Consider the following 55,626-nt stretch of genomic DNA (forward strand, 5'->3'; position numbering starts at 1 on the left):
CCGCCAGCCCACCGCGAGGCCGACCAGCAGGAACGGGACGGTGCCGGCCGCCGTGACGACCAGGTCGGCGGTGGCCTGCCCGAGGGGTACGGCGGCCCTGCTCATCGGCAGGGTGCGGAAGCGGTCCGTCACGCCCCGGTGCGAGTCCTGGGCGGCCTGGAACATGCCCGTCATGATGCCGTTGGCGGCGGTCGCCACCAGCAACCCGGGGACGAGGTAGGAGCGGTACGCGTCACCCGGCATCGCCAGCGCGCTCCCGAAGACGTACCCGAAGAACAGCAGCATCGTGATCGGCATGGACTGGGTGAGGATCACCAGCGCCGGGTTGTTCCGCACCCGGCGCAACTGCCGCCCGAGCATCGCGGTGCCGTCGTACGCCAGCGTGCTCATGCGGCACGCTCCTCGATGTCGGCGGGGGTGCCCGGTGCCGTGTCGGTGAGGCGGAGGAAGACGTCGTCGAGGGTCGGCGGTCGCATGCTCGCGTCGAGCAACGGCACGCCCGCCGCGTTGAGTTCGCGCACGAGCCGGGGGAGCGTGAGCGTCGGATCGCCGGTGACCGCGCCGACGGCGTTGCGCTCACGGTCGAACGACGGCTCGGCGCCGGTGAGTTGGTCGAGGACTCCGGCCGCCTTCGCCAGGGCGTCCGCGTGCGCGACGACGACCTCGGCGTACGTCCCGATGAGCGCCTTGAGTTGGGCCGGTGAACCGCTGTGCGCGACCCGTCCCCGGTCCACCAGGGCGATGTCGTCGGCGAGTTGGTCGGCCTCCTCCAGATACTGTGTCGTCAGCAGCACGGTCGTACCCTCCCTCTTCAAGTCCCGTACGGCGTCCCAGATTTGGTTCCGGCTGGCCGGGTCGAGCCCGGTCGTCGGTTCGTCCAGGAACAGCACGTCGGGGCGTCGTATGAGACTCGTCGCGAGGTCGAGGCGCCGGCGCATCCCGCCGGAGTACGCGGACGCGGGCCGGTCGGCGGACTCGGTCAGGCCGAAGCGGTCCAGTAGCTCGGCGGCGCGCTCCGCAGGACCCCGCACCCGGTGCAGCCGCGCGAACAGGCGCAGGTTCTGTCGGCCGGTGAGGTCGCCGTCGACCGACGCGTACTGGCCGGTGACGCCGATCCGGCGCCGGACGGCCGAAGCCTCCCGGACGAGATCGTGCCCGGCGATCCGCGCGGAGCCGGCGTCGGGCCGCAGCAGGGTGGTGAGCAGCCGTACGGCCGTGGTCTTGCCCGCGCCGTTGGGTCCGAGGACCCCGCAGACCGTGCCCTGCGCCACCGCCAGGTCCAGCCCGCGCAGGGCGTGCACGGCGCCGAAGCGCTTCTCCAGACCTTCACTAAGTACAGCGTACGTAGTAGTCATGGGTCGACCATAGCGCACTACGTACGCTGTACGTAACTAGCATGGTGTTCGAGGTGATGATCAATGGCGGACCGAGCGGCCGTACCCGAAGTGATCTGGGCGCGCCCCGAGCGTGCGGGGCGGGGGCCGAAGCCGGCGTACCGCCGCGCGGACATCGCGGCGGCGGCCGTGCGGATCGCCGACGGTGGGGGGCTGGACGCGGTCTCCATGCGGCATGTCGCGGCCGAGCTGGGGTGCGGGACGATGTCGCTGTACAACTACGTCCCCCGCAAGGAGGACCTGTACGAGCTGATGGTTGACGCGGTCAGCGGTGAGCACGAGGAGTGGGAGCCGTCGGGGGACTGGCGGGCGGACATGATCCGGGTCGCGCATCAGACGCGGACGTTGATGCACCGGCATCCCTGGCTGCCGCGGTTGATGTCACCGGTGTACGGGTTCAGCCCCAACGCGCTTCGGTATCTGGAGCATTGCCTCGCCTGTCTTGATCCGGTCGACGCGACGTACGGCACGAAGATGCAGCTCGTCGGGATGCTCAACGGGGTTGTGACGATGTATGTGAGCAATGAGTTGGCTACGGCTGAGCGGGTTCGGGCGTTGCCGTGGTCGGAGGATCAGGAGAACGCGGTGCGGATCGCGTATCTGGGGAGTCAGATCGCGGGTGGGGCTTATCCGCGGATGGCTGCGGCGTTCATGGAGGATCCGGGGCCGATTGATCTGGACGCGGTTTTTGATATGGCGCTGGGGAAGGTTTTGGATGCGTTTGCGCCGCGGGGGGACGGTTCGTAGACGGGTGCGGGTGCGTTGGGGCTGGTCGCGCCCACGCGGCGGAGCCGCATATCAAATACAGCCCCGCGCCCCTGGGGGGTTGCAGTGCCGTCAGATCAAAGCGAACTGGCCTTCCGGGCCCTCCTCGTGGTGGTCCAGGACCGATGCTGGGTGGCGGGTCCACTCCGGGGCCGGGAGTACGCCCGCCTTGCGTAGCTCCGCCGCCGTGATCTGGTCCGTCACCTCCAACTCCTCCTGCTGGGGCCGCAGTTCTGCCAGCAGGGCCAACACCGTGATCAGCTCCAGCAGTTCTGATGTCCACGTCTGTTGCCAGGTGCCCGGGCGGATCGCCGCGAGTGTGCCCGGATCGGCCTCCGCCGTCCGGGACGTGAACCACTGCTCCAGTACCCGTACCCCGCTCACCTCGAAGTCCCAGGACTCGGGTGGTACCGGGGAGATGCGGCCCTCGTCGAGGTGGAGGGTCTCCTCGTCGCGGTCGTAGTGGAGGGTGAGGGGGAGGGATGGGAGTGGGGCGCGGACGTAGGGGCGTCGGCCGCCGGGGAGTTTGGGGCGGTCGCCGTTGCGGCGCATCAGCCAGAGGAGGCGGTGACCCAACTCGACTCCGCGTGACCACAGTTCGGGATCCGAAGTCAGCGGTACCGCTGGTCCCGGGCGGGCCGTCGTCACCGTCCAGGCCAGGACGTCCGCCGGGGTGAGGGAGTGGCCGAGGTGGGTGGCGAGGTGGTCCAACAGGCCCGGCGCCAGGTTCGGTTCCTCGGCACCGGGGCGGCGGTAGAGGGGGCGGACGCGGCCCGGGCGGACCAGGGGGAGGATCGTGGACGCGAGGAGGATCGGGCCGGGGGCGCCTGCCACCGCCGGTGTCTCCACCACGAAGATCTGGCGTTCGTCCGCCACCCGCCACAACTCCGGTCGCGCCACGTCGATCAGACGGTGGTCGGGGATCAGCCACTGTTCGTCGAAGGGGGCGTGCAGGACGCGGATCGGTTCGGGGGAGGGGCCGGTGGCGCGGATCAGCTTCTCCGTGCCGCTGGGCTGGCCCGGGAGTTGGGACACCGCCGAGTGCAGGGTGCGTGAGCGCGTCGGCTCGAACAGCACGTCCCGCTCGGGGACTTCGGCCTTCACCAGCGCGTCCCAGCGCGCTTTCAGGGTTGCCGCGTCAGGCGCCGTCGGCCACCCCCGGCCGAGCCGGATCGGTGCGACGGACCACGGCATCAGGTCCGCGAGCAGCGGAGCGTCGTCGTGCGTCACGCCTGGCATCGTACGACGACGTCAGTTCGCGACGTCGAGGGTGACCGAGAAGGAGAACCGGTCCCCCCGGTAGTGAATGACAGCCACGTCCAGCACCCTGCCCCGGGCGTCGTAGGTGATCCCCGTGTAGTGCAGGATCGGGCTGAGCAGCGGGACCTGGAGGAGACGCGCCGTCTCCGGGTCGGCGAGGCGGGCCTCCACCGTGTCCGTGATGCGGCTGATGTCCGCGCCGACGACGTCCCGCAGGACCTTGGTCATCGGCCAGCGGATGAGGTCGTCCAGGTCGAGGCGTGCGGCCAGTTCGGGGCGGATGTGGTTGCGGGCGTGGTTCGTCGGCTCGCCGGTCTTCTCGTCGCTGCGGAGGCGGTGGTACGTCGCCACCACGGTCAAGTCCGGGAAGTGCTCGGCCAGTTCGGGTGGCACGGTCACCGGTCCGTGGTCCAGGAGTTCCGTCCTCATGCCGGACTGCTGGGCGACGATCGCGTCCACCGAGCCCAACAGGCGGACCGGCGTGGCCCGTTGGACGCCCGGCTCGATGAACGTGCCCCGGCGGCGGTGCCGGGTGATCAGGCCCTCGTCCTCCAACTCCTTCAACGCCTGCCGCATGGTGAGCACGCTGACGCCGTAGTGCCCGGCGAGTTGCTCCTCCGTGGGCAGCCGCAGCGGGTCCCGGGGCGAGCGGCCGAGTATCGAGGCGCGCAGGGACTGCGACACCTGGTACCAGAGCGGCAACTTGCGGTTCAGGACGATCGAGTCCGGGGCGAAGGAGGTCACGGGGCCATCCGTACCGGTAGGGAGGGATCAGTGCAAGAGCCGTAAACCGGTGGGGAATTGGGAATGGAATTGTCAGCGCGAGGGGCGGAAGTGCCGTTGCAGGCCCTGCCACACGCCGTCGTAACCCTGCTGGAGGTGCTCGGCCCGCGCCGCCTGGGCCGTCGCCGTCACCGGCCACCGCGTCTCGAACATGAACGCAAGCCCGTCGTCGATCTTCTGCGGGCGCAGCTCGGCGGCGCTCGCGCGGTCGAAGGTGTCCCGGTCCGGGCCGTGCGCCGACATCATGTTGTGCAGCGAGCCGCCGCCCGGCACGAAGCCCTCGGCCTTCGCGTCGTAGGCGCCCTCGATGAGGCCCATGTACTCGCTCATCACGTTCCGGTGGAAGTACGGCGGCCGGAACGTGTCCTCCCCCACCAGCCAGCGCGGCGCGAAGACCACGAAGTCGACCCCGGCCAGGCCCGGTGTGTCCGACGGAGACGTCAGCACCGTGAAGATCGACGGGTCGGGGTGGTCGTAGGAGATGGAGCCGAGGACATTGAACCGGCGCAGGTCGTACGCGTACGGCACGTGGTTGCCGTGCCAGGCGACGACGTCGAGGGGGGAGTGGTCGTAGGTCGCCGTCCAGAGGTTGCCGCAGAACTTGTTGACCACCTCGACCGGGCCCTCGACGTCCTCGTACGCGGCGACCGGCGCGCGGAAGTCCCGTGCGTTGGCAAGGCCGTTGGCGCCGATCGGGCCGAGGTCGGGGAGTTGGAAGGGGGCGCCGTAGTTCTCGCACACATATCCGCGGGCTGACGCGTCGAGCAGCTCGACGCGGAAGCGCACCCCACGAGGGATCAACCCGACCTGTCCCGGCTCCAGTTGGAGGAGTCCGAACTCCGTGCGCAGCAGCAGTCCGCCGCGCTCCGGGACGATCAGCAGCTCGCCGTCCGCGTCGCTGAAGACCCGGTCCATCGAGGCGTCGGCGTGGTACAGGTGCACGGCCATGCCGGTGCGCTGGGTCGCGTCGCCGTTGCCGCCCAGGGTCCAGAGGCCGGCCAGGAAGTCGGTGCCGGGGGTGGGGGCGGGGAGCGGGTTCCAGCGCAGGCGGTTCGGGTCGGGTGCCGTCTCCGTGAAGGGCGCCGTACGGAGGAAGCCGTTGTCGGCGCGGGTGAACGCGGGGTGCGCGGCCGAGGGGCGGATGCGGTACAGCCACGAGCGGCGGTTGTGCGCCCTCGGCTCGGTGAACGCCGTACCACTGAGCTGCTCGGCGTAGAGGCCGAGCGGTGCGCGCTGCGGGGCGTTGCGGCCCTCGGGGAGGGCGCCCGGCACCGCCTCCGAGCTGTGTTCGTTGCCGAAACCGGTGAGGTAGGTCAGCCCCTCGGCGGTCTTGCGTGCGTCCCCGCTCATGCCTGCTCCCTGCGATCTGATTCCTATGCATCACCGTAGGATTGCGGTTTCGCGGGCGCAAGGGGACGAGGGCGGTACGGCCGGAAAGGTGAGGGGCGCGGGCGGAAAATCCGACTCACGGAGACCAAGAACCAGCCTCCAGGGGGATCCGGCTGTCGGACCGGTGTTCTACTCTCCCCCGCATGTCGTGGTCGCGCGCACTCCTCACCGCGCTCGCGGTCTGTGCCCTCCTGCTGGCCGGATCGGCGGGCTGCGACTCCGGTGATGCCGCCGCGAAGAAGGGCGACGGGGTGTCGCCTTCGCCCGTGGGCAAGGTCCTCGACGACACCGACGAACAGGGCCGGCACTACCGCGAGGTGGACAAGAAGGGCGCGCCGGAGGTCGGTGTCGAGGTGGAGCCCGATGCCGTGGACGACAGCTGGGACGTCACGCTGACCGTGCGCGACTTCCGCTTCTCGCCCGCCGGCGTGAAGCCGCAGGCCGTCGCGGGACGCGGCACCGTCCACCTCCTCGTGGACGGCCGTACCGTCGCCAGCCTCCGCATCCCCGAGTACCACCTCGCGGCCGACCTCGTCCCGCACGGCACCCACCACGTCACCGCGCGCCTCTACGCCGACGACGGCACGGTGTGGGCCGTCCACGGAAAGCCGGTGCAGAGCACGGCGGACATCACGGCGTCGGCGGCCCAGGCCACGCCCGACGGCAGCAAGGTCCCCGGCTCCTCGCCGGCGCAGGGGCCGACACGGGGGTCGAAATGAGTGCTACGGACACCCAATTCCGTACTCAGGTACGAGCTTCACCTGACCGCGGCGGAAAGGCATCATGAAGCCCGTGCCCCACACGACATCGCTCCGGCGTGCGCCCGTGCAGCGGCGGAGCGCCGAACGGCTGACCAGGATTCTCGACGCCTGCGCCGACCTCCTCGACGAGGTCGGCTACGACGCGCTGAGCACCCGGGCCGTGGCCCTGCGCGCCGGTGTCCCCATCGGCTCGGTCTACCGCTTCTTCGGGAACAAGCGTGCGATGGCCGACGCCCTCGCGCAGCGCAACCTGGAGCGCTACACGGAGCGGGTCACCGAGCGCCTCAAGGAGTCGGGTGCTGAGGGCTGGCGGACGGCGGTGGACGCCGTCCTCGACGAGTACCTGGCGATGAAGCGCACCGCGCCCGGCTTCTCCCTTGTCGACTTCGGCAACCAGATCCCCATCGGCTCGGGCCACGCGGAACCCAACACCCGCGTCGCCGACCGCCTCACCGACCTCCTCTCCGGCTACCTCGCCCGCGAGCCCGACGAGGACCTCCGCCGTGTCTTCCTGATCGCCGTGGAGACCGCCGACGCCCTCGTCCACCTGGCGTTCCGGGTCGCGCCGGAGGGCGACGAGAAGGTCATCGCGGAGACGCGGGAGCTGCTGCGGGCGTATCTGGCACGGGTCCTGGACTGACCGGCGGCCCGACGCCGATGTGACGCGGGTTTCCGACGTCACCCCCGTCACCCCCTCGCCACCCTCCATACCGCTCGGTATGCTCGCCGCCAAGAGGCAACGAAGCCCTTGGGAGGCCCCGTGTCCCGCACCGCCCCGCGTATCTGCCCCCTGTGCGAAGCCACCTGTGGGCTGACGCTCACCATCGAGGGCACCCGGGTCACCGGCGCCCGGGGTGATCGCGACGACGTGTTCAGCCGGGGCTTCATCTGCCCCAAGGGCGCCTCCTTCGGCGCCGTCGACAGCGACCCCGACCGCCTGCGCACCCCGCTCGTCCGCCGGGACGGCGAACTGCGCGAGGCCACCTGGGAGGAGGCCTTCGACGCGGTCGCGGCCGGCCTGCGCCCGATCGTCGAGCGCCACGGCCCGCACGCCGTCGGCGTCGTCCTCGGCAACCCCAACGTGCACACGATGGCCGGCGCCCTCTACCCGCAGGTCCTGCTCGGCGCCCTCGGCACCCGCAGCGTCTTCACCGCGTCCACGGTCGACCAGATGCCCAAGCACGTCTCCTGCGGACTGCTGTACGGCGACGCCAACGCGATCCCGGTCCCGGACCTCGACCACACCGACCACCTCCTCCTCATCGGCGCCAACCCCCTTGAGTCCAACGGGAGTCTGTGCACCGCCCCCGACTTCCCCGGCAAGCTCAAGGCACTCAAGGCCCGCGGCGGCACCCTCACCGTCATCGACCCGCGCCGCACCCGCACCGCCAAACTCGCCGACCGCCACATCGCGGTCCGCCCCGGCGGCGACGCCCTGCTGCTCGCCGCGATGACCTACGTCCTCTTCGACGAACACCTCGTGGAGCTGGGGGAGTTGGCCCCGCATGTGGAGGGGGTGGATGAACTCCGCGCCGCCGTACGGGACTTCACCCCGGAAGCCGTGACCGGCGCCTGTGACGTCGACGCCGACGAGATCCGCGCCCTCGCCCGCGAACTCGCCGCCGCCCCAACTGCCGCCGTCTACGGCCGGATCGGCAGCTGCACCGTCCCGCACGGCACCCTGGCCAGCTGGCTGGTCGACGTCCTCAACATCCTCACTGGCAACCTCGACCGGCCCGGCGGTGCCCTCTTCCCGCAGGCCGCCACCGACCGGACGCCCCGGCCCGCCGGGCCAGGGCGCGGCTTCGCGCTCGGGCGCTGGCGGTCGCGGGTGAGTCAATACCCGGAGGCCAAGGGCGAGTTGCCGCTCTCCGCGCTCGCCGAGGAGATCGACACCGCGACCGCCGAGGGCGAACCGATCCGCGCGCTCGTCGCCGTCGCGGCGAACCCCGTGCTCTCCGCACCGGACGGCGCCCGCCTCGACAAGGCCCTCGACTCACTGGACTTCATGGTGAGCGTCGACCCGTACCTCAACGAGACCGCGCGCCACGCCGACGTGGTGCTGCCGCCGCCCCCGCCGTCCCAAAGCCCGCACCACGACTTCGCGTTCAACACCCTCGCCGTCCGCAACCAGGTCCGCTACACCCGCCCCGCGATCCCGCTGGAGCCCGGCCGGATGGCCGAGACCGAGATCCTGGCCCGGCTGGTCCTCGCCGCGAGCGGCATGCACGGCGCCGACCCGGCGGCCGTGGACACGATGGTCATCGACCAGACCCTCGGCAAGGCCGTCAAGGATCCCAACTCGCCTGTCCACGGCCGTGATTCGCGCGAGCTCAGCGCCCAACTCGCCGGCGACACCGGCCCCGAGCGACGGCTGGACATGATGCTGCGCCTCGGTCCCTACGGCGACGGCTTCGGCGTACGGCCCGACGGGCTGTCCTTGGAGAAACTCCTCGCGCATCCGCACGGCATCGACCTCGGCCCGCTCAAGTCCCGCCTCCCGCAACCGCTCAAGACCCGCAGCGGCAAGGTCGAGCTGCTGCCGCAACCGATCGTCGACGACCTGCCCCGCCTCCGGCAGGCGATGAGCGACCGTGCCGACGGACTCGTGCTCGTCGGCCGCCGCCACCTCCGCTCCAACAACAGCTGGATGCACAACGTGCCCGCCCTCACCGGCGGCACCAACCGCTGCACCCTGCACATCCACCCCGAGGACGCGGAACGCCTCGGTGTGGTCGACGGCGCGCCGGTCCGCGTGAAGGGCGCCGGGGGAGAGGTGACCGCCCCCGCCGAGATCACCGACGGGCTGCGGCGCGGAGTCGTGAGCCTTCCGCACGGCTGGGGACACGACCGTCCCGGCACCCGGCTCAGCCACGCGGCCACCGATCCGGGCGTCAACGTGAACCAGCTGCTCGACGGCAGTCAGCTCGACCCGTTGTCGGGCAACGCGGTGCTCAACGGAGTGCCCGTGGAGGTGGCCGCACTGACCGCACCGCTGTGACCTGGAGTTTTGCGCTTATTGCTCGCGCGTCAACATCTTGTTAACGCAGCTTTGCGCGACCTAACGTCGTCGGACCGCCGCCCCTGGTGGGAGTTCAAAGGCGAACGTTAGGTGTTCCACTCATGCTGACCATCCTCGGCTTCACCATGATCGCGACCTTCCTGGTCCTGATCATGCTGAAGAAGATGTCGCCGATCGCGGCGCTCGTCCTGATACCGGCGCTGTTCTGCGTCTTCGTCGGAAAGGGCGCCAAGCTCGGCGACTACGTCATCGACGGCGTCACCAGCCTCGCGCCCACCGCGGCGATGCTCATGTTCGCGATCGTCTACTTCGGCGTGATGATCGACGTGGGCCTCTTCGACCCGATCGTGCGAGGGATCCTCAAGTTCTGCAAGGCGGATCCGCTGCGCATCGTCGTCGGTACGGCGGTCCTCGCCGCGATCGTCTCCCTGGACGGCGACGGCTCGACCACCTTCATGATCACGGTCTCGGCGATGTACCCCCTGTACAAACGCCTGAAGATGAGCCTCGTCGTGATGACCGGCGTCGCCGCGATGGCCAACGGCGTGATGAACACGCTCCCTTGGGGCGGCCCCACCGCCCGTGCCGCCACCGCCCTCAAGGTCAGCGCCAGCGACATCTTCGTCCCGATGATCCCGGCCCTCGCCGTGGGCATGCTGGCGGTCCTCGTCCTCTCCTACGTCCTCGGTCGCCGCGAGCGCAAGCGGCTCGGCGTGCTGACGCTGGACGAGGTGCTCGTCGAGGAGCCCGCCGAGTCGGAGACGGTCCTCGTGGGCGCCGGCGGCGACAATAAGGGCCTGGCGGCAGGCAAGGGCGACAACAAGCAGGCGGCGAGCGGGAGTTCGGGTTCAGGCACGGACGCCGACGCCGAACTCCCCGACGAGGACGAGGGGTTCCAGGGCCTCGACCCCGACAGGCCCACCCTGCGCCCCAAGCTCTATTGGTTCAACGCGCTGCTCACGGTCACCCTGCTCGTCGCCATGATCATGGAGTGGCTGCCGATCCCGGTCCTCTTCCTGCTCGGCGCCGCCCTCGCCCTGACCGTCAACTTCCCCCACATGCCCGACCAGAAGGCCCGTCTCGGCGCCCACGCGGAGAACGTCCTCAACGTCTCCGGCATGGTCTTCGCCGCCGCCGTCTTCACCGGCGTGCTCCAAGGCACCGGCATGGTCGACCACATGGCGACCTGGCTGGTCGACAACATCCCCGACGGCATGGGCCCGCACATGGCCTTCGTCACCGGCGTGCTGAGCATCCCGCTCACGTACTTCATGTCGAACGACGGCTTCTACTTCGGCATCGTCCCGGTGCTCGCCGAGGCCGGCAACGCCCACGGCGTCTCGACCCTGGAGATCGCCCGCGCCTCGCTCGTCGGTCAACCGCTGCACATGTCCAGCCCGTTGGTGCCCGCCGTCTACGTCCTGGTCGGCATGGCCAAGGTCGAGTTCGGCGACCACACCCGGTTCGTGGTCAAGTGGGCCGCCCTGACATCGCTCGTCGTCCTCGGGGCAGGAATCCTGTTCGGCATCATCTGACCGACCTCGGCATCGTCCGACCGACGGGACAAGGGACTTCACCATGGCGCCCGGCAGGAACCGCGGCTGGCTGCTCCGCCTCGTCATCGCCTTCAGCTTCACGCAGGGGGCGGTGTCGATGGCCCGCCCCGCCGTCTCCTACCGGGCCCTCGCGCTGGGCGCCGACGAGCGGGCGATCGGCGTCATCGCGGGCGTGTACGCACTGCTCCCCCTCTTCGCCGCCGTACCGCTCGGCCGCCGCACCGACCACGGCCGCTGCGCACCCCTGCTGCCGGTCGGCGTGGTCCTGATCTCCGGCGGCTGTGCGCTCAGCGGACTCGCCAACTCCCTCTGGGCGATGGCGATGTGGAGCGGCGTGATGGGCCTCGGCCACCTCTGCTTCGTGATCGGCGCCCAGTCGCTGGTCGCCCGCCAGTCCGCCCCGCACGAACAGGACCGCAACTTCGGCCACTTCACCATCGGCGCCTCCCTCGGCCAGCTCATCGGCCCCATCGCCGCAGGCGCCCTGATCGGCGGCTCCGACATGGCCGGCACCAGCGCGCTCGCCCTCCTCGTCGCGGGAGCGGGCGCCGCCGTATCGTTCACGTCGCTGTGGCGCATCGAGGACCGTACGGCCGTCAAGTCCCGTACGGAGCAAGGCGATCGCGTGCCCATGCGGAGCATCCTGGGCGCCCGGGGCGTACCCGCCGGCATCTTCATCAGCCTCTCCGTGCTCTCCGCGACCGACATCCTCACCGCCTACCTCCCGGTGGTCGGCGAGCACCGCGGCATCGCGCCCTCCGTGATCGGCGTCCTGCTCAGCATCCGCGCGGCGGCCACCATCGCGTGCCGACTGGTGCTGACCCCGCTGCTCCAACTCCTCGGCAGGGCAGCGCTGTTGACCGCGACCTGCCTCCTGGCGGGCGTCCTGTGCGCGGGCATCGCGCTCCCGCTCCCGGTGTGGGCCATCGGCCTGATGCTCGCGATCCTGGGTTTCTGCCTGGGAGTCGGCCAACCCCTCTCGATGACGACGGTCGTCCAGGCCGCCCCCGACGACGCCCGCTCCACCGCCCTCGCCCTACGGCTGACCGGAAACCGCCTCGGCCAGGTCGCCGCGCCCGCCGGTGCGGGTCTCGTCGCCGGAGTCGCTGGCGTGGCCGCGCCGTTCGTAATGCTCGGTGCGCTGCTGGTGCTGTCGGCGGGGGTCGCGCTGCGCTCACCGGGCGGGTCGTCGCAGGGGCGTACGGCACCCCGCGGGGTGCGGCGGGCGGGGCCTTCCTTGAGCCAGAAGGGCGATATCCAGCGATAACTGACGGCGCGTACGGCGCTGCGCACGCGTTCGGCGGGCCGAACGTGAAAAGGAATCAGGTTGAAGAGTGATTCGTACGATAATCGCCTGATTCGGAGGGCTGTTCATGCCGACCTCATTCCTGCCCCGTCGAGCCGCCGCCTGGACGGTTCTCGCCGCCGCGGCAACCGTCGCCTTCGGTGCGCCCGTCGCCGTCGCCGCCCCCGGTGACAACGGAGACGTCAAGATCCACGAGGTGGGCACGCCCTTCGACGACCAGCGCAACCAGCCGAAGGTCTGCGACTTCTACCTCGACGCGTTCAACTTCGACACGGTCCAAGAGGTCACCTGGTCCATCGAGACCCAGCCGTCGATCCCGGGCGGCGCGACCCGTTCCGGCTCCATCACGCTCACGACCGGCACCGGCCACACCATGCCCGTCGCGACCCTGCCGAACGGCATGTACAAGCTGACCTGGAACTTCGTCGGCGAGAACGGCAACGGCAAGCACAAGGTCTTCCAGGTCGACTGCCCGTCCCCGCCGCCCGGCGGCACCGGCGGCACGACCGGCGGAGGCACGGGCGGCACGGGCGGAGGCACGGGCGGTCCCAACGGCGGTCCGCCCGCCGGTGGCGGCGGGCTGGCCAGGGACGCGGCCCTGTCCCCGCTCGCGGGCGCCGCCGCGGTGGGCCTGACCGCGGTCGGCGGGGCGGTCTGGTTCCGGCTGCGTCGCCGTCCCCACGGTGCGTCCTGAGCGGATGCGATGAACTCCGGCTCTGCCCCGCGCCCCACCCGGGCGCGGGGCGCTGACCCCATGCGCCCGCGCCACGGGCCGCGACCGGCCGCAGGCGATCGGCGGCCCCCTGCCCGAACCTTCCGGGAGGCGCCCGGCCGCACCGCCCCCGGCGTGGTGCGGTACGGCCGGCCCTGGCACCGGACACGCGCCTTCCGGCTCGTGCGGACGCTCGTGCTGGCCGTCGTCATGATGGTCGGCGGCGCCCGGTGTGCCGGCGGGGACACCTCCCGTCCGGTCCGGGCGACGCCGCCGGCCACGGACCTCCGCACGGACGCGCGCGGCGGCCGACCGGTGCCCACGGCAAGCCCGTCGGCACACCCCGCCCCCCGCCCCGCCCGCCCGGCACCCCCACCTCACCCCCTCCCGCACTCCCGCGCGATCACCCTCGCCATCCCCTACCTCGACGTCGACGCCCCGGTCATGCCCCTCCGGCTCGACCGCGGCCACCGGATGTCCGCACCGCCGGGCGACGACCCGAAGCGGGTGGGCTGGTACGCCGACGGGCCCTCCCCAGGCGAGCAGGGCACCGCCGTCGCCGTCGGCCACCTCGACACCATGACCGGCCCCGCCGTCTTCGCCGGCCTCGGCGAACTCAAGCCGGACCATCTGATCGAGGTCCGGCGCGCCGACGGACGGACCGCCGTCTACACGGTCGACGCGGTACGGACGTACGAGAAGGCGCACTTCCCCGACCGGGAGGTCTACGGCGCCCGCGGGCGCCCGGAGTTGCGCCTGATCACCTGCGGCGGCGGTTACGACCGCAGGACCGGCTACACGGGCAACACCGTCGTCTTCGCCCATCTCGTCGCGACCCGTGAGCGCGCCCGGACTGGCTGAAGATGACCGTCCGTTTTCTCACCACCCGGACCGACAAGCCCGATCCCGTCCGGTCTCTTCCCCCGGGTGCGCACATTCCGTTAGCTTCCGTGACTCACAAGCCTCGTACGACCCGTGCGAGGTGTCCGGATCGCGGAGCACCGTCGCCCAAGTGAGCCCCCGGGGGCACTCGTCATGACACGCGCCATCTCCCTGCACGACGTGAGCAAGGCCTACGCGCGAGGCGTCCGCGTGGTGGACCGGCTGTCCCTGGACATCGCGCCGGGGGAGTTCCTCGTCCTGCTCGGGCCGTCCGGGTGCGGCAAGTCGACCGTGCTGAGGATGATCGCGGGCCTGGAGCAGATCGACGAGGGCGAGTTAAGACTCGACGGCGAGTACGCCAACGAACTCGCCCCGTCCGAACGGGACATGGCGATGGTGTTCCAGAACTTCGCCCTCTACCCGAGCATGACCAGCCGCGACAACATCGGCTTCCCGCTGCGCATCGAGACCCCCGGTGAGGACCCGCGCGCCCGCGTCGACGCCACCGCCCGCATGCTCGGCATCGAGGACCTCCTGGAGCGCTTCCCCAGCCAGCTCTCCGGCGGCGAACGCCAGCGCGTCGCCATGGGCCGGGCCATCGCCCGCCACCCCTCCGCGTTCCTGATGGACGAGCCCCTCTCCAACCTCGACGCCAAACTCCGCAACCACCTCCGCGCCGAAATCTCCTCCCTCACCCGCAAGTTGGGCGTCACCACGGTCTACGTCACCCACGACCAGGCCGAGGCCATGTCCCTCGGCGACCGGGTCGCCGTCTTGCGCGGCGGGGTCCTCCAGCAGGTCGGCACCCCGCGCTCGGTGTACGCCCTGCCCCGCAACATCTTCGTCGCCGCCTTCATCGGCACCCCGCGCATCAACCTTCTACGCGGCCTGGTCCGGGCCCCGTTGGACGGCGCGATGACCATCAGCCTCGGCAAGCAGTACCTCCGGCTGCCCGAACCCCTGTGCCTGGACCACCAGTTGCTCCGCGTGCAGCAGGGCCGCGAGGTCATCGTCGGCCTGCGCTCCGAGGCGATCCGTATAGCCAAGCCCGCCGCCGCCCGCCCCGGTGAGGTGGCGATCAGCGGCCTGGTCGAGCACGTGGAGTTCCAGGGCCACGAGGTCCTCGTCCACTTCAACACCGGCTCCCGGCCCGCCGTCGTACCGGAGTTGGAGGCGCCGCGCCCCGCCCGCCCGGTCCGTCGCCGCCGACGCGAGGGCGGTGTCCTGGACCGGCTGCGGGGACGCGCGGGCGCACTGCGCGCCGGACCGGTGGTGGTCCTGGACCCCTCGACGGCCCCGGAATCCGACCCCATGCCGCCCGAGGGCCGCCTCCCCGGCGACCTCGTCGTCCGCACCACCCCCGACATCGAACTCCGGCACGGCATGCAGGTCCCGCTCCTCGTCGACATCGCCCACCTGTTCGTCTTCGACCAGCACGGCGAACGGATCTCCCCGGCTCCGGCGCGGCTGCCCGACCTGGAGGAGTGACGCCCGGTACGGATAGGTGCATGACCCTGCACTTCACCCGAAACCGGGCAGCCCTCGCGATCGCCGGCCTCCTCCTGGCAGCCGCGGCCCCCACCGCCTACGCGAGCCTCGACACCGAAACCGCGCCCGCGATCGCCCCCGCGTCGACACGCGGAACGCCGTACGTCGAGACGCAGCTCTTCTTCGGCACCGAGCGGCCGGACGGTGGACCGGCCGTCACCGACCGGCAGTTCATGGCCTTCGTCGCCAAGGAGGTCACGCCCGACTTCCCGGACGGGCTGACCGTGCAGAACGGGCGCGGGCAGTGGCGGGACGCGAACGGGAAGATCGAGAAGGAGCGGTCGTACGAGCTGATCCTGCTCTATCCGGTGAAGGCGGCGGCCGCGAGCGACCGGAAGATCGAGGAGGTCCGGCGGGCGTACGAGAAGGCCTTCGCGCAGGAGGCGGTGGCCCGGGTGGACGACCGGACGCGGGTTGATTTCTGAGGTGATCCGGTGTTGGGACCTGAGGTGGCGGGTGTCTGTGACCCCGGGTCTCTGGCGCCGGAAAACTAACACCGCTAGTTTGTGAGGCGGACGACGACGTCACGCCCGGGAGGCAGCACGATGAAGGCACACGACGGCATGTACATCGACGGCGCCTGGCGCCCCGCCGCGAGCGGGGACACCATCGACGTGGTGAACCCGGTCGACGAGCAGGTGATCGACCGCGTCCCGGCCGGTACCGCCGCGGACATCGACACCGCCGTACGCGCCGCCCGTGCCGCCCTCCCGGGCTGGGCCGCGACCCCGCCGGCCGAACGCGCCGCGCGCCTGGGGGAGTTGAGGGACGTCCTGGTGAGCCGCAAGGACGAGATCGCGGAGACGGTCACCGCCGAACTGGGCTCACCGCTCGCCTTCTCGCAGGCCGTCCACGCGAGCGTGCCGATCGCGGTGGCGGGTTCCTACGCCGAACTCGCCGCGACCCACGCCTTCGAGGAGAAGGTCGGCAACTCGACGGTCTACCAGGAACCCATCGGCGTAGTCGGCGCGATCACCCCCTGGAACTACCCCCTCCACCAGATCGTCGCCAAGGTCGCCCCCGCCCTCGCGGCAGGCTGCACGGTGGTGCTCAAGCCGGCCGAAGACACCCCGCTCACGGCCCAGTTGTTCGCCGAGGCGGTCGACGAGGCGGGCATCCCGGCGGGCGTCTTCAACCTCGTGACGGGCCTGGGTCCGGTGGCCGGCCAGGCATTGGCCGAACACCCCGGCGTCGACCTCGTCTCCTTCACCGGCTCCACGGCGGTCGGCCGCCAGATCGGCGCGACGGCGGGTGCGGCGGTGAAGAAGGTCGCCCTCGAACTGGGCGGCAAGTCCGCCAACGTCATCCTCCCGAGCGCCGACCTCGCCAAGGCCGTCAACGTAGGTGTCGCCAACGTGATGTCCAACTCCGGCCAGACGTGCAGCGCTTGGACCCGGATGCTGGTCCATCGCGACCAGTACGACGAGGCGGTGGAACTGGCGGCGACGGCCGCCGCCAAGTACGGCCCGCGCATCGGCCCGGTCGTGAACGCCAAACAGCGGGCGAGGGTGCGGAGTTACATCGAGCAGGGCGTCGCCGAGGGCGCGAGGCTGGTGGCGGGCGGCCCCGAATCCCCTTCCCCGCAGGGCTACTTCATCAGCCCGACCGTCTTCGCCGACGTGACCCCCGACATGACGATCGCCCAGGAGGAGATCTTCGGCCCGGTCCTGACGATCCTCCGCTACGACGACGAGGACGACGCCGTGCGTATCGCCAACGGCACGGTGTACGGCCTCGCGGGTGCGGTGTGGGCCGGTGAGGAGGCCGAAGCGGTGGAGTTCGCGCGGAGGTTGGAGACCGGGCAGGTGGACATCAACGGCGGGCGGTTCAACCCCCGGGCTCCGTTCGGGGGTTACAAGCAGTCGGGTGTCGGCCGGGAGCTCGGCGCGCACGGGCTGTCCGAGTACCTCCAGACCAAGTCCCTTCAGTTCTAGCCCTGTCAGCCCTGTCAGGAGGCCTCACATGGTCCGCGCCGCCGTACTGCCCGCCGTGGGCGCTCCGTTGGAGATCGCCGAGATCGACCTCCCGGACCCCGGCCCCGGCCAGGTCCGCATCCGCCTCGCCGCCGCCGGGGTCTGCCACTCCGACCTGTCCCTGACCAACGGCACGATGCGTGTGCCGGTCCCGGCGGTCCTCGGTCACGAGGGCGCGGGCACGGTCGTAGCCGTGGGGGAGGGCGTCACCCATGTCTCACCCGGCGCCCCGGTCATCCTCAACTGGGCCCCGTCCTGCGGCACTTGCCACGCCTGCACCCTGGGCGAGGTCTGGCTCTGCGCCAACGCGCTCAACGGCGCGGCGGACGTCTACGCCCACCGCACCTCCGACGGCAGCGACCTCCACCCCGGTCTGAACGTGGCGGCGTTCGCGGAGGAGACGGTCGTAGCGGCGTCCTGTGTCCTGCCCCTACCGGACGGCATCCCGCTGACGGACGCGGCACTGCTCGGCTGCGCCGTCCTCACCGGCTACGGCGCGATCCACCACTCGGCACAGGTCCGCGAGGGCGAGACGGTCGCGGTGTTCGGCGTCGGCGGGGTGGGCCTGGCCACCCTCCAGTCGGCCCGGATCGCGGGCGCCACGACGATCGTCGCGGTCGATGTCTCCCCGGAGAAGGAGGAGTTGGCCCGCGCGGCCGGGGCGACGGACTACGTGGTCGCCTCCGAGAACACGGCCCGCGAGATCCGCGCCCTCACCGGAAAACAGGGCGTCGACGTCGCCGTGGAGTGCGTGGGCCGCGCGGTCACCATCCGCACCGCTTGGGAGTCCACCCGCCGAGGCGGCCGTACGACAGTCGTCGGCATCGGCGGCAAGGACCAGCAGGTCACCTTCAACGCCCTCGAACTCTTCCACTGGGGCCGGACGTTGAGCGGCTGCGTCTACGGCAACTCCGACCCGGCGAAGGACGTACCGGTGCTCGCCGAGCATGTCCGGGCCGGACGGCTGGACTTGGGGGCGCTGGTGACGGAACGGATCGGGTTGGACGGGATTCCGGGGGCGTTCGAGAACATGGTGGTTGGGAAGGGTGGGCGGGCGTTGGTCATCTTCTGACCAGGTGTTCGGTGAGGGGGCTGGGGCGGCGGGCGCCCGCTGGTGGGCGGTTCCTCGGGCGGGGTGATTCGCTGGTGGGCGCTACCGAGGGCGCTGGTCGCTTTCTGGCGGGCGGCTCCCCAGGGGACGGCAACTTGTGGCGGGTGCTTGTGCGGGCGTCTGTCATTTCCCGGCAGGCGCCTGCCGGGGCGCCGGTCACTCGCTGACGGGGTTTTCTCAGCCGACGGGCACCGGCTGGCGGGTGTTTCCCGGGGGAGCGGTGACTCTCTGACAGGTGCTTCCGCAGGCTCCGGTCGCTTTCTGGCAGGCGCTTCCCCGGGTGCCGGTCTGTACTGACGGGCGCTTCCCCGGGGGCCGGTCACTTACCGACAGGCGCGTCCTCGGTCGGCGGCTCGGCCCTGACCACTGGAGTCGCCTCCGCACTGGTATCCACGCCCGCAGCTGTCCCCGCACCGGCATCCGCATCGGCACCCGCAGCCACACCCGTCCCTGCCCCCGCCCCCGTACCCGGCCCCGCCCCCTGTACTGCCGTCCGCGCCCGGGACCGCGACACAGCCACACCCGCCAGACACAGCACCCCACCCCCCAGCGTGAGCAACCCCGGCACCTCGCCCAGTACCAGCCACGACATCAGGACGACCAGGGCGGGCACCGCGTACGTCGTCGCGCCCATCTTGCTGGCGGTCGTCCTGGCGAGGGCGTACGCCCAGGTCGTGAAGGCGAGGGCGGTCGGGAAGACGCCCAGGTAGACCATGTTGAGCGTGGCGGAGACGGGCGCGTCGGCCGCCTGATGGACGAGCTGCCCGGCGAACGGCAGACACATCACCGCGCCGACGAGACACCCGAACGTAGTCACCTGGAGCGCGCTGGCCCGGGCGAGGGCCGGCTTCTGGGCGACAACCCCACCGGCGTACGCGACCGCGGCGAGCAGACACAGCACCACACCGAGCACGGACGAACCGCCGTCGCCCGACATCGACAGCCCCACGGTCACCGCACCGGCGAACGACACCGCCATCCCCGCGAGCAACCGCGGCGGCATCGCGTCACCGAGGAGCCGCGAGCCGAGCAGGGCGATGAGGATCGGTCCAATGTTGACGACGAGGGCGGCGGTACCGGCGTCGACCTGCTGCTCGCCCCAGTTCAGGACGACCATGTAGAACCCGAACCACAGCACGCCCGATATGGCGATCCCCCGCCACGCGGACCGCGGCGGCACCCCTCCCCGCCGTACGAGAGAGATCACGCCCAGCGTCAGCGCCCCGCTCGTCAGCCGCCCCAGCGCCAGCGCGCCCGGCGAGTAGGCGGACCCCGCACTCCGGATGGACACGAACGCGGAGGCCCACAGCACGACGGTGACGACAGCGGCTGCGGCGGCTGCCCGTTCGGGACGGAGGAGGGATTTCGTCATGCGTACGAGGTTAGGCGGCGACAGGGTCGTACCGCTGGCGGAATTCGGACGCGATCGTCGGGGACGGCGCGTGGTGCCTGGGAGGTGATTTATCTTGCCTATGAGGCTTGACGGCGAACCTGACCGAGGGGCAGAGTCCACAAGACGCGCAGACATGCGCCGACGCATGGCGACACGTACTGATACATACCGATACCTATCGATACGTACCGACAGGTGAGGACGGGTCCGATGAGCCACCACTCCGTACCGAAGCAAGTGCATCGCCTGTGGTCGACCGCGCACGAGCCCGTGCTGGAGGTCGAGGACGGCGACACCGTGGAGTTCGACCTCACCGAGGCCACGGACGGACAGTTCGACCCGACGTCGACGGTCGATGCGGTGGCCGGTTTCGACTGGGACCGGGTCTATCCCCTGGCCGGCCCCATCCTGGTCAAGGACGCGGAACCGGGTGACGTTCTGGAGGTGGAGTTCCTCGAACTGCGGTCGGTGGACTGGGGTTGGACGGCGGTCCTGCCCCAACTCGGCCTGCTCACTGAGGACTTCCCCGATGCGCACCTCCACCTGTGGGACCTGACCGGCGGAGACACGGCCAACTTCCTGGACGTGGCCGACATTCCGATCCGCCCGTTCTGCGGGGTGGTTGGGGTCTGCCCGGACGTCACCGAACCCCAAAGCGTCCTGCCCCCGGGCCACTTCGGCGGCAACGTCGACTGCAAGGACCTGGTGGTCGGCACCAAGCTCTACCTCCCGGTCCAGGTCTCCGGCGCCCGCCTCAGCCTCGGCGACCCCCACGCGGCCCAGGGCGACGGCGAGTTGTGCGTGAGCGCGATCGAGGCGTCCTTGTCGGGCGCGGCCCGCATCCGCCTCCACAAGGACCGCCGCATCCCGGCCCCCCAATTCGAGACGCCGGGCCCCCTCCACCCGGACCCCGCCCGGGCCGGCCACTACGCCACGATGGGCGTGGCCCCCGACCTCATGCGAGCGGCCCAGGACGCAACCCGGGCCATGATCGACCACCTGGGCACCCGCTACGGCCTCGCCCCGATCGACGCCTACGTCCTGTGCAGCGTCGCCGTGGACCTACGGATCACAGAGGTAGTGGACGCCCCCAACTGGATCGTCACGGCCCACCTGCCGAAGGCGATACTCCGGCCCTTCTGAAGCGCGGGAGGCGCTGCCCCCTTAGGGGCGCGGGGCTGTATCTATTTGCGGCTCCGCCGCGTGGGCGCGACCAGCCACGACGCGTCGGCACACGGCAGACCACAGAAGTCCCCACCCCAGTAGCCGCGCCCTATCGCCCAGCCACCTCCGAGAACTGTCGCGCCAACCCCTCCAGCAACGCCGCCAACCCCACCTCGAACGCCCGCTCATCCACCTTCTCCTGCTGCTCGGCAAGAAGATGAGCCTGCCCAAGATGCGGATAGTCGGCGGGATCGTACGCACTCTCGTCGTCCACGAACCCCCCGGCGAACGACCCCAGCGCCGACCCCATGATGAAGTACCGCATCAACGCCCCGATCGACGTGGCCTGCGCCGCGGGCCACCCCGCGTCGACCATCGCGCCGTACACCGCATCCGCAAGCCGCAACCCGGCCGGTCGCCGCCCGGGCCCGGTCGCGAGCACAGGCACGATGTTCGGGTGGTCGCGCAACGCGGACCGGTACGACACGGCCCAGTCGTGCAGCGCCGTACGCCAGTCCCGCCCGTCCTCGAACATCGACAGATCGACCTGCGCGCTGACCGAGTCGGCGACCGCCTCCAGAATCTGGTCCTTCGTGCGGAAGTGGTTGTACAACGAGGGCCCACTCACCCCCAGCTCGGCAGCGAGCCGGCGCGTGGAGACGGCCGCGAGGCCCTCCGTGTCCACCAGCACCCGCGCCGCCTCGACGATCCGGTCGGTACTGAGCAGGGGCTTGCGCGGTCGGGCCATGCCGCACATAGTAGGGCTGCGAGAGTCAAACTAGCAGTGCTAATTTAAATGTGCAGCAGTCGATGTTCGGCCTTCCACTTGGGGTGACACGCAATGAACCTGGAGCTCAGCGAGGAGCAGGAGGCCGTACGGCGGCTCGCCAAGGACTTCGTGGACCGCGAGATCGCCCCGCACGTCATCACCTGGGACCGCGCGGAGGAAGTCGACCGCTCGATCGTCAAGAAGCTCGGCGGGGTCGGTTTCCTGGGGCTGACGGTCGACGAGGAGTACGGCGGCTCGGGCGGCGACCATCTCGCGTACTGCCTGGTCACCGAGGAACTCGGCCGCGGGGACTCCTCCGTGCGCGGGATCGTCTCCGTGTCGCTGGGCCTCGTCGCCAAGTCGATCGCGGCCTGGGGCGACGAGGAGCAGAAGCGGCGCTGGCTGCCGGGGCTCACCTCCGGCGAGTACGTCGGCTGCTTCGGGCTCACCGAACCCGGCACCGGTTCCGACGCCGGCAACCTCACCACCCGCGCGGTCCGGGACGGTGGGGGCACCTCCCGGTCGAGCGGAGCCGAGAGTGGGGGAGACTACGTCATCAACGGCACCAAGATGTTCATCACGAACGGGACTTGGGCCGATGTGGTGCTGTTGTTCGCGCGCTCGACCGACGCCCCGGGACACAAGGGCGTCTCCGCCTTCCTCGTCCCGACCGACACCCCCGGCCTCACCCGCCGCACCATCCACGGCAAGCTCGGCCTGCGCGGCCAGGCCACCGCGGAACTCGTCCTCGAAGACGTCCGCGTCCCCGCCTCGACGATGCTCGGCCCCGAGGGCAAGGGCTTCTCGGTCGCCATGTCGGCGCTGGCCAAGGGCCGGATGTCGGTCGCGGCGGGCTGCGTCGGCATCGCCCAGGCCGCGCTCGACGTGGCGCTGCGCTACGCCGGTGAGCGCGAGCAGTTCGGCAAGCCCATCGCGCAGCACCAGCTCGTGCAGGAACTGATCAGCGACATCGCCGTCGACGTGGACGCGGCCCGCCTGCTGACCTGGCGGGTCGCCGACCTCGTCGACCGCGGGCTGCCCTTCGCCACCGAGTCCTCCAAGGCCAAGCTCTTCGCCTCGGAGGCCGCCGTCCGCGCCGCGAACAACGCGCTCCAGGTCTTCGGCGGCTACGGCTACATCGACGAGTACCCGGCCGGCAAGCTGCTGCGCGACGCCCGCGTGATGACTCTCTACGAAGGCACCAGCCAGATCCAGAAACTGCTCATCGGGCGCGCGCTGACGGGTGTTTCCGCGTTCTGAAGACCCGTTCTGAGTACGTGAGTTGAGTATCCGAGCGGATGTCCCGCGGGCCGTGGCCGCCGATGCTTGACCCATGAGCGAAGCATCGGGCAAACCGCAGAACACGGCCGCCTTCTACGGCCAGGCCGTCGCGTCCTTCTCCGTCGCCATCGCGGCGACCGCCATCGGCATCTTCAAGCTGCACGCCGACGCCTGGGTACGGGCCTTCCTCGCGATCGCCGTCCTGTATCTGGTCACCTCCTCCTTCACCCTGGCCAAGGTGATCCGGGACCGGCAGGACGGGGCGCGCAGCGCGTACAACCCGTTCGAAAAGCTCTGAGCGGGGAGACTAAGCGCTCGCTCAGGTTCGGCGGTATGGTGGAGCCCTTGTCATCGAGAGGGGTTCACGAGCGATGAGTACGGCGGAGGAGACGACCGCGGGCGACCCGCAGGCCTGGGCAGAGGTCACGCCCGACGCGGCCCGGCGGCTGCTGATCGCCGCCGTGGAGGCCTTCGCCGAGCGCGGCTACCACGCGACGACCACCCGGGACATCGCGGGCCGCGCCGGGATGAGCCCGGCCGCGCTCTACATCCACTACAAGACCAAGGAAGAGCTGCTCCACCGCATCAGCAGGATCGGCCACGAGAAGGCCCTGGAGATCCTGCGGACGGCGGCGGGGCGCGAGGGCAGCGCCGCCGAGCGGCTCGCGGACGCCGTGAGCTCCTTCGTGCGCTGGCACGCGGGCGGGCGCACCACCGCGCGGGTCGTGCAGTACGAACTCGACTCGCTCGGCCCGGACGCCCGCGCCGAGATCCTCGCGCTGCGCCGCCAGGTCGACGCCGAGGTGCGCGGGATCGTCGAGGACGGGGTCGCCGACGGCTCCTTCGACGTGCCGGACGTGAAGGGCACCACCCTCGCGATCCTGTCCCTGTGCATCGACGTGGCCCGCTGGTTCAGCCTCGACGGCCCCCGGACGCCCGACGAGGTCGGCGCGCTCTACGCCGACCTCGTGCTGCGGATGGTGGGGTCCAAGTAGCCGCCGTGGCGGGGGAGTCGGTGTCGCTCAGAGGTAGTAGCGCGACACCGACTCGGCCACGCACACCGGCTTGTCGCCGCCCTCGCGCTCCACGGTGAACGCGACGGTCACCTGGACGCCGCCTGGCACGTCGTCGACGCCGGTGATCTTCGCGGTGGCGCGGAGCCGGGAGTCGACCGGGACCGGGGCGGGGAAACGCACCTTGTTCGTCCCGTAGTTGACGCCCATCTTCACGCCCTCGACCTTGATCAGCTGCGGTCCGAAGAGCGGGAGGAGCGACAGGGTGAGGTAGCCGTGCGCGATGGTCGTCTTGAAGGGGCCGGCCGCCGCCTTCTCCGGGTCGATGTGGATCCACTGGTGGTCGCCCGTCGCGTCCGCGAACAGGTCGATCCGCTTCTGGTCGATCTCCAGCCAGTCGGTGTGCCCCAACTGCTCGCCGACCGCCGCCCGCAGGTCGTCGACGGAGGTGAAGATCCTCGGCTCTGCCATGTCCTGTCCCGGCCTCTCACGTCATCCAGCACGCCATCACGTCATCACATGCCTAAGCAACTGCTTAGCATGGTCGGATGCGGGGCCCCTGTCAACGGACCACGGGTGTGATGCGATGGGTAGGCTCTGACGGGTGCCTCAGATCCCCGAGAAGATCCACGAGCTGTCGGTCGGCCAACTCGCCGCACGCAGCGGAGCCGCCGTCTCCGCCCTGCACTTCTACGAGGCCAAGGGCCTGATCAGCAGCAGCCGCACCACGGGCAACCAGCGCAGGTACACCCGCGACACCCTGCGCCGGGTCGCCTTCGTGCGGGCCGCCCAGCGCGTCGGCATCCCGCTGGCCACCATCCGCGAGGCGCTCGCCGAACTCCCCGAGGAGCGCACCCCGACCCGCGAGGACTGGGCCCGCCTCTCCGAGGCCTGGCGCTCCGAACTCGACGACCGCATCAAGCAGCTCAACCGCCTCCGCGACCACCTCACCGACTGCATCGGCTGCGGCTGCCTGTCCCTGGCGAACTGCGTCCTGTCCAACCCGGACGACGTGGTCGGCGAACGGGGTGCGGGTTCACGCCTGATGACGGAACCGGGGGACCGCCGAAAGGCCCGCGCCCCTCGGGACCGGGATCCCGAGGGGCGCGACTGAGGACGGCGCTCACTCGTACTCGGTGCCGCCCTTCCGCGTCAGATACGCCGGACTGACGGCCTTGGCGATCGCCCGTCCACCGGTCACCGCGCTGTACCGCTCCACCGCCGGACGGATCACCACCCCCTCGCGCAGATGCAGCCCGCTCCCGGACACGGTCTCCCGCCCGCTCGCGACCTCCAGCACCCGCTCGATGTCGTACGGCCCCTCGTACAGCCTTGGCACCAACGGCAGCTCCCCGTCGAGGAGTTGGGCCAGTTCGGCCGCGTCCAGCCATCGGACGGCACCGTCGATCTCCGCGGACACGTCGAACGCGGCGTACCCGAGCGTGGCGCGTCGCCCGTCGGCGCCGTACGTCAGGTCCTGCACGCCCGCGCCGTAGACCTCGCCGAAGATGCCGACCCGGCGCGCGCCGAGCCGTTCGGCGAGCCGGGCTGCGGCCTCGGGGACGCCGCGACCGCGGACGGCTCGCCAGTACAGGTTGCGCGGATCCTCTTTCAGGGCAAGGGACTTGGCGCCGAAACCCTTCGAGGAGACCTGTACGCGGCCGCCCTCCTCCTCGGGGAAGTAGGTCAACAGGCAGGCGGAGCCGTGGAGTTTCTCGGTCAGGACCACAGCCTCGCCCGGTTCGAATATCCCCGGAAACCGCTGGATGTTCTCGATGTCCACCCAGGGCAGCAGATCGGGCGCGGACTCGACGTCACCGTTCATCGTGGGCGGGATCGGCGGTACCCACTTGACGATGCCGAGCCGCTCCGCGAAGTCCGTGCCGTCCAGGGCGGCTTGGGCCAGATCGACGTCGGCGAGGGCCTTCGGCCGGCACACGATGCCCTGCGACAGCTCACCGCGCAGCCGCACCGCCCTGACCCGGTCGGCGTTGCTCCCCGCGAGGCGTCCGGTGAGCCCCAACTCCTCGATCAGCTCGGCCGGGAGCACGGCCTGCTCCGGGATGTAGACGGCGGTCTCACCGGTGCGGAACGCGCCCTTGGCGACAACGGCTCGGTACAGGCCGACCTGGGCCAGTTCGAGGGCGTCGGCGTTCGGGTGTTCATGGACGGTCAGCACTTCGGCGGTGACGCGCAGCGTCGACATCGGGACTCCTCGTTCCGGTTCCGTGGGTCGTTCTCAGGTGTGTTTCATCGCCCTCAACTGTCCTGATCCGAAAGGAGTGGAGCGACCGGATTACCGGCTGCTATGGGCCGTGTCGAAAGTGGTTGGTTGGGACGGTGCGGCCTGTGTTTCCATTCCGGGGTGACCATCGAGCGCCCCGAAGTACCAGGTGGGAGGCCGGACCCCGGCGTCCGGGAGAGGACCGATGACGATGTCGAGGACTGCGTGCGGATCCTCGCGGAGGTCCACGCTCGCGACGGCTATCCGGTGAACTGGCCCGACCGGCCCGGTGAGTGGCTGTCGCACGGGCCCTCGCTGGGGTCCTGGGTCGCCGAGCTCGACGGCCGCCTCGTCGGGCACGTCAGTCTGTCGCCTGCCGGCGAAGGCGATCTGGCACCGGTGCTGTGGAGTGAGCGGCAGGGGGTGCCGCCGGGTGCGGCCGCCGTGGTCGGCCGGCTGTTCGTCGCCCCGGAGGCGAGGGGACACCGGATCGGCGCACTGCTGATCGGCCGGGCCGTACGGGAAGCGCGGCGGCACGGCCTGCATCCGGTGCTCGACGTCGTGACCTCCGATACCGCCGCGGCCGCCCTGTACGAGCGGCTGGGCTGGGAGCTGCTGGCCACGGTCGAGCAGCGGTGGAGGCCGCACCAGACGGTGGCCGTCCACTGCTACGCGGCGCCGTCGTGAGGTGATCCCGCGTCTCCGCTCATGGACATCCGTACTGGACCAGCCCCGCCGTGACCAACTGAGCGTTCGACAGCGCCCGTTCCCCGTTCGGCAGGAACAGCGTGTCCTCCAGGCCGATGCGCGTCGCGAGCCCCAGCCGTCCCGCGAGCCGGAGCACCGGCCAGGCGCCGCCGTTCTCGCCGTGCAGGAGCACCGGGCGGCCGTGGTCGGAGTCGAGGTCGGAGAGGAGGGCACGCGCGGACGCTTCGGCCGTCTCCGAGTCCGGGTCCGTCACCTCCGCCAGGACCCGCAGGACCTTCGTGCGGAGCGGTGAGACGGCGAACCGGGACGCCCCGTCCGTCCCGGACCAGATGCCCGCCTCCACGCCAACGCCCCGGTCCAGCAAGGCCGTTGCGACCTCCTCGGCGCCCGGCTCGTGCCAGTTGACGGAGGCGTGGTCGGGCAGCACCGTCCAGCTCCGCACCTGCTCCAGCCGTGCCGCCGGCTCCGGTTCGGCCCAGGCGCCCGTGGTCACCCCGATCGGCACGGGCACCCGCGCCCGTATCGCCTCAAGCGTCACCGCGAGGACGCGCGGCGACAACGTGTCCTGTCCGCAAGGGGACTTGGGATGAAGGTGGACATCCGTGGCCCCCGCCGCGACAGCCTCGACCGCGGAGTCGGCCAACGCCCCCGGCGAGACCGGCACCATCCAGCCGTCGGTGGCCCCACGGGCTCCGTTGAGACAGACCTGCACCATGCCTCGATGGTGCCATCCGCCACTGACAACGACCGTCCGTCGGCCGTCCGGAACCCTCACCCGCGCACGCCGTCGGCAGCCCCCGCCGTTGCACCGGCAAGCGCAAATCGTCCGAGCCTTCGCCTGAGTCGATCCGGGTCGACCCGGATCAAAAAGGGGGTGCGGCATCCCCGGCGCACCCCTGGCGCCCTTCTTCGATTGCCCCGGTTCAGGCCGACATCAGCAGCCGTCCGCGCCTGGCGTAGGCCAGGGCCTCGGGCGTGAGCACCGGACGCGGTACGACGATGCCGCAGTCCGTGCAGACCGGGCCCGAGGAGGGTTCGTGGGCCAGGTCGTACTTCCACTGGAGGCGCTCCCCGGCGCACACCGGGCACACGGAACCCGGTTCGCGCTCCAGGGCGGCGATCAGCCGTCGCAGCACCTCGGCCAGTGGTTCATGGGGGTGGAGGCGTGGGTCGTCGCACCAGGCGACACCGAAGCCGCCCCAGGTCAGCCGGTGCCAGTCGTCCACGGTGCCCGGGCGGCGGAGCCCGTCGTGCTTCTCCTTCTTGCGGCGTTCGGCGAACCCGACCTCGTAGGCGAGCCAGACCTTGCGCGCTTCCTCCAGCTCGTCCAGTGCGGCCACGAGCCGCGCCGGGTCGGGGGAGCGGTCCTCGGGTCCGAACCCGGCCCGGGAGCTCAAGTGGTCCCAGGTCGCCCTGTGCCCATAAGGGGCGAACCGCTCAAGGCATTTGCGCAGCGAGTAGCGCCGCAGCGCCAGATCGCACCGAGGGTCTCGCACCTGTCTCGCCAGACTCCGGAAACCGGCCATCGCCCTGCACCTCCGTCACACCTGCACCTGTACTTCGGTCACCTCGGCGTCGTCGTACGGACGTCGCCGAATAGACGTATCGACAAGCGATTTGGCTCCATCCGATTTCCGATGCCCCCCATAAGCTGCTTGCCCGGATCCAAAACTTGACGCATGTTCATCTTCAATCTCGGGGATACCGGCGGTAACGTCCGGCACCACCCCCGTCGGTAGGAGCTGCCATGCCACGGCGCACCCCGCGTAACTTGCTCGACAGACTGAGAACTCCCGGCAGATTCCCCGGGTTCCTGAAGACCGCATCCGTATGCGCCCTCGTTGCCGCCCTTTTGTCTCCTCTTGCCCAGGGGACGGCCTCGGCGGCGACGCCGTCGGCCACGGTGGCGTCGAACGACTACTGCGGCGGCCAGTGCTCGGACATCCTCCCGGCCGGCGAGAACGGCAACGCCACCCTCGCCCAGATCCTCCTCAACCAGGCCTTCGGCACCCAGCCCTCGCACGCGGAAGACCAGCTCGGGCCCTATGCCAACCTGGCCACCGGTGCCTCCACGCTGACCGACGCGAAGATCAACAACTTCTTCAACGACGCGTCGTTCGGGGTCGCCTCCGACCAGGTCGCCTCGACCGAGAACCCGAGCGGCCGCACCGACGTCACGATCGTCCGTGACAAGAAGACCGGTGTGCCGCACATCACAGGCACCACGCGCTACGGCACCGAGTACGGCGCCGGATACGCGGCCGCCGAGGACCGGCTGTGGCTGATGGACGTGTTCCGTCACGTCGGACGCGGCGAGCTCACCACCTTCGCGGGCGGTGCGGCCTCCAACCAGGGGCTTGAGCAGGAGTTCTACCGCAACGCCCCCTACACCGAGGCCGATCTGCAGTCCCAGATCGACAACGCCGTCGCCAACAACGGCGCCCGCGGCCAGCAGGCACTCGCCGACGCCAACGCCTATCTGGCCGGCATCAACGCCTACATCGACGCCTCGGACAGCGGTCGCTACTTCCCCGGCGAGTACGTCCTCACCGGGCACAAGGACGCGATCACCAACGCCGGCACGATCGACCACTTCAAGATCACCGACCTGGTCGCCCTCGCCTCCGTCATCGGCACGCTCTTCGGCTCCGGCGGTGGCGGCGAGGTCAACAACGCGCTGTCGCTGATCGCCGCCCAGTCCAAGTACGGGGTGGAGGAGGGCACCAAGGTCTGGGAGTCGTTCCGCGAACGCAACGACCCCGAGGCCGTGGTCACCGTCCACAACGGCGAGAGCTTCCCCTACGCCACCAAGCCCACCACCGCCGTCGGCGCGGCCATGCCCGACGCCGGGTCGGTGGTCCAGCAGCCACTGGTCTACGACGCCACCGGCACCGGAGCCGGCTCCAGCGCCACGGCCGCGGCCAAGGCGGCGGCCACCACCGCCCTCAGCTCGGCCAAGCGCGGGATGTCCAACGCCCTTGTGGTGAGCGGCAAATACACCGCGAGCGGCCATCCCATCGCCGTCTTCGGACCCCAAACCGGTTACTTCGCCCCGCAGTTGCTCATGCTCCAGGAGATCCAGGGCCCGGGCATCAGCGCCCGCGGCGCCTCCTTCGCGGGGCTGAGCATGTACGTCGAACTCGGGCGCGGCCAGGACTACTCGTGGAGCGCGACCACGTCCGGCCAGGACATCATCGACACCTACGCCGTCGAACTCTGCACCGACGACTACCACTACCTCTTCCACGGCACCTGCACCGCGATGGACGAGGTCCAGCAGGCCAACTCCTGGACGCCCACCACGGCCGACGGCACGGCGGCGGGGTCGTACACGATGAAGGTCTGGAAAACGAAGTACGGGCCGGTCGAATACAGAGCGACCGTCGGCGGGAAAAAGGTCGCCTACACGACCCTGCGCTCGTCCTACATGCACGAGGCCGACTCGATCATCGGCTTCCAGATGCTCAACGACCCGGACTACGTGAAGAGTCCGCAGACCTTCCAGACCGCCGCGCAGCACATCAACTTCACGTTCAACTGGTTCTACGCCGACTCGCAGCACACCGCGTACTACAACAGCGGTGACAACCCGGTCCGCGCGAGCGGTGTCGACGCCGAGTTCCCGGTGTGGGCGCAGTCGGCCTACGAGTGGAAGAACTGGGACCCGACCACCAACACCGCCGACTACACGCCGGCTTCGCAGCACCCCAACTCCATCGACCAGGACTACTACATCTCCTGGAACAACAAACAGGCCGACGACTACACCACCGCCTCCTGGGGCGACGGCTCGGTCCATCGCGGCAACCTGCTCGACGACCGCGTCAAGAAACTCGTCGCGGCGGGCGGTGTCACCAGAACCGCGCTGGTGAAGGCGATGTCGGACGCCTCCCTTGAGGATCTGCGCGCCGAGGACGTGCTGCCGAAACTCCTCCAGGTCATCAACAGTTCGACGGTGACCGACACCACGGCAGCGGCGGCCGTCAGCAAGCTGTCCGCGTGGGTCACGGCGGGCGCCAAACGCACCGAGACGTCGGCCGGTTCGAAGACCTATGCCAACGCCGACGCGATCCGCATCCTGGACGCGTGGTGGCCGGCCCTCGTGCAGGCCGAGTTCCAACCGGGCCTCGGCAGCGACCTGTACACGGCCTTCACCAACAACCTGTACATCGACGAGACCCCGTCGGCCGCCCACGGCCCGACCGGCGCCCACGCCGGCAGCTCCTTCCAGTACGGCTGGTGGAGTTACGTCGACAAGGACATCCGGGCGGTGCTGGGGCAGACCGTGCAGGGCGGCCTCGCGCAGGAGTACTGCGGCGGCGGCAGCCTCAGCGCCTGCCGGGACATCCTGATCAGCACCCTGAAGACCGCGGCCGGCCAGACGGCGGCCCAGGTCTACCCGGGTGACAGCCTGTGCTCGGCGGGCGACCAGTGGTGCGCCGACTCGATCGTCCAGCGCACCCTGGGCGGCATCAAGCACTACAACATCAGTTGGCAGAACCGGCCCACCTTCCAGCAAGTGGTGGAGTACACGTCACACCGGTGACGCCGATGCCGCGGCGGGCCGGGTGATCCGGCCCGCCGCGAGCACCACCCGGGCGAGTTCGGGGTGCACGATGTCGCTGTGCGCCCCCGTCGGCGGTGCGCCGTGGCATACCACCGCGCAGGCGTCGACGTTCACACAACCCGACGTGGGCAGCGGGGAGTTGAGGGCGTCGGCCAGGCTCAGCGCGAGGGTGCCCGGCACCGCCCGCACCCCGTCGTGACCCATCGCGCCCCACTTGTCGCCCAGCACCCGGACGATGTCGACGGCCGCGAACGAGCAGTCGTCGTCCGCCATCCGCGAGGCCAGCGGATAGATCGTGCCCAGCGCCGAGTCGCAGTGCGAGTAGCAGCACACGAGGGGGCCGTCGACACGGTTCTGCTGGCCTTGAAGGACACCGCCGGTACGCGGGTCGTCCGGCAGCCGGGCCGCGAACGCGTAGTGGGAGAAGGCTCCTTGGAGCAGCGTCACCGACTTGACCGAGTGCACTCCCTCGGGCAGACCCCGGAGCGCGAACGACACCAGCCGCCCGCCGAAACTGTGCCCCACGAGATGCACCCGCACCTCCGGCGCCACCGCCGCGAGTCGCCCGATCGCCGGGCCGAGCCCCCGCTCACCGACCGTGCCCGCACGTCTCTTCATCGCGTAGTACGCCGCCTGCCGCAGCAGCTCCCGCGCACCCTTCCACGGGTTGGGCAGCGCGAACTCCGTTACGGGGCCCGGGGACTGGGGCGCCGCGAGATGCGCCAGCGCCTGCGCGAACTGCTCGCACACCTCGGCCGTGCAACCGACGGCGAACATCCGCGGCTCGCACTGCGGGACCCCCTCCGCCAGCGTGTCCGCCCCGAACAACGCCTGCGGCCCCGGCGGCACCACCTCCACCAGCGTCCGCACCAGCCGCCCGAACTCCTCCAACTCGGCGTCCTGCGGCGGCTGTTGGTCCAGCATCCGGGCGATCTGGTCGATCACCGGCGCCTTGCCGGGGAAGGTGTCGAGGAGGGCGTGCCGGGTGTCGGCGTCGAGGGCGGGACGCGTCAACTCGGCTGCGGCTGCCGGTGATTGCGGGAAATCCGGAATCAGCTGGTCCGGGAACTCCATGGATGGCCAGATCACGCCTACGTACCCGATCTTCGCCTTCGGTGCGAGGCGTGGAATCGGGGCGAAGAAGCGGCTGTAGAGCCGGGTCGCGCCGGCGCGTTGGCTGTTCCACCCGTGCGAGAAGACGATCAGGTCGCCGATCCCGCGCTGCCGCACCTCGCGCAGCAGCCGGTCGCGTTCTCCCTGGTCGACGTCCCCGTCGGCGTCGAAGGTCAATTCCCAGTAGGGGCTCACACTCATCGCCGGATCCGCCATGACCGGCCTCCTCGTTCCCCGAAGTGGTGCGATGTGGGCGCATCGTCCCGCTACCGGTGAAGATTGGCCATACGTCGCGACTCACTTGTAGAGGAGGTATTCAGTTCGAACCCGTCGGAACGCCCTCAACTCCTCCTGCCAGCCCGCCACCACGTCATCCGTGCCGGCGCCCGCGTCGATCGCCGTCCGCACCCGGGCGGACCCGGTGAGCTTGTCGATCCAGTTGTCCGAGCGCCAACTGAAGCCGCTCCAGACCTTCTTGGCGGTCACCAGCAGCGCGATGCCGGTGCGGACGGGGTCGTACGCGGCTCGGTCGTGGATGTGGATCTGGACTCCGCCGACGGTCTTGCCCTGGAACTTGGAGAAGGTGGGGGCGAAGTAGGCCTCCCTGAAGTGCACGCCGGGCAGGGCGAGTTGATTCGCCTCGGCGGCCCAGCGGCCGTCGATGCCCTCCGCTCCCAGCAGTTCGAAGGGGCGGGTGGTGCCGCGGCCCTCGGAGAGGTTCGTGCCCTCGAAGAGACACGTTCCCGAGTAGACGAGTGCGGTGTCCGGGGTCGGCATGTTGGGGCTCGGCGGTACCCACGGGAGCGACCAGGCGTCGTAGAACTCCGAGCGCTTCCAGCCCGTCATCAGTACGGTCTCCAGGGGGACGGGCTTTGTCAGGAACTCCCCGTTGAACAGCCGGGCCAGCTCCGCGACTGTCATGCCGTGTGCCTGCGAGATCGGCTGTCTGCCGACGAAGGTCGCGAACTCCCTGTGGAGGACCGGGCCTTGGGCCGATCTTCCAGTCACCGGGTTGGGGCGGTCCAGGACGACGAAGCGTTTGCCGGCGAGTTGGGCTGCCTCCATGCAGTCGTACAGGGTCCAGATGTAGGTGTAGAAGCGGGCGCCCACGTCCTGGATGTCGAAGACGATGGTGTCCACGGGGGCGGTCCTGAAGATGTCGGCCAGGGGTTGGCCGCTCTTCAAGTACGTGTCGTAGACCGGGAGTTGGGTTGCCGGGTCGGTGTAGTGGCCCTCGGAGCCGCCGGCTTGGGCGGTGCCTCTGAAGCCGTGCTCTGGGCCGAAGACCGCGGTGAGGTTCACGTGGGGGTTGGTGTGCATGACGTCGACGATGTGGTGGGCGTCTGCGGTGATGCCGGTGGGGTTGGTGACGATTCCGACGCGTTGGCCCTTGAGCTGGGCGTAGTCGTTTGTGGCTAGTTGTTCGAAGCCGGTGCGGAGAGTGCGGGGCTTGGAGTGGGCTGGGGTGAGGGTTGCCGCCGGAGTTGCTGCCAGGAGGGTTCTTCTGGTGAGGGGCATGTGGGCACGGTATGAGCTGCCGCGTGCAGTTCGTAGGGTGCGGGCCGTTTGTGGCTGGTCGCGCCGTTCCCCGCGCCCCTAAAAACTTTCCCTTCCGGTGTTACATACCGACCGGTTAGTCTGGCTGGGCAGTGGAGCCGCAGTCGAAGGAGACCGATGGTGGAAGCCGTTCAGGGTGCCGGGGTAGTTGTCACGGGGGCTGGGGGTGGCATCGGGGCTGCGCTTGCGCGGCGGTTCGCTGCCGAAGGGGCCCGGGTCGTGGTGAACGACCTTGATGCCGACCGTGCGAAAGCCGTCGCCGACGAGATCGGGGCCATCGCCGTGCCCGGGGATGCCTCCGCCGTTGTGGGGGAAGCCCGGGACGCTCTTGGCGGGACCGTCGACATCTACTGCGCCAATGCCGGGGTCGGCTCCGGCGGGTCGGAAGCCGCCGGTGAGGCCGTGTGGGCGCTGGCCTGGGACGTGAACGTCATGGCTCATGTGCGGGCCGCCGAGGCGTTGATCCCGGGGTGGCTGGAGCGGGGCGGCGGGCGGTTCGTGTCGACCGTGTCGGCCGCCGGGCTGCTCACCATGATCGGGGCCGCGCCCTACAGCGTCACCAAGCACGGTGCGTACGCCTTCGCCGAGTGGCTGTCGCTGACGTACCGGCACCGTGGGATCAAGGTCCACGCGATCTGTCCGCAGGGTGTGCGTACCGACATGCTGGCCGCCACCGGCAGCGCGGGTGACCTGGTGCTTCAGCCGACTGCCATTGAGCCCGATGTCGTTGCCGATGCTCTGATGAAGGGGATCGAGGAGGACCGGTTCCTGATCCTGCCGCACCCCGAGGTCGCCGGGTACTACCAGGCCCGAGCCGCCGAACCCGATCGCTGGCTGACCACCATGAACCACATCCAGCAGAAGTGGGAGGCCGGAGAGTGACCGACTCCCTGTATGCCGCCAAGCCCTGGGTGGGGCTGCTCAACGAGGCCCAGCGGGGGCCGATCAGTCCTGATGACTCCCTGGTGCATGCCTTGCGCCGGGTGGTGGGGGAGACCCCTGACCTGACTTTTCTCACCTACTTCGACGGGCGGCTCAGTTATCGCGAGGTCGACGCGCTGAGTGACTCCGTAGCCGGGTACCTGGCCGCGCGGGGGCTGGAGCAGGGTGACCGGGTCGCCATCCTGTTGCAGAACTCGCCGCACTTCGTGATCGCGCTGCTCGGTGCCTGGAAGGCGGGGGCGATCGTCGTGCCCGTCAACCCGATGTACAAGTCGGGGGAGGTCACCCATGTGCTGCGGGACGGTGAGGTGGCCGCGCTGATCTGTACCGACCGGGCCTGGGAGTCGTATCTGCGCGAGACGGTCGCGGCGGTCGAGGACAGCGGGTCTCCCGTGCGGATCGTGCTCACCGCGTGCGAGTTGGATTTCCAAACGCGCAACGACGCGCGCGTGCTCACCTTCGAGCGGCTTCCGCAGGCCGCCGACGCCGAGGACCTGGTGGCCGTGGCCGAGGCGGGGCACACGGCGCCCGACGGGCGTGAACCGGCGCCTGCGGACATCGCGTTGATCAGTTACACCTCGGGGACGAGCGGTGCCCCCAAGGGCGCCACCAACACCCACGCCAACATCCTGTACAACGCCGAACGGCAGCGGACCGGGCTCGGGCTGCCGGACGCGCCGGTGTACTTCGCGATGGCGCCGCTGTTCCACATCACCGGGATGGTGTGCCAGCTCGGCGCCTCGCTCGTCAGCGGGGGCTCGCTCGTGCTGGTGTACCGGTTCGAGGGCGGGGTCGTGCTCGACGCGTTCGCCGAGCACAAGCCGCACTACACGGTCGGCCCGTCCACCGCCTTCATGGCGCTCGCCGCGCACCCGGGCGTCACCCCGGACCACTTCGCGTCCTTCCGGAACATCTCCTCCGGCGGCGCCCCGGTGCCGCCCGCCCTGGTGGAGAAGTTCCGGGCCGGCTTCGGGCCGTACATCCGCAACGGCTACGGCCTCACCGAGTGCACCGCGCCCTGCGCCTCCGTACCGCCGGACCTGGAGGCGCCCGTCGACCCCGCGTCCGGGACGCTGGCCGTGGGCGTGCCGGGGCCCGACACCCTCGTACGGATCGTCGACGACCTGGGCGAGGAGGTCCCCTTCGGGGAGCAGGGCGAGATCGTCGTGCGCGGGCCGCAGGTCGTGCCCGGGTACTGGCGGCGCCCCGAGGCCACCGCCGAGACCTTCCCGGACGGCGAACTGCGCACCGGGGACATCGGGTTCATGGACCCGCAGGGCTGGCTGTACGTCGTCGACCGCAAGAAGGACATGATCAACGCGTCCGGCTTCAAGGTATGGCCGCGCGAGGTCGAGGACGTGCTGTACACCCATCCGGCGGTGCGCGAGGCGGCCGTCGTCGGCGTCCCCGACGGGTATCGGGGTGAGACCGTGAAGGCGTACATCAGTCTCCGTCCGGGCGCCGAAACCGACCCCGATGAATTCGCCGTGTACTGCAAGGAGAGACTGGCCGCCTACAAATACCCCCGCCAGGTGGAGATCCTGCCCGACCTGCCGAAGACGGCAAGTGGGAAGATCCTCCGGCGGGAACTGCGTTCCCGGTCGCACGACAGCGAGTGAACAGTCAGAAAAGGCAGGTGGCGGCAGTGCCCAGGACGACCGACGGAGACGGGGCTCCTGTCCCGCAGCGGCTCCTCGCCGCCGCCACCCGACTTTTCGCCGAGCAGGGCTACGACCGCACCTCGGTGCAGGAGATCGTCGAGGCCGCAGGCGTCACCAAGGGGGCGCTGTACCACTACTTCGGCTCCAAGGACGACCTCCTGCACGAGGTGTACGCGCGCGTGCTGCGCGTCCAGCAGGAGCGCCTGGAGGTGTTCGCGACCGCCGACGAGCCGATCGAGAAACGGCTTCGGGACGCGGCCGCGGACGTCGTCGTGACGACGATCGACAACCTCGACGACGCGTCGATCTTCTTCCGGTCCATGCACCACCTCAGCCCGGAGAAGAACAAGCAGGTGCGCGCCGAGCGCCGGCGCTACCACGAGCGCTTCCGCGGGCTCGTCGAGGAGGGCCAGCGCGCGGGCGTCTTCTCCACGGCGACCCCGGCCGACCTCGTCGTCGACTACCACTTCGGCTCGGTCCACCACCTGTCGACCTGGTACCGCCCCGGCGGCCCGCTCACCCCCCAGCAGGTCGCCGACCACCTCGCGGACCTGCTGATGCGGGCGCTGCGCCCGTAGGTCTACGGCCCGGGAGGCGGCGCGAGCCCCGCCTCGCGGGCCCAGGCCGCCGCCTCCGCGCGGTCCGCCACGCCCAGTTTGGCGAGCACCGCCGACATGTGGTTGCTGACCGTTTTCGGGGACAGGCCCAGGCGGGTGGCCACCGTCGCGTTGGGCTGGCCGTCGGCGATCAGGGCGAGGACGTCCCGCTCGCGCGGGGTGAGGGTCGGGCACGGGTCGGGGCGGTCCGGGAGTCTGCTCAGATGGCCGAGCACGCGCCTGGCGACACCGGGGCCGAAGATGGCCTCGCCCGCCGCCACCGCCCGGATCGCCCGGACGATCTCGTCCTGGCCCGCGCCCTTGAGGACATAGCCCAGGGCGCCCGCCCGCATCGCGGCGAACACCGAGTCGTCCTCCTCGACCATCGTGAGCATCAGCACGGCCACCCGGGGCGCCACGCGGCCGATCTCCCGGGTCGCCTCGATGCCGTTGAGGTCCGGCATCCGGATGTCCATCACCACCACGTGCGGGCGCAGGGTCACCGCCGCCCGTACCGCCTCCCGCCCGCTCGCGGCGACCCCGACGACCCGCACGCGCGGGGTGCCGTCCCGCACGGACTCCAGGAGTGCGGCCAGTCCGGTACGGACCACGGGGTGATCGTCGGCGAGGACGACGCGCAGGGTGTCCCCGCCGTCCTCGTCCTCAGGTTCCATCCCCATCACATCGCCTCTCCCAACGGCAGCGTCGCCACCACCCGCCCCCGACCCGCCACACACCGGCCGCCCAGCTCCGCCGCGCGCTCCTGCATCGACGTGATGCCCACGCCCGGCGTCCACGCGGTCTCCTCGTCCGCCGGCGAACCGTCGTCGCACACCTCCAGGCGCAGTCCGTCGCCGATCTCGATGTGCAGGTCCACACGGGAGGCCCGGGCGTGCCGCGCCGCGTTGGTCAGCGCCTCGATCGCGATGCGGTACGCGGCCACCTCCACGGCGGCGGGCAGCGCGGGCAGCCGCTCCGGGGCCCGGACCCGCACCTGGATCGGGGTGCCGTCCGCCCGCCAGGACAGCCGCACCGCACGTTCCCGCAACGCGCCCAGCAGCCCCAACTGGTCCAGATCCGGCGGCCGTAGACCGTCCACGAGTCGGCGCACCTCCGCGACCGCGCCCCCGACCTCGGCCCGCACCTCGGTGAGCAGCGCCGCCGCCCGCTCCGGATCGAACGTCAGCAGATTGCGTACGGCGTCGGTCTGGAAGGCGGCTCCGGCGAGCGTCGGCCCGAGCCCGTCGTGCAGATCGCGGCGGATCCGGCGGCGTTCCTCCTCGCGGGCGGCGACGATCCGTTCGCGGGAGTGCTGGAGTTGGCGGGTGAGGTCGGTGGCGTGCAGGGCGGCGGCCAGCGGTACGGCGAGGAGTTCCAGGACCGCCAAGTCGGCGGTGGCGGGCTGCTGTTCGCCGGGGCGCAGGCCGATCACCAGCGCGCCGACGGTCCGGCCGTCGTAGTCGAGGGCTATGGCGTGGATGCGTTCACCTGGTTCGCCCCAACTTCCGTCCGTCACCCCGGACTTCGACTCCACGCACACGTACGGCAGCCGCAGTGCCTCGCCGACCGCCTCCGGGACCGCGCCGACGCCGGTGCCGGCCAGCCGTTCGCCGATGCGGGAGACCGCGCGCACCGGGTCGTGCCGGTCGCCGTACAGGGCGTGGTCGACCATGCGTTGGAGAAGGCGGCGGGCGGGTTCGAAGCCGAGGGCGAGGGTGACGGCGATCAGGGCCGGGCCGAGCAGCGCGGGGTCGGGGTTGAGCAGGGCCTGGACGGAGGTGACCAGGCCGACGTAGGTGATGGCCACGCCGACCGTGAGCGCGCCGTAGAGCAGGCTGCGGGAGACGACGAGGCGGATGTCGAGGAGCTCCTCGCGGACCACGGCGATCATGATGGCGGTCGGCAGGAACAGGGTGCAGCAGGATGTGTAGACCGCCGGGAAGCCCATGATCTGCAGGGCCACGCTCAGCGCCAGGGGCAGCATTCCCGCGATCAGCCACAGCAGTCGGCGGCGGTCCTGTTCGCCGCCGCGCCGGTAGCGGACGACCATGACCGTGAACACGGCGGCCAGCACCAGGCAGGCCTTGGCGGTCTCGATGTCGCGCAGGACCGGCATCCAGCCGTGCGGCACCGGGAGGTAGGAGGGCTGCGCCGGTGTGCCGCGGAACAGGCCCCAGTCGTCCCGCGCCCAGATGGCGAAGTCCAGGGGGGAGGAGAGGAGTTGGGCCACCAGGGCCCAGCGCCAGCGGCGGTCGGGCAGGTGGCCGTCGGGGAACAGGAAGAAGACGAGCACGAACGCCGTGGAGCTGCCGAGGATCCAGGTGTGGCGGCCGATGGTGGTGAGCGCGTGCAGCAACTCCGGTGACCAGCCCAGCCGTAGGCCCTCGACGGCCAGTCCGATCGACATCCCGGTGAACGCGTGGCCCAGCCCGTACGCGATCAGCAGCCAGCCGATGGGGTTGCGCGGCCGGTGCAGTGCGATCACCGTGCCGCAGACCGGGTAGGCGAGACCGACCGCGAGGTCGACGACCATGTCGTAGCGGATCACGTCCGCGGTGGAGACCCCGGCCGCCCCCAACGCGACTGCCCCTACGGCCACTTGGAGTGCCGCCAGCCCCAGGAGTACGTACGCCGTGGCCGTGCGGAGCGGGGTGCGGCCGTCGCGGTCGTCCATGCGTCCCATCGTGGGGGCGCGGCGCCCGGGTGTCTCGGGAACGCTTCCCGGTCCACCCGGGAGAAGTCCCCGGTGATGCCCGGGGGCTTCCCCTCAACTCCCGGCCGTCGGTGGGGCGATGCTCGTGGCAGCGGGACGGCGGACACCTCGCCCGACCGATCGACCAGAACAACGGGGGAAACACCATGCTGTCAACGAAGCGGCGCCTGACCGGCGTTGTCCTGGGCTCCCTGCTCGCGCTCGGCGGGACGGCCGCGGTGCCGGCCGCCGCGCAGACACCGGCGCGGGCCGCGTGCGGCATCGCCGTGAACGAGGCCCACATCTACCAGCGTTGGAGCGCGCTCGGTGGGGCGAGCGGTTGGCTCGGGTGTCCGACCACCGGCACCAGGGACGTGTACCTGAACGGCGCCTACGCCGGGAAGCGCCAGTACTTCACCTACGGCACCGCCACCTGGTCGCCGCGCCAGGGCTCCAACATGGTCGTCGCCGCGTGGGAGGACCGCGGCTACGCCTACTTCAACTGGGGCACCACCGCCCCGGAGCACCGCTACGACTCGTTCCTGGTCCGCTGGACGAGCGCCTCCGACCCCGGGGGCACCCAGCGGGAGTTCGGCGGCGGGACGGCCGGGCGGATCCGGGTGCTGGAGCGGAACACCGGCGCCTACGTCTTCACCGTCGAGGGGTGCGACATCGGGACCTTCGGTCACACCTGCCGGCAGGGCTGGACGTTGAGGGCGAGCACGCCCAACTGACCATCCACCTCGGGGGAATGAGGCTGGAGGGGTGCGCACACCGGATATGTGGACCGGGTGCACATCCCTCCAGTTCTCGCGGTCTTGCCGACAGGTACTACAGGTACTTCTTCAACTCCCGCCGCGCCAGCGACCGTTGGTGCACCTCGTCCGGGCCGTCGGCCAGCATCAGGGTGCGGGCGCTCGCGTACAGCTCGGCCAGCGGGAAGTCCTGGCTCACCCCGCCCGCGCCGTGCAGCTGGATCGCCTTGTCGAGGATGCCGACCACCGTGCGGGGTGTGGCGATCTTGATGGCCTGGATCTCCGCGTGGGCGCCCTTGTTGCCGACCGTGTCCATCATCCAGGCCGTCTTGAGGACCAGCAGCCGTAGTTGCTCCACGGCGACCCTGGCGTCCGCGATCCAGTTGTGGACCACGCCCTGTTGGGCCAGCGCCTTGCCGAACGCCACGCGGGAGACGGCGCGTTGGCACATCAGCTCGATCGCCCGCTCGGCCATGCCGATCAGGCGCATGCAGTGGTGGATACGGCCCGGGCCGAGCCGTGCCTGGGCGATGGCGAAGCCGCCGCCCTCCTCGCCGATCAGGTTTGTCGCCGGCACGCGCGCGTGGTCGAAGATCACCTCGGCGTGGCCGCCGTGGGAGTGGTCCTCGTAGCCGAAGACCTGCATCGCGCGCTTGACCGTGACGCCCGGGGTGTCCCGGGGGACCAGGATCATGGACTGCTGGCGGCGGATGTCCGCGCCGTTCGGGTCCGTCTTGCCCATCACGATGAAGATCTTGCAGTCCGGGTTCATCGCCCCGGAGATGTACCACTTGCGGCCCGTGATGACGTAGTCGTCGCCGTCGCGCTCGATCAGTGTCGTGATGTTCGTGGCGTCGGAGGAGGCTACCTCCGGCTCTGTCATCGCGAATGCCGAGCGGATCTCGCCTGCGAGGAGTGGCTCCAGCCACTGCTTCTTCTGCTGCTCGTCGCCGAACTGGTAAAGCACTTCCATGTTGCCGGTGTCCGGGGCCGCGCAGTTCAGCGCGGTGGGCGCCAAGTGCGGGGAGCGGCCGGTGATTTCGGCCAGCGGGGCGTACTGGAGGTTCGTGAGGCCGGCGCCGTACTCGGAGTCCGGGAGGAAGAGGTTCCACAGGCCCTGCCTGCGGGCCTCCGCCTTCAACTCCCCTACGACAGCGGGGGTGTCCCACGGTGAGGCGAGCCGGGCGCGCTGTTCCTCGGCCACTGGCTCGGCCGGGTAGACGTACTCGTCCATGAAGGCCAGGAGCTTGGCGCGCAGTTCCTCGGTGTGTGCGTCGTACGCGAAGTCCATGGTGGATCAGCCTTCCTGAAGGGTGGTCAGGCCGTGCTCGATGAAGACGGGTACCAGTTCGCCGATGCGGTCGAAGCCGCGGCCGACCGTCTGGCCCAGGGTGTAGCGGTAGTGGATGCCCTCCAGGATCACGGCGAGCTTGAACCACGCGAATGCCGTGTACCAGGAGACCGCCGAGACGTCGCGGCCCGAGCGGGTGGCGTAGCGCTCGATCAGCTCGGCGGGTGTGGGGTGGCCGGGGGCCGAAGCGGTGGTGGAGATCGGAGAGTTGGGGAGGTCCAGCGGGATGCTGTACATCACCAGCAGGCCCAGGTCGGTGAGCGGGTCGCCGAGCGTGGACATCTCCCAGTCGAGGATCGCCTTGATCTTGTCGTCCTCGCCGATCAGGACGTTGTCCAGGCGGTAGTCGCCGTGCACGACGGCGGGGCTGGGGGAGGTGGGGAGTTGGTGGCCCAGGGCCGCGTGCAGCTCTTCGACTCCGGCCAGCTCGCGGTTGCGGGAGGCGTCCAACTGCTTGCCCCAGCGGCGGAGTTGGCGGTCCAGGAAACCCTCGGGGCGGCCGAAGTCCGCGAGGCCGACCTGGGAGGGGTCCACCGCGTGCAACTCGACCAGGGTGTCGACCAGTTCGAGCACCGCGCCCCGGGTGCGGTCGGGGCCGAGCGGGGCGAGGTCGTCCGCCGTGCGGTACGGGGTGCCCTCCACGAACTCCATGACGTAGAACGGGGCTCCGAGTACCTCGTCGTTCTCGCAGAGGAGGATGGGGTTCGGTACCGGGACGTTCGTCGGGTGCAGGGCGCTGATCACGCGGTGCTCGCGCTTCATGTCGTGCGCGGTGGCCAGGACGTGGCCGAGCGGGGGGCGCCGTACGACCCACTTCGCGGTGCCGTCGGTGACCGCGTAGGTGAGGTTCGACCGTCCGCCCTCGATCAGCCGGCCGGACAGGGCGCCGGTCACCAGACCGGGCCGCTCGCGGTCGAGCAGACCGCGCAGGCGGTCGAGATCGAGTCCGGGCGGGTGGTCGGGGCTCATACATCACTCCTGTGAATGGAGGAACACGTCTTCCCCCATCATGCCGACCGGTCGGTATGTCGTCCAGTAGGGGAGCGGAACGTGCAACGTGATCGGGGCCACGATAAGCCGACAGCTCCCCGCGCTGGGCGACGGGGAGCTGTGCGTCGGTGGTTCCGGGGGGTTTCCCGTTGCGGATGTCCGCTCAGTGGTCGTCCCAGTGGCCCTCGTGCAGGGCGTGGCGGTGGCCGTCGTGGACGTAGTCGACGTGGTCGCCGTGCAGGACGCTCTCGTGGCCGCAGTCCTGGCCGTGCTGGTGCGCGTGTTCCTGGTGGGCGACGTGGGCGCCCGGCTCGCACTCGTCCCAGTGGCCGCCGTGCTCGCGGTGCAGGTGGCCGTCGTGGGCGTAGTCGACGTGGTCCCCGTGCGGCACCGCGGGGTGGCCGCAGTCCGGGCCGTGTGTGTGGGCGTGGGAGTTGTGCTCCAGGTGAAGGGTGGTCATGGTGCTCACCTTCGGAAGTGCGGGCGATGACGTCGGACAGGGTGCCACGGGAAACGGGCATATCGGGTGAACCGGGGTTTGTTCGCCCGCAGGTGTGTTGTGGGGTCGGGGTCGTGGCGGTACGGCGAGCCCGCCGCCGGTCGGGCCCTTTGGTTTCTCGCCATGGTTGAACGGGTTGGTGCCGGCTGAGCGGCGGGCTGCGCCGTACCGCCACGACCCGCTCCCGTCTCGTCGGCGGCTGCGGGTGCGGGTGCGTGGGCCGTTCCGAGCCCCTCAATACACAAGTGCCGCCGCGCATACCGCCACGGCCACCGTGCACAGCACTGCCGCGGTGGCGTGGCGTGGGGACAGGGCTGGAGGGATGCCGCCTGCGGCGAGGGTGCGGATGCGGTGGTGGGCGATCGTCAGGAAGCCGAGCCACAGGGCGCAGCAGAGGGTGCAGATGATGATTCCCTCTGCGCGTACTCCGCCGTGCAGGGACGCCTTCATCGCCAGGACCGCGGCTACCGTGCTCGACAGGGTCGTACGGCGCCAGGCCAGGCGGGTGCGTTCGGGTTGGAGGCCCGGGTCGCGGTCCGGGGTCGGGGGGCGGGTCATCCGGCCCAGCCGGCCAGGACTACTACGACCATCGCCACGGCCACGATCGCTACGGCGATGCTCAAGAGGGCGGGGAAGCGGGAGACCGGGAGGTCCTCGCCCCTGCGCATCGCCCGTTCGCAGCGGACCCAGTGGTTGACCGCGCGGAGGGAGCACAGGACGCCGGCCGCCAGGAGTGCGAGTGCCAGACCGGCTCGCCAGGCCCAGCGCAGGTGTGGCAGGAACTGGTCCACCGCGAAGCCCCCGCCGATCAATGCGAGGGCGGTGCGCAGCCAGGCCAGGAAGGTGCGTTCGTTCGCCAGTGAGAAGCGGTAGTCGGGGGTTGCGCCTTCCTCGCCGATCTCCTGGGGTGCGAACCACAGTCGGACGTTCCGTGCAAAATCGATCACGGGCAGGACCCTATCCGGCCGTTTCCTGCCGGTGCGCCTTGAGGCGGGCGTAGGCCGCCAAGCCGTCCGGTACCCATTCCCAGTCGTTCAGCCGTCGCTCGATCTCGCCCTCGTCGAGGAAGTCGTGCCAGGCGACCTCCTCCACCTGTGGGCTGACCGGCACGTCGCAGCGCACCTCGTACACCGCCGACCACCAGGTCTGGCCGGCGCCGTCGTCGTACAGGAACTTGAAGAGGAAGGTGGGGCGGGGCAGGCCGTCGACGCCGAGTTCCTCCTCTGCCTCGCGCAGTGCCGCGTCGTCGTAGGACTCGCCCGCTCCCACCACTCCGCCGACGAACATGTCGTAGAGGGACGGGAAGACGAGTTTGGTGGGGGTGCGGCGGTGGATGAAGACGCGGTCGTGTGCGTCGCGGGTCTGGATGAAGACCGCTCGGTGGCGTAGGCCCTGCGCGTAGGCCTCGCCTCGGGGGGATTGGCCCACGACATGGTCCTGCTCGTCGACGATGTTGAGGATTTCGTCAGCCGGGTTCATGCCCTCATCAAAACAGGGGGCAGGCAGGTTGTCTCAGTGCGGCTGGAGGGCCGGGGTCTGCTTCGGCTTTGTTGTGCCGCGGGGCATTGCGGGGTGCATGCCCAGGAGCAGGATGCCTACGACGATTCCGGCCAGGCCTGCCGCCTCCCAGGCCAGGGCGCCGGTGTCGGCGCGGAGCCTGTCGCCCAGGAAGCCCACTCCGCAGATGATGCCGGCCAGTGGCTGGGCCGCGGTGAGGGCCGGGAGGGACATGCGGAGGGGAGCTGTTTCGAAGGCGCTCTGGACCAGGACCAGGCCGGTCACGCCGAGCGCGAGCACGCCGTACGGCTGCCAGCCCGTGAGGAGTTCGGTGAGGCCGCCCTCGGTGAAGCGCTGGCCGCTGACGCGGGTGAGGGCGTCCTGGACGCCGTAGAGGAGGCCGGCCGCCAGGGCCAGGAGGACCGGGGCCGAGCTGAGGCGGGAGCGTTTGGCGTACGTCGTGAGGAGGAGGGCCAGGCCCACCATGACGCCGATGATCAGCCAGTGGCGGAAGGGGTCGGTGACCGCCGTGCCGCTGCGTGGTTCGCCCGCGACGATGAACGTCGTGACGCCGCCCGCCAGGAGTGCCAGGCCCGTCCAGCCCTGGCGGCCCAGGGGTTGTCGGGTTTGCTTGCGGGAGAGGGCCAGGGCGAAGAGGAGGTTCGTCGCGAGGAGGGGTTCCACCAGGGAGACCTCGCCCTTGCTGAGCGCTATCGCGCCCAGCACCATGCCCGCGATCATCAGGCCGATGCCGCCGAGCCAGCGCGGTACCCGCATCAGGTCGAGGAGCAGTCTGGGGGAGAGGAAGTCGCTCAGGGGTGCCTGCTGGGCCACGTTCTGCTGGAGCACGAACCCGAAGCCGAGGCAACAGGCCGCGCTCACGGAGAGCATCAGAACCAGTAGGGACACGCTGCGTACCTCGATCGTCAGGCCGGGCTACGGGGTGCGTTGGGGCGACTGTAGCTCCCCAGGGCCCGGCTTGCCCCCGGGAGTCCCGGAAGCGGGCGGTTGACCCGGTCACGATGCTCTGACGACCGTGGGCACGATCGGAGGCTGCGGCGGGACCGTGCTGCCATCGTCCGCCGTCGTGCGCCCGAGCGCCATGGCCTACGCCACACCGGTGACCCGTGAACGGTTGGCAGCGTACCGTCCCGGGTAGGGGGTTGAGCCACAAGTGCCGCTTCTGTAAGGGAAGTTGACAGGTGTAACAACGGTTCGGCACTTGACGTGAAGTATTGGTGGAGGGTTTGCTGTGCGTGATCGGCCGATGGCAGGCCGATGTCCCGCAGCGTCGCGTGAGGATCGTGAGGAATACCCGGGTGTCCCCACCCCCGCCACCCCTCGGACGCCGCCACAAGCGCGCCTCCCAGGCCTTCGACGCCGCGCTCGACGACACTGAACTCGTCGCCGCGCGGGCCGCGTTGGCCCAGGGCCGCTGGCAGGCGGTGCGTGGTCTGCTCGCCCAGACGGGCGACGACTGGGACGCCCGCGCCCACCGCGTCACCGTCCTCGCCCTGGAGTCCTACACCGCCGCCTGGGCCCGCGACTGGCTGCTCGCCGAACCCGAGTCCGGTGACGCCTCCGTGCTGCTCGCCCTGGCCCTGGTGCAGCGCACGCTGGCGGGCAAGGAGAAGCCCGTGCGTGCTCGTGAGGCCTGCCGTACGGCCTCCGCGCGGCTGCCCGACGATCCGACGCCCTGGCTCGGACTGCTCCTTCTGGAGCACACCCTCGGGACCGACGAGGGTGTGGTCCAGCTCTTCGACGAGGTTCGCCATCGGTACGCCGACCATCACCACGCGCACCATCTGATGGTGGCCCGGCTCGCCGAACGCCGTGCCGACGCGGGCGTCGACCCGCTGCACGAGGTCTACGACTTCGCCTACTGGGCCTCCGAACAGGCCCCCGCCGACTCCCCGCTCGCCATCCTGCCGGTCATCGCGCACGCCGAGCGCTACCGCGTACTCGCCGCCGCCGGCCTCGAACCCGCCGACCCGGCCGCCTCCGGGCACTGGACCGGACGCCGGGCCCGGCAGGTCATGAAGGCCGCCTTCGACTGGTGGCTGGAGTGGGAGCACGAAGGTCATCCGCGCCGCCTGGTCGACCTCAACTTCCTTGCCCACGCGAAGTGTTGCGAGGGCCGAAGTGCCGAGGCCGCCGCCCTGTTCCATCGCATCGGGGAGCATCCGACCCCGGCCCCGTGGTCCTACCCGGACCGTGACCCGCTCACCGCCTTCCGTGCCGCCCGCGACAGCGCGCTCGGGACGTCGTAACGCCGTCGTATCGATGAAACGCATCCGTCGCGACGCCTCCGTCGCGAAGCAACGCACCCGCACCGATGAAACGAACCCGTAGCAACGCCCCCGTAGCGACCCCGAAAGGACGTTCCCGCCATGACGACGGGCAGTTCCAGTACGAGCAGCGCCACCTCGGACGGCGGAGGTAGCGGCACCGGTATCAGCACGTTCAGGGGGCAGGAGCGCGCGCTGCGTGCCGACCGCCTCGGCACCGGGGGGCTGCTGCTCTCCGTGCTCGCCGCCACCGCCCCTCTCATGGTGGTTGCGGGTGTCATGCCCACCACATTTGCGGTGATGGGGATCGAAGGGCAGCCGCTGCTCTTCGTCCTTCTCGGCGTCGTCCTCGTCCTCTTCAGCGTCGGGTACGCCGAGATGAGCCGGCACGTCCACAACGCGGGCGCCTTCTACGCGTACATCTCCCGCGGTCTCGGCGGCACCGCCGGCGCGAGCGCGGCCCTGGTGGCGCTCGTCGCGTACAACGCCCTCCAGGTCGGCATCTACGGCATCTTCGGCTTCGAGGTCTCGGGGCTGTTCTCCACCTACGCCCATCTTCAAGTGGCCTGGTGGATACCGGCGTTGGTGGCCGTGGCCGTCGTCGGCGGACTCGGCTGGCTGAAGATCGACGTCAACGCGCGCGTGCTCGGCGTTCTGCTGATCGTCGAGGTCGCGCTCGTCGTCATCTTCGACATCGCGGCCGTCGCCGACCCGGCCAAGGAGGGCCTGTCCCTGCACGCCTTCAACCCGGACACCCTCAGCGGCGCCGGCGTCGGCACCGCCCTGTGCTTCTGCATCGCCGCCTTCCTCGGCTTCGAACAGGCCCCGGTCTACGCCGAGGAGACCAGCCGCCCGCACATCCTCGTGCCGCGCGTGATGTTCCTCGCCGTCGGTGGCGTCGCCGTCTTCTTCGCGCTCAGCTGCTGGGCGCTCACCGTCGCGACGGGGCCCTCGCAGATCGTCGGCGTCTCCCAGAAGCAGAGCGCCGGACTGCTCTTCTACCTCACCGAGTCGCGGCTCGGCGGCACCTTCACCGACGTGCTCCACGTCCTGTTCGTCACCGGCATGTTCGCGGCGATGCTCAGCTTCCACAACGTCGTCGCCCGCTATGCCTTCGCCATGGGCCGCGAGGGCCTGCTGCCGTCCGCGTTCGGCCGTACGACGGGCTCCAGCGGTGCGCCCGGCACCGGCTCGCTGCTCCAGACCGCCGTGTCCGCGGTGATCGTGGTCGTCTTCGCGATCGTCGACGACAAGCCCACCGGGGACCCGACCGAGCCGGTCCTGCACCTGTTCACCTGGTTCGGCAACATCGGCGCGCTCGGCGTGATCCTGCTGATGGCCGCGGCCTCCCTCTCGGTGATCGTCTTCTTCGCCCGCCGCGGCTCCGCCGGCGCCCAGGCCTGGCGGCTGGTCACCTCCGCGCTGGCCGGTATCGCGCTCGTCGTGATCGCCGTCTACACGGTCAAGGACTTCGACGTCCTGGTCGGCGCGGGCCCCGGTTCGTCCCTGAGCTGGATCCTGCCCGGCATCGTCGTCCTGGCCCTACTCGTCGGCCTGGCCCAGGGGCTGTTCCTGCGCGCCCGCAACCCCGAGGCGCACGCCCGCATCGGGCTCGGCAACGAGGCGTTCCAGCTGGAGAAGGCGGCCGGGGAGGCGTCGTAGCGCATCCGCGTTCTTGGAGGGATCTCTGAGAAGCACGTAAGAAGTGGTTACGGAAGTCTGACGGGCACCCGCTATCCCTGGCCGCGCCGGGGTCGCGGGTGTTCGAATGACTGGGTGAAACCTGAACCGACCGAGCCCGATCCACCCGAGGAGGAGAAGGCTGAGGGCCGGCCGCTCGGCCGCCGGGTCCTCCTCGGCACTCTCGGTCTGGGCGCCCTCGGTGTCGTCACCGCGCCCGCCCTCCAGAAAGGCATGGAGGGGTTCCTCGGCGCGATGTCCGGCAAGGACCCCACCGGGCTGACCGGACTGCTCCCGAACGGCGGCGGCTTCCGCTACTACTCGGTCACCGGGTCCGTGCCGAACAAGAACGCCGAGAACTACCGGCTGACCGTCGACGGCCTGGTCGACAAGCCGACGTCCTACACCCTGGCCGACCTGCGCGCGCTGCCGCAGACCCGGCTGGTCAAGGACGTCCAGTGCGTCACCGGCTGGCGGGTCCCCGGGACCCCCTTCGAGGGGGTGCGCCTGTCCCGGCTCCTGGACGCGGCGGGAGTGCGTGCAAAGGCCGGGGCGGTGCGCTTCACCTGCTTCGACGGCGCCTACACGGAGAGCCTGACCATCGAGCAGGCCCGGCGCTCGGACATCCTGGTCGCGCTGCGCATGCAGGACAAGCCCCTCGGCCACGACCACGGCGGCCCGGTCCGCCTCTACGTGGCTCCCATGTACTTCTACAAGTCCGCCAAGTGGCTCTCCGGCATCACGGTCACCGAGCATGTGAAGCCCGGCTACTGGGAGGATCGGGGCTACGACGTCGACGCCTGGGTCGGCAAGTCGAACGGACGCGACGATGACCCTACGAGCTGAAGCCCAGCCCCCGCAGACGGAACCGTCGGCCCGCGTCCGCCGCTTCGGCCGCACCGAGCGCTGGGTGCACCGGACCACGGCCGCGCTGATGGGCATCTGCGTGGCCACGGCGGCCTGTCTGTACATCCCGGAGTTCGCCGAGCTGGTCGGCCGCCGTGAACTCGTCGTCCGCATCCACGAGTTGGCCGGGGTCGCGCTGCCTGTTCCGGTGCTCTTCGGCCTCTTTTCCCGCGGCTTCCGCGTCAACCTCGGTTTCCTGAACCGCTTCGGCCCGCACGACCGGGTCTGGTTGCGCGGCGCCCTGGTGCGCGACAAACGCCGATCGGCGCGCCCGGCGGGCAAGTTCAACGCCGGCCAGAAGATCTACGCCAACTGGATCGCCGGCGCCAGCCTGGTCATGCTCGGCACGGGTCTGATGATGTGGTTCACCCACCTCACCCCGATCATGTGGCGCACCAGCGCGACCTTCGTCCACGACTGGCTCGCCCTCACGATCGGCATCGTGCTGGGCGGACACATCGGCATGGCACTTGGGGATCCGGAGGCCAGGGCGGGGTTGCGCACGGGCTCGGTCAGCCGGGACTGGGCCAAGCGCGAACACCCGCTCTGGAAGCCGTAGTTGGGGCCTTGGGGTGACATGCCGGTCGCTCGGCTCAGCCCCCGAAGTCCAGCAGCACCTTGCACGACCGGCTCCGGTCCGCCGCCAGCGCGAACGCCGATTCCGCCTCCCGCACCGGCACCACCGCGCTGACCAGGGCGTCGAACGCGGGCTCCACGGCGAGGAGTTGGAGCGCGTCGTTGAACTCCTCGTCGAAGCGGAACGCGCCCCGGAGCTCGATCTCCCTGCTGACGACCAGGTTTCCGGCGAACGGACTCTGCCCCGGCGGCAGCATCCCGAGCTGCACGACGACCCCGCCCCGCCGCACGAGCCGCAGGCAGGTGTCGAGTCCGGCCGCGACCCCGGACGCCTCGATGGCGACGTCCACCTCGGACGGCCACCCGGAGTCGTCCAGGTCGTCGGCCCGTACGACGGTGTCGGCGCCGGCCGCCGTGGCGTACTCAAGTGCCGCCGGGAGCAGGTCGGTTACCGTCACGTGGGCCGCGCCGGCCGCCTTCGCCGCCGCGACGACCAGACAGCCGATCGGGCCCGCGCCGGTGACCAGGACATGGCGTCCGGTCACGTCCCCGGCGCGTCGTACGGCGTGCAGGGCGACGGAGAGCGGTTCGGCGAGGGCGGCCCGGCGCAGCTCCAGGCCCGCCGGGATCGCCCTCAACTGCTCGGCAGGGAGCGTGACTTGGGCCGCGAAACCGCCCTGTACGTGCGGGTAGCGGGCCGCGCTGCCCAGGTACGCGGTGTCCCGGCAGACGTTCCGGCGACCGTCCACGCACTCGGGGCAGACCCCGCACGGCGTGGCCGGGTGCACGGCAACCGCCGTACCGGGGACGGGACCTGTGGCCCCGGGGCCGTAGGACACGACCGTGCCGACCACCTCGTGGCCGAGCAGCATCGGTTCCTTGAGGCGGAAGTCGCCGACGCCGCCGTGGCGCCAGTAGTGGAGGTCGGAGCCGCAGACGCCGCCGTAGCGGACGGCGACCAGGGCCTGGCCGGGGCCGGGCTCCGGGACCGTCAACTCGTCGACCCGCAGGTCATCCTGACCATGAATCACACAACCCAGCATGTCTGGACTCCCGTTCTCTACAGCACGCTCGTCATGCCGCCGTCGACGTACAAGATCTGTCCGCTCACGAAGTCCGCGGCGGGGGACGCCAGGAACAGCACCCCGCCCACCAGGTCCTCCGTGCGGCCCCAGCGTCCTGCCGGGGTCCGCTTGCGCACCCAGGCGCTGAACTCCTCGTCCTGGACGAGGGGTTGAGTCAGTTCCGTCTCGATGTAGCCGGGGCCGAGACCGTTGACCTGGACGCCGCGCGGGCCCCAGTCCGCGCACATGCCCTTGGTGAGCATCTTCAGGGCGCCCTTGGTGGCCGCGTAGGGCGCGATGCCGGGGCGCACCACCTCGCTCTGCAGCGAGCAGATGTTGATGATCTTCCCGTGGCCGCGTTCCGTCATCCGGCGGGCCGCCTCACGGCCGACCAGGAACGCGCTGGTGAGGTTGGTGTCGATGATGCGATGCCAGTCGGAGTCGGTGAACTCCAGCAGCGGGGCGCGCAGTTGCATGCCCGCGTTGTTGACCAGGATGTCGAGCGGGCCGACCCGGTCCTCAACGTCCTTGATTCCGGCGGCCACTGACGGACCGTCGGTCACGTCGAAGGCCGCCGTGTGGACATCGCCGGACAGCTCGGCGGCGGCCTTGGTGAGACGTTCGCCGTCCCGGCCGTTCAGGACGACCGTGCAGCCGGCCTCCAACAGGCCCTGGGCCAGGGCGAGTCCGATGCCCCGGCTGGAACCGGTGACCAGGGCCGTACGGCCACTGATGTCGAAGAGAGGATGACTCATTCCCGTACCCCTAGATGATCAGCGAGAGGAGGAGGACCAGTCCGCCGGCGACGACCGAGATGATCGTCTCCATGACGGACCAGGTCTTGAGGGTCTGGCCGACGCTCAGGCCGAAGTACTCCTTCACCAGCCAGAAACCGGCGTCGTTGACATGGCTGAAGAAGACCGAGCCCGCGCCGATCGCCAGCACGAGCAGGGCGGTGTGGGTGGTCGACATGTCGGCGGCCAGCGGGGCGACCAGACCGGCCGCCGAGATCGTGGCCACCGTCGCCGAACCGGTCGCCAGCCGGATCGCCACCGCGATCAGCCAGGCCAGCAGCAGCGCCGGGATCGACCAGTCCTTGGAGATGTCCAGGATCATCTGGCCGACACCGGAGTCGATCAGCGTCTGCTTGAAGCCGCCGCCCGCGCCGACGATGAGCAGGATGCCCGCGATCGGCATCAGGCCCTTCTCGACGGTCGTGGAGAGGCGCTCCTTGGTGAAGCCCGCCGGGCGGCCCAGCGTGAACATGCCGACGATGACGGCCGCGAGGAGCGCGATCAGCGGCGAGCCGATGACGTCGAAGACGCGCTGCACGGTGTGCGTGGGGTCGTCGATGATGATGTCGACCAGGGCCTTGGAGAGCATCAGCACGACCGGCAGCAGGATCGTGGCGAGGGTCGCGCCGAAGCCGGGACGGTTCTTCACGTCCTCGGACGGGCGGGCCGGGAGCATCCGCTCGGGGGCCTGGACGTCCACCCAGCGGGCGGCGACCTTGGAGAACAGCGGGCCCGCGATGATCACGGTCGGGATCGCGACCAGGACGCCCAGCGCCAGGGTCAGACCGAGGTTGGCCTTCACCGCGTCGACGGCGACCAGCGGGCCGGGGTGCGGCGGGATCAGCGCGTGCATGACCGACAGGCCGGCGAGGGCCGGGACGCCGATGCGCATGAGGGAGTAGTTGCCGCGCTTGGCGACCATCAGCACGACCGGGATCAGCAGCACGATGCCGACCTCGAAGAACAGCGGCAGCCCGATCACCGAGGCGATCAGGACCATCGCCCACGGCATCGACCGGGGGCTCGCCTTCGCGAGGATCGTGTCGACGATCTGGTCCGCGCCGCCCGAGTCGGCGAGCAGCTTGCCGAGGATCGCGCCCAGCGCGATCAGCACGCCCACACCGGCGACGGTCGAACCGAGCCCGGTGCTGAAACTGGTGATGACCTTGTCCAGCGGCGCCCCGGCGAACGCGCCGAGCGCGAGCGAGCCGATGGTCAGCGCCAGAAAGGCGTGCATCTTGAACTTGGTGATGAGCAGGACGATGACGGCGATGCCCGCCAGTACGGCGATGCCCAGCTGAGCGTGGCCGGCCGAGGTGATGGGCTCGACGGGGTCCGCTGCCAGCATCTCGACGCTGAGTCTGGTCACGGTGTTTCCTCGCGGATACGGGGGATGGGGTGGCAGGTGCCAACCGGATACAGGGGTGGGGCTTACGGGTACTAGGGGGTTGGCTCGGGGACCTGTTCGAGCGCGGTCATGGCCCGCTCGGCGATCTGCTCCGGGCTGCCGGTGACGTCCACGGCGACGCCCGCCTCGTCCGCCTCCAGCGGCTGGAGCGTGGCGAACTGCGAGTCGAGCAGCGCGGTCGGCATGAAGTGGCCGTGCCGGTGCGCCATCCGGTCCTCGATCAGCGCGCGGTCACCGGTGAGGTGCACGAAGACGACCCCAGGGGCCGCGGCGCGCAGCCGGTCACGGTACGACCGCTTCAGCGCCGAGCTGCTGACGACCCCGCCGAGCCCCGCGCGCCCGTGTGCCCAGTCACCGATGGCGTCCAGCCACGGCCACCGGTCCTCGTCGGTCAGCGGGACGCCGGCCGACATCTTGGCGATGTTGGCCTGCGGGTGGAAGTCGTCGCCCTCGGCGTACGGAACGCCGAGCCGGGCCGCGAGCAGGGGACCGATGGTGGTCTTCCCAGTGCCCGCCACACCCATGACCACGACGACATGGGGGGTACGCATGGCTGCCTCACTGTCTCCGTCGACACCTGATGTCGATCCCACTGAAACCGATTAGGTACGACGAATTCAAGAGTCTGTGACATATAAGTCTGACTTTTTGGTTCCGTGACGCGCCCCGTACGCTGAGTGCATGACCACTCCGGGCCGCGGGTTGCACGGCCGCGTACTCGACTCCCTGGGCCCCGCCATCACCGCGGGCGCCTACCCGCCGGGCAGTGTCCTGCGCACGGACGAGCTCGCCAAGGACTTCGAGGTCTCCCGCTCCGTGATGCGCGAGGCGGTCCGCGTCCTCGAATCCATGCACCTGGTCGAGTCCCGCCGCCGCGTGGGCGTCACCGTCCGCCCCAAGGCCGAGTGGAATGTCTACGACCCCCAGGTCATCCGCTGGCGCCTGGCCGGCGCCGACCGCCCGCAGCAACTGCGCTCACTGACGGTGCTGCGCTCAGCGGTGGAGCCGATCGCGGCGGGCCTGGCTGCCAAATTCGCCACGGCGGAGCAGTGCGCGGAACTCACCGAGTGCGCGATCGGCATGGTCGCCAACTCCCGTGGCCACAAGCTGGAGGCCTACCTCGTCCACGACGTGGCCTTCCACCGGGTGATCCTCGCCGCCTCCGGCAATGAGATGTTCGCCCGCCTCGGCGACGTCGTCACCGAGGTCCTCGCGGGCCGCACCCACCACGAGGTCATGTTCGAGGACCCCGACCCGGCCGCCGTCACCCTCCACGTCCAGGTCGCGGAGGCCGTCCGCGAGGGCGACGCGGCCCGCGCGGAGTCGCTGACCCGCGAGATCACGGTGGGCGCGCTTCAGGAACTGGACATCCTGGCGCCGTAGTTGTGCTGCGGGCGGCTGTAGTTGTTCTTAGTCGTCCAGGAACTCCCCGTCCAGATACACCCAAGCTCCGTCGACCCGCTCGAACCGGCTCCGCTCATGAATCGCGCCGCCCTGGTACGAGGCCCGGAACGTCACGGTCCCTGCGGAGTGGAACGCCGACCCGCCGGTCTTGTCGATGATCTCCAACCCCGTCCACCGCATCCCCGGGTCGAGTTCGAGGGGAGCGGCGGGACGCGCCCGAGGGTGCCAGGTGCGCAGCAGGTAGGGCGCGTCCAGCCGCACGAAGGCGGCGT

The 55,626-nt window shown here is 70.4% G+C and carries 55 protein-coding genes (2 of these 55 cut by a window edge); 28 read left to right on the forward strand and 27 right to left on the reverse strand.

Annotation, left to right across the window (positions count from 1 at the left end; genetic code table 11):
- Together ACIBK4_RS33920 and ACIBK4_RS33925 are read right to left on the reverse strand one after the other, a co-directional pair.
- On the reverse strand, positions 1-390 hold the 5' portion of the coding sequence (locus ACIBK4_RS33920) for an ABC transporter permease (protein ID WP_399000980.1). Its footprint begins 393 nt before the window's first position; the window shows 390 of its 783 coding nt (coding positions 1-390); its start codon is at positions 388-390; the stop codon falls past the left edge of the window.
- Positions 387-1,355, reverse strand: coding sequence for an ATP-binding cassette domain-containing protein (locus ACIBK4_RS33925; protein ID WP_399000982.1), 969 nt, complete (start codon positions 1,353-1,355; stop codon positions 387-389). The genes ACIBK4_RS33920 and ACIBK4_RS33925 overlap by 4 nt, the downstream gene beginning before the upstream one ends.
- A 63-nt stretch (positions 1,356-1,418) precedes the next feature.
- Between ACIBK4_RS33925 and ACIBK4_RS33930 the strand changes: the two genes are divergently transcribed.
- The gene (locus ACIBK4_RS33930; protein ID WP_399000984.1) at positions 1,419-2,141 is read left to right on the forward strand and encodes a TetR/AcrR family transcriptional regulator; all 723 of its coding nucleotides are present in this window, start codon (positions 1,419-1,421) and stop codon (positions 2,139-2,141) included.
- Between the two features lie 90 nt (positions 2,142-2,231).
- On the opposite strand, the gene ACIBK4_RS33935 is transcribed toward ACIBK4_RS33930, so the two are convergent.
- The 3 genes from ACIBK4_RS33935 to hmgA form a co-directional block, all read right to left on the reverse strand.
- A complete protein-coding gene (locus ACIBK4_RS33935; RefSeq protein WP_399000986.1) occupies positions 2,232-3,398 on the reverse strand; it encodes a type ISP restriction/modification enzyme in 1,167 nt (388 codons plus the stop codon).
- 12 nt (positions 3,399-3,410) lie between these two features.
- The gene (locus ACIBK4_RS33940) at positions 3,411-4,163 is read right to left on the reverse strand and encodes a GntR family transcriptional regulator (protein ID WP_399000988.1); all 753 of its coding nucleotides are present in this window, start codon (positions 4,161-4,163) and stop codon (positions 3,411-3,413) included.
- Positions 4,164-4,235: 72 nt separating this feature from the next.
- Entirely contained in the window at positions 4,236-5,552 is a 1,317-nt protein-coding gene (gene hmgA, locus ACIBK4_RS33945) for a homogentisate 1,2-dioxygenase (protein WP_399000990.1), read from the reverse strand.
- Between the two features lie 182 nt (positions 5,553-5,734).
- On the opposite strand from hmgA, the gene ACIBK4_RS33950 reads away from it, so the two are divergent.
- From ACIBK4_RS33950 to ACIBK4_RS34000, 11 genes are all read left to right on the forward strand, one after another.
- The gene (locus ACIBK4_RS33950) at positions 5,735-6,310 is read left to right on the forward strand and encodes a hypothetical protein (RefSeq protein WP_399000992.1); all 576 of its coding nucleotides are present in this window, start codon (positions 5,735-5,737) and stop codon (positions 6,308-6,310) included.
- Positions 6,311-6,374: 64 nt separating this feature from the next.
- On the forward strand, positions 6,375-6,992 hold the full coding sequence (locus ACIBK4_RS33955; protein ID WP_399000994.1) for a TetR family transcriptional regulator: 618 nt from the start codon (positions 6,375-6,377) through the stop codon (positions 6,990-6,992).
- 120 nt (positions 6,993-7,112) lie between these two features.
- Positions 7,113-9,353: a molybdopterin oxidoreductase family protein gene (locus ACIBK4_RS33960; RefSeq protein ID WP_399000996.1), complete on the forward strand. Its 2,241-nt coding sequence runs from the start codon at positions 7,113-7,115 to the stop codon at positions 9,351-9,353.
- 122 nt (positions 9,354-9,475) lie between these two features.
- Entirely contained in the window at positions 9,476-10,909 is a 1,434-nt protein-coding gene (locus ACIBK4_RS33965; RefSeq protein ID WP_399000998.1) for a CitMHS family transporter, read from the forward strand.
- A gap of 43 nt (positions 10,910-10,952) precedes the next feature.
- On the forward strand, positions 10,953-12,197 hold the full coding sequence (locus tag ACIBK4_RS33970) for an MFS transporter (RefSeq protein ID WP_399001000.1): 1,245 nt from the start codon (positions 10,953-10,955) through the stop codon (positions 12,195-12,197).
- Positions 12,198-12,303: 106 nt separating this feature from the next.
- Positions 12,304-12,930 (forward strand): hypothetical protein, encoded by a 627-nt coding sequence (locus ACIBK4_RS33975; protein WP_399001003.1) that lies wholly within the window; start codon positions 12,304-12,306, stop codon positions 12,928-12,930.
- 201 nt (positions 12,931-13,131) lie between these two features.
- On the forward strand, positions 13,132-13,809 hold the full coding sequence (locus ACIBK4_RS33980; RefSeq protein ID WP_399001005.1) for a class F sortase: 678 nt from the start codon (positions 13,132-13,134) through the stop codon (positions 13,807-13,809).
- Between the two features lie 174 nt (positions 13,810-13,983).
- Positions 13,984-15,318 (forward strand): ABC transporter ATP-binding protein, encoded by a 1,335-nt coding sequence (locus ACIBK4_RS33985; protein WP_399001007.1) that lies wholly within the window; start codon positions 13,984-13,986, stop codon positions 15,316-15,318.
- Between the two features lie 20 nt (positions 15,319-15,338).
- Entirely contained in the window at positions 15,339-15,803 is a 465-nt protein-coding gene (locus ACIBK4_RS33990) for a DUF3574 domain-containing protein (protein ID WP_399001009.1), read from the forward strand.
- Positions 15,804-15,923: 120 nt separating this feature from the next.
- The gene (locus tag ACIBK4_RS33995) at positions 15,924-17,312 is read left to right on the forward strand and encodes an aldehyde dehydrogenase family protein (RefSeq protein ID WP_399001011.1); all 1,389 of its coding nucleotides are present in this window, start codon (positions 15,924-15,926) and stop codon (positions 17,310-17,312) included.
- Between the two features lie 28 nt (positions 17,313-17,340).
- Positions 17,341-18,423: a Zn-dependent alcohol dehydrogenase gene (locus ACIBK4_RS34000; protein ID WP_399001013.1), complete on the forward strand. Its 1,083-nt coding sequence runs from the start codon at positions 17,341-17,343 to the stop codon at positions 18,421-18,423.
- 358 nt (positions 18,424-18,781) lie between these two features.
- Here ACIBK4_RS34000 and ACIBK4_RS34005 read toward each other — a convergent pair whose 3' ends face one another.
- Complete coding sequence (locus tag ACIBK4_RS34005; protein ID WP_399001015.1) at positions 18,782-19,834, reverse strand: DMT family transporter; 1,053 nt, start codon at positions 19,832-19,834, stop codon at positions 18,782-18,784.
- A 231-nt stretch (positions 19,835-20,065) separates the two neighbouring features.
- Between ACIBK4_RS34005 and ACIBK4_RS34010 the strand changes: the two genes are divergently transcribed.
- Positions 20,066-20,998, forward strand: a complete 933-nt coding sequence (locus ACIBK4_RS34010) for an acetamidase/formamidase family protein (RefSeq protein ID WP_399001017.1) — start codon at positions 20,066-20,068, stop codon at positions 20,996-20,998.
- Positions 20,999-21,128: 130 nt separating this feature from the next.
- Here ACIBK4_RS34010 and ACIBK4_RS34015 read toward each other — a convergent pair whose 3' ends face one another.
- Positions 21,129-21,767, reverse strand: a complete 639-nt coding sequence (locus ACIBK4_RS34015; RefSeq protein WP_399001019.1) for a TetR/AcrR family transcriptional regulator — start codon at positions 21,765-21,767, stop codon at positions 21,129-21,131.
- A gap of 93 nt (positions 21,768-21,860) precedes the next feature.
- Here ACIBK4_RS34015 and ACIBK4_RS34020 point away from each other — a divergent pair, with 93 nt between their 5' ends.
- From ACIBK4_RS34020 to ACIBK4_RS34030, 3 genes are all read left to right on the forward strand, one after another.
- Complete coding sequence (locus tag ACIBK4_RS34020) at positions 21,861-23,048, forward strand: acyl-CoA dehydrogenase family protein (RefSeq protein WP_399001021.1); 1,188 nt, start codon at positions 21,861-21,863, stop codon at positions 23,046-23,048.
- Between the two features lie 73 nt (positions 23,049-23,121).
- Entirely contained in the window at positions 23,122-23,367 is a 246-nt protein-coding gene (locus tag ACIBK4_RS34025; RefSeq protein WP_399001023.1) for a YiaA/YiaB family inner membrane protein, read from the forward strand.
- A 73-nt stretch (positions 23,368-23,440) separates the two neighbouring features.
- Positions 23,441-24,064, forward strand: a complete 624-nt coding sequence (locus tag ACIBK4_RS34030; RefSeq protein WP_019059192.1) for a TetR/AcrR family transcriptional regulator — start codon at positions 23,441-23,443, stop codon at positions 24,062-24,064.
- A gap of 27 nt (positions 24,065-24,091) precedes the next feature.
- Here the strand turns inward: ACIBK4_RS34030 and ACIBK4_RS34035 are convergent, their stop codons facing one another.
- Positions 24,092-24,553 (reverse strand): MaoC family dehydratase, encoded by a 462-nt coding sequence (locus ACIBK4_RS34035; RefSeq protein ID WP_019059191.1) that lies wholly within the window; start codon positions 24,551-24,553, stop codon positions 24,092-24,094.
- Positions 24,554-24,686: 133 nt separating this feature from the next.
- Here ACIBK4_RS34035 and soxR point away from each other — a divergent pair, with 133 nt between their 5' ends.
- The gene (soxR, locus tag ACIBK4_RS34040; protein ID WP_399001026.1) at positions 24,687-25,196 is read left to right on the forward strand and encodes a redox-sensitive transcriptional activator SoxR; all 510 of its coding nucleotides are present in this window, start codon (positions 24,687-24,689) and stop codon (positions 25,194-25,196) included.
- A gap of 9 nt (positions 25,197-25,205) precedes the next feature.
- Here soxR and ACIBK4_RS34045 read toward each other — a convergent pair whose 3' ends face one another.
- Positions 25,206-26,288, reverse strand: a complete 1,083-nt coding sequence (locus tag ACIBK4_RS34045; protein WP_399001028.1) for an RNA ligase (ATP) — start codon at positions 26,286-26,288, stop codon at positions 25,206-25,208.
- A gap of 243 nt (positions 26,289-26,531) precedes the next feature.
- Between ACIBK4_RS34045 and ACIBK4_RS34050 the strand changes: the two genes are divergently transcribed.
- A complete protein-coding gene (locus ACIBK4_RS34050; RefSeq protein ID WP_399001483.1) occupies positions 26,532-26,993 on the forward strand; it encodes a GNAT family N-acetyltransferase in 462 nt (153 codons plus the stop codon).
- Positions 26,994-27,012: 19 nt separating this feature from the next.
- Here ACIBK4_RS34050 and ACIBK4_RS34055 read toward each other — a convergent pair whose 3' ends face one another.
- The gene (locus tag ACIBK4_RS34055) at positions 27,013-27,729 is read right to left on the reverse strand and encodes a 3-keto-5-aminohexanoate cleavage protein (protein ID WP_399001030.1); all 717 of its coding nucleotides are present in this window, start codon (positions 27,727-27,729) and stop codon (positions 27,013-27,015) included.
- 208 nt (positions 27,730-27,937) lie between these two features.
- Positions 27,938-28,540, reverse strand: a complete 603-nt coding sequence (locus ACIBK4_RS34060; RefSeq protein ID WP_359608286.1) for a hypothetical protein — start codon at positions 28,538-28,540, stop codon at positions 27,938-27,940.
- Between the two features lie 221 nt (positions 28,541-28,761).
- On the opposite strand from ACIBK4_RS34060, the gene ACIBK4_RS34065 reads away from it, so the two are divergent.
- The gene (locus ACIBK4_RS34065) at positions 28,762-31,560 is read left to right on the forward strand and encodes a penicillin acylase family protein (RefSeq protein ID WP_399001032.1); all 2,799 of its coding nucleotides are present in this window, start codon (positions 28,762-28,764) and stop codon (positions 31,558-31,560) included.
- Here ACIBK4_RS34065 and ACIBK4_RS34070 read toward each other — a convergent pair.
- Together ACIBK4_RS34070 and ACIBK4_RS34075 are read right to left on the reverse strand one after the other, a co-directional pair.
- On the reverse strand, positions 31,549-32,910 hold the full coding sequence (locus ACIBK4_RS34070; protein ID WP_399001034.1) for a serine-threonine protein kinase: 1,362 nt from the start codon (positions 32,908-32,910) through the stop codon (positions 31,549-31,551). The genes ACIBK4_RS34065 and ACIBK4_RS34070 overlap by 12 nt on opposite strands.
- Before the next feature lie 81 nt (positions 32,911-32,991).
- Positions 32,992-34,212, reverse strand: a complete 1,221-nt coding sequence (locus tag ACIBK4_RS34075) for an exo-beta-N-acetylmuramidase NamZ domain-containing protein (protein ID WP_399001036.1) — start codon at positions 34,210-34,212, stop codon at positions 32,992-32,994.
- A gap of 156 nt (positions 34,213-34,368) precedes the next feature.
- Between ACIBK4_RS34075 and ACIBK4_RS34080 the strand changes: the two genes are divergently transcribed.
- From ACIBK4_RS34080 to ACIBK4_RS34090, 3 genes are read left to right on the forward strand one after another with little or no spacing between them, the layout of a single operon-like run.
- A complete protein-coding gene (locus ACIBK4_RS34080; protein WP_399001038.1) occupies positions 34,369-35,133 on the forward strand; it encodes an SDR family oxidoreductase in 765 nt (254 codons plus the stop codon).
- On the forward strand, positions 35,130-36,812 hold the full coding sequence (locus tag ACIBK4_RS34085) for a class I adenylate-forming enzyme family protein (RefSeq protein WP_399001040.1): 1,683 nt from the start codon (positions 35,130-35,132) through the stop codon (positions 36,810-36,812). The genes ACIBK4_RS34080 and ACIBK4_RS34085 overlap by 4 nt, the downstream gene beginning before the upstream one ends.
- A gap of 26 nt (positions 36,813-36,838) precedes the next feature.
- Complete coding sequence (locus ACIBK4_RS34090; protein ID WP_366436362.1) at positions 36,839-37,432, forward strand: TetR/AcrR family transcriptional regulator; 594 nt, start codon at positions 36,839-36,841, stop codon at positions 37,430-37,432.
- Between the two features lie 2 nt (positions 37,433-37,434).
- Here the strand turns inward: ACIBK4_RS34090 and ACIBK4_RS34095 are convergent, their stop codons facing one another.
- Together ACIBK4_RS34095 and ACIBK4_RS34100 are read right to left on the reverse strand one after the other, a co-directional pair.
- Positions 37,435-38,130: a response regulator gene (locus ACIBK4_RS34095; protein ID WP_399001042.1), complete on the reverse strand. Its 696-nt coding sequence runs from the start codon at positions 38,128-38,130 to the stop codon at positions 37,435-37,437.
- Positions 38,130-40,124: a sensor histidine kinase gene (locus ACIBK4_RS34100; RefSeq protein ID WP_399001044.1), complete on the reverse strand. Its 1,995-nt coding sequence runs from the start codon at positions 40,122-40,124 to the stop codon at positions 38,130-38,132. Before ACIBK4_RS34100 ends, ACIBK4_RS34095 begins: the two co-directional genes overlap by 1 nt.
- 185 nt (positions 40,125-40,309) lie before the next feature.
- Here ACIBK4_RS34100 and ACIBK4_RS34105 point away from each other — a divergent pair, with 185 nt between their 5' ends.
- Positions 40,310-40,876 carry a hypothetical protein gene (locus tag ACIBK4_RS34105; RefSeq protein WP_399001046.1) on the forward strand — a complete coding sequence of 189 codons (567 nt, stop codon included), beginning with the start codon at positions 40,310-40,312 and terminating at the stop codon, positions 40,874-40,876.
- A gap of 97 nt (positions 40,877-40,973) precedes the next feature.
- Here ACIBK4_RS34105 and ACIBK4_RS34110 read toward each other — a convergent pair whose 3' ends face one another.
- The 7 genes from ACIBK4_RS34110 to ACIBK4_RS34140 form a co-directional block, all read right to left on the reverse strand.
- Entirely contained in the window at positions 40,974-42,188 is a 1,215-nt protein-coding gene (locus tag ACIBK4_RS34110) for an acyl-CoA dehydrogenase family protein (RefSeq protein WP_399001048.1), read from the reverse strand.
- Between the two features lie 6 nt (positions 42,189-42,194).
- Entirely contained in the window at positions 42,195-43,217 is a 1,023-nt protein-coding gene (locus ACIBK4_RS34115) for a phosphotransferase family protein (protein WP_399001050.1), read from the reverse strand.
- A gap of 184 nt (positions 43,218-43,401) precedes the next feature.
- On the reverse strand, positions 43,402-43,698 hold the full coding sequence (locus tag ACIBK4_RS34120; RefSeq protein ID WP_399001052.1) for a hypothetical protein: 297 nt from the start codon (positions 43,696-43,698) through the stop codon (positions 43,402-43,404).
- Positions 43,699-43,971: 273 nt separating this feature from the next.
- A complete protein-coding gene (locus ACIBK4_RS34125; protein WP_399001054.1) occupies positions 43,972-44,295 on the reverse strand; it encodes a DUF202 domain-containing protein in 324 nt (107 codons plus the stop codon).
- Positions 44,292-44,684: a YidH family protein gene (locus ACIBK4_RS34130; RefSeq protein ID WP_399001056.1), complete on the reverse strand. Its 393-nt coding sequence runs from the start codon at positions 44,682-44,684 to the stop codon at positions 44,292-44,294. Before ACIBK4_RS34130 ends, ACIBK4_RS34125 begins: the two co-directional genes overlap by 4 nt.
- 10 nt (positions 44,685-44,694) lie before the next feature.
- Positions 44,695-45,216 (reverse strand): NUDIX hydrolase, encoded by a 522-nt coding sequence (locus ACIBK4_RS34135; protein WP_399001058.1) that lies wholly within the window; start codon positions 45,214-45,216, stop codon positions 44,695-44,697.
- Between the two features lie 33 nt (positions 45,217-45,249).
- Positions 45,250-46,143, reverse strand: coding sequence for a DMT family transporter (locus tag ACIBK4_RS34140; RefSeq protein WP_399001060.1), 894 nt, complete (start codon positions 46,141-46,143; stop codon positions 45,250-45,252).
- Positions 46,144-46,553: 410 nt separating this feature from the next.
- On the opposite strand from ACIBK4_RS34140, the gene ACIBK4_RS34145 reads away from it, so the two are divergent.
- From ACIBK4_RS34145 to ACIBK4_RS34160, 4 genes are all read left to right on the forward strand, one after another.
- On the forward strand, positions 46,554-47,504 hold the full coding sequence (locus ACIBK4_RS34145; RefSeq protein WP_399001062.1) for a hypothetical protein: 951 nt from the start codon (positions 46,554-46,556) through the stop codon (positions 47,502-47,504).
- 120 nt (positions 47,505-47,624) lie between these two features.
- Positions 47,625-49,184, forward strand: a complete 1,560-nt coding sequence (locus ACIBK4_RS34150) for an APC family permease (protein ID WP_399001064.1) — start codon at positions 47,625-47,627, stop codon at positions 49,182-49,184.
- A 114-nt stretch (positions 49,185-49,298) separates the two neighbouring features.
- Positions 49,299-50,048, forward strand: coding sequence for a molybdopterin-dependent oxidoreductase (locus ACIBK4_RS34155; RefSeq protein WP_399001066.1), 750 nt, complete (start codon positions 49,299-49,301; stop codon positions 50,046-50,048).
- Positions 50,032-50,667, forward strand: coding sequence for a cytochrome b/b6 domain-containing protein (locus tag ACIBK4_RS34160; RefSeq protein WP_399001069.1), 636 nt, complete (start codon positions 50,032-50,034; stop codon positions 50,665-50,667). Before ACIBK4_RS34155 ends, ACIBK4_RS34160 begins: the two co-directional genes overlap by 17 nt.
- A gap of 34 nt (positions 50,668-50,701) precedes the next feature.
- Here the strand turns inward: ACIBK4_RS34160 and ACIBK4_RS34165 are convergent, their stop codons facing one another.
- The 4 genes from ACIBK4_RS34165 to ACIBK4_RS34180 all read right to left on the reverse strand — a co-directional run bounded on the left by ACIBK4_RS34165 (position 50,702) and on the right by ACIBK4_RS34180 (position 54,501).
- Complete coding sequence (locus ACIBK4_RS34165; RefSeq protein ID WP_399001071.1) at positions 50,702-51,727, reverse strand: L-idonate 5-dehydrogenase; 1,026 nt, start codon at positions 51,725-51,727, stop codon at positions 50,702-50,704.
- 17 nt (positions 51,728-51,744) lie between these two features.
- Positions 51,745-52,503, reverse strand: a complete 759-nt coding sequence (locus ACIBK4_RS34170) for an SDR family oxidoreductase (RefSeq protein ID WP_399001073.1) — start codon at positions 52,501-52,503, stop codon at positions 51,745-51,747.
- Positions 52,504-52,513: 10 nt separating this feature from the next.
- Complete coding sequence (locus ACIBK4_RS34175) at positions 52,514-53,911, reverse strand: gluconate:H+ symporter (protein WP_399001076.1); 1,398 nt, start codon at positions 53,909-53,911, stop codon at positions 52,514-52,516.
- A gap of 71 nt (positions 53,912-53,982) precedes the next feature.
- Positions 53,983-54,501: a gluconokinase gene (locus ACIBK4_RS34180; RefSeq protein WP_399001078.1), complete on the reverse strand. Its 519-nt coding sequence runs from the start codon at positions 54,499-54,501 to the stop codon at positions 53,983-53,985.
- Between the two features lie 130 nt (positions 54,502-54,631).
- Here ACIBK4_RS34180 and ACIBK4_RS34185 point away from each other — a divergent pair, with 130 nt between their 5' ends.
- On the forward strand, positions 54,632-55,333 hold the full coding sequence (locus tag ACIBK4_RS34185; protein ID WP_366436152.1) for a FadR/GntR family transcriptional regulator: 702 nt from the start codon (positions 54,632-54,634) through the stop codon (positions 55,331-55,333).
- Between the two features lie 27 nt (positions 55,334-55,360).
- On the opposite strand, the gene ACIBK4_RS34190 is transcribed toward ACIBK4_RS34185, so the two are convergent.
- Positions 55,361-55,626, reverse strand: partial view of a YchJ family protein gene (locus tag ACIBK4_RS34190; protein ID WP_399001080.1) — the 3' portion only. Its footprint extends 115 nt past the window's final position; 266 of the gene's 381 nt are visible here — the last part of the coding sequence; the start codon falls outside the window, past its right edge — the gene reads right to left on this strand; it ends in the stop codon at positions 55,361-55,363.

The organism is Streptomyces sp. NPDC050528, assembly GCF_044457795.1.
GTDB lineage: Bacteria > Actinomycetota > Actinomycetes > Streptomycetales > Streptomycetaceae > Streptomyces.

Coding starts and splice junctions, on each gene's coding strand:
- ACIBK4_RS34080 (WP_399001038.1), top strand. CDS start 34,369: ATGGTGGAAGCCGTTCAGGGTGCCGGGGTAGTTGTCACGGGGGCTGGG.
- ACIBK4_RS34065 (WP_399001032.1), top strand. CDS start 28,762: ATGCCACGGCGCACCCCGCGTAACTTGCTCGACAGACTGAGAACTCCC.
- ACIBK4_RS34120 (WP_399001052.1), bottom strand. CDS start 43,698: ATGACCACCCTTCACCTGGAGCACAACTCCCACGCCCACACACACGGC.
- ACIBK4_RS34055 (WP_399001030.1), bottom strand. CDS start 27,729: ATGGTGCAGGTCTGTCTCAACGGAGCCCGTGGGGCCACCGACGGCTGG.
- ACIBK4_RS34020 (WP_399001021.1), top strand. CDS start 21,861: ATGAACCTGGAGCTCAGCGAGGAGCAGGAGGCCGTACGGCGGCTCGCC.
- ACIBK4_RS34060 (WP_359608286.1), bottom strand. CDS start 28,540: ATGGCCGGTTTCCGGAGTCTGGCGAGACAGGTGCGAGACCCTCGGTGC.
- ACIBK4_RS34115 (WP_399001050.1), bottom strand. CDS start 43,217: ATGAGCCCCGACCACCCGCCCGGACTCGATCTCGACCGCCTGCGCGGT.
- ACIBK4_RS34015 (WP_399001019.1), bottom strand. CDS start 21,767: ATGGCCCGACCGCGCAAGCCCCTGCTCAGTACCGACCGGATCGTCGAG.
- ACIBK4_RS33935 (WP_399000986.1), bottom strand. CDS start 3,398: ATGCCAGGCGTGACGCACGACGACGCTCCGCTGCTCGCGGACCTGATG.
- ACIBK4_RS34185 (WP_366436152.1), top strand. CDS start 54,632: ATGACCACTCCGGGCCGCGGGTTGCACGGCCGCGTACTCGACTCCCTG.
- ACIBK4_RS34075 (WP_399001036.1), bottom strand. CDS start 34,212: ATGCCCCTCACCAGAAGAACCCTCCTGGCAGCAACTCCGGCGGCAACC.
- ACIBK4_RS34005 (WP_399001015.1), bottom strand. CDS start 19,834: ATGACGAAATCCCTCCTCCGTCCCGAACGGGCAGCCGCCGCAGCCGCT.
- ACIBK4_RS33955 (WP_399000994.1), top strand. CDS start 6,375: ATGAAGCCCGTGCCCCACACGACATCGCTCCGGCGTGCGCCCGTGCAG.
- ACIBK4_RS33925 (WP_399000982.1), bottom strand. CDS start 1,355: ATGACTACTACGTACGCTGTACTTAGTGAAGGTCTGGAGAAGCGCTTC.
- ACIBK4_RS33930 (WP_399000984.1), top strand. CDS start 1,419: ATGGCGGACCGAGCGGCCGTACCCGAAGTGATCTGGGCGCGCCCCGAG.
- ACIBK4_RS34180 (WP_399001078.1), bottom strand. CDS start 54,501: ATGCGTACCCCCCATGTCGTCGTGGTCATGGGTGTGGCGGGCACTGGG.
- ACIBK4_RS34010 (WP_399001017.1), top strand. CDS start 20,066: ATGAGCCACCACTCCGTACCGAAGCAAGTGCATCGCCTGTGGTCGACC.
- ACIBK4_RS33975 (WP_399001003.1), top strand. CDS start 12,304: ATGCCGACCTCATTCCTGCCCCGTCGAGCCGCCGCCTGGACGGTTCTC.
- ACIBK4_RS34170 (WP_399001073.1), bottom strand. CDS start 52,503: ATGAGTCATCCTCTCTTCGACATCAGTGGCCGTACGGCCCTGGTCACC.
- ACIBK4_RS33950 (WP_399000992.1), top strand. CDS start 5,735: ATGTCGTGGTCGCGCGCACTCCTCACCGCGCTCGCGGTCTGTGCCCTC.
- ACIBK4_RS33985 (WP_399001007.1), top strand. CDS start 13,984: ATGACACGCGCCATCTCCCTGCACGACGTGAGCAAGGCCTACGCGCGA.
- ACIBK4_RS34000 (WP_399001013.1), top strand. CDS start 17,341: ATGGTCCGCGCCGCCGTACTGCCCGCCGTGGGCGCTCCGTTGGAGATC.
- ACIBK4_RS34070 (WP_399001034.1), bottom strand. CDS start 32,910: ATGGCGGATCCGGCGATGAGTGTGAGCCCCTACTGGGAATTGACCTTC.
- ACIBK4_RS34160 (WP_399001069.1), top strand. CDS start 50,032: ATGACCCTACGAGCTGAAGCCCAGCCCCCGCAGACGGAACCGTCGGCC.
- ACIBK4_RS34035 (WP_019059191.1), bottom strand. CDS start 24,553: ATGGCAGAGCCGAGGATCTTCACCTCCGTCGACGACCTGCGGGCGGCG.
- ACIBK4_RS34110 (WP_399001048.1), bottom strand. CDS start 42,188: ATGGACTTCGCGTACGACGCACACACCGAGGAACTGCGCGCCAAGCTC.
- ACIBK4_RS33990 (WP_399001009.1), top strand. CDS start 15,339: ATGACCCTGCACTTCACCCGAAACCGGGCAGCCCTCGCGATCGCCGGC.
- ACIBK4_RS34025 (WP_399001023.1), top strand. CDS start 23,122: ATGAGCGAAGCATCGGGCAAACCGCAGAACACGGCCGCCTTCTACGGC.
- ACIBK4_RS34030 (WP_019059192.1), top strand. CDS start 23,441: ATGAGTACGGCGGAGGAGACGACCGCGGGCGACCCGCAGGCCTGGGCA.
- ACIBK4_RS33995 (WP_399001011.1), top strand. CDS start 15,924: ATGAAGGCACACGACGGCATGTACATCGACGGCGCCTGGCGCCCCGCC.
- ACIBK4_RS34135 (WP_399001058.1), bottom strand. CDS start 45,216: ATGAACCCGGCTGACGAAATCCTCAACATCGTCGACGAGCAGGACCAT.
- ACIBK4_RS33970 (WP_399001000.1), top strand. CDS start 10,953: ATGGCGCCCGGCAGGAACCGCGGCTGGCTGCTCCGCCTCGTCATCGCC.
- ACIBK4_RS34095 (WP_399001042.1), bottom strand. CDS start 38,130: ATGGGGATGGAACCTGAGGACGAGGACGGCGGGGACACCCTGCGCGTC.
- hmgA (WP_399000990.1), bottom strand. CDS start 5,552: ATGAGCGGGGACGCACGCAAGACCGCCGAGGGGCTGACCTACCTCACC.
- ACIBK4_RS34045 (WP_399001028.1), bottom strand. CDS start 26,288: ATGTCGACGCTGCGCGTCACCGCCGAAGTGCTGACCGTCCATGAACAC.
- ACIBK4_RS34100 (WP_399001044.1), bottom strand. CDS start 40,124: ATGGACGACCGCGACGGCCGCACCCCGCTCCGCACGGCCACGGCGTAC.
- ACIBK4_RS34165 (WP_399001071.1), bottom strand. CDS start 51,727: ATGCTGGGTTGTGTGATTCATGGTCAGGATGACCTGCGGGTCGACGAG.
- ACIBK4_RS34105 (WP_399001046.1), top strand. CDS start 40,310: ATGCTGTCAACGAAGCGGCGCCTGACCGGCGTTGTCCTGGGCTCCCTG.
- ACIBK4_RS33965 (WP_399000998.1), top strand. CDS start 9,476: ATGCTGACCATCCTCGGCTTCACCATGATCGCGACCTTCCTGGTCCTG.
- ACIBK4_RS34125 (WP_399001054.1), bottom strand. CDS start 44,295: ATGACCCGCCCCCCGACCCCGGACCGCGACCCGGGCCTCCAACCCGAA.
- ACIBK4_RS34150 (WP_399001064.1), top strand. CDS start 47,625: ATGACGACGGGCAGTTCCAGTACGAGCAGCGCCACCTCGGACGGCGGA.